We start from the raw sequence: 56,920 nt of genomic DNA on the forward strand, positions 1-56,920 counted from the left end.
GCAAGGGGGCATGGCGGCGGGAGTTGTCTCTTTCATTTATCACACCATAACGTGAAATGGTTGCCATGCCTGTATTATACCTTTTTAGAGTCTTGTTTTTCGTTTAAGCACCGTTAACATTGGCTTTCGTAACCTCAACCCAACCTACAGAATCATATCTTTGAACTAAACCAATTTTTTAATATTCCCAAAAGCACGATAGAAACCGCCGCGAGAAGATTCGCGCACCTCTTCCACCAGATAACGCGCACCTTCGGAGCGAATCTCCTGAGGAAATTGCACTTTCCAACTGGGATTATAACCAGGAGAAACAGCGCGAATTCTTAACTTCCCACCTTCTTTAAAGCACTCGACAATTACTCCCTGACTGGCGTTCGATGTCGTTTCTAAAGTATTAGAAGGAACGGCTGCGGCAACGGCAGTAGGTGCTTTAATGTTAATAGCCTGGGGAACTGTACCCGCTTGCGCCGCTTTGATTGCAGCTTCACTAGCATCGATGCAAGCAAGAGAACCATCGGTGGTGACGATGTAGAGATGGTCATCTATAAACTGCATGGAGAAGGCAGAACCGCAGCCAGTGGCTAGTTTCCAAAGACGCTCTCCTTGTTGACTAAAACAATAAATCGAGGAGCAATTGTCGCCTGCAAAGACATATTTACCTTCTTCAGCAGTGGCGCAAGAATAAACGGGCGCATCACATTGATAAATTGTGCTAACTTCGCCTTTCTTAGTGAAGCAATAAACTTGATTCTCACTGGTACTAGCATATACAAATGCTTCTTCTTGCCAGCCAAACAGCACCCCGCCACGAGTTTTTTGATTCCAGATTTTCGTTCCATCTTCCCAGTCATACATCGTCACGCCGTTGCTGTGTCCGTGATAAATTCCAATCTCATCGCAGCGCACCATCCAGCCATACTCGCCACTACTTTTTTTAGTCCATTGAGACTCATCTTCGTGATTGATAGTTGTAACATTTCCAGCGTCATCAGAAACACCGAGAATGGCATCTTTGATATCCAGCCAGAAGATATTCACATTGGGGGCAATTTCATAAGCGACACGAGGAATTTTTCCAGTCAAATCGTATACTTTGCCATCATCGCATCCCGCATAAAGCCAGCCTTCATCAGCAACAATACACTTCACGCCGTCAGGAAGACGAAACTGATTTTGGACAATTCCCGTATGGCTAAGAGCAAAAATTTGACCCACTTGATTGCCAACCCAACAGCGCGAGTTGTCAATAAAGATGCCGAAAGCAGGGGAAGAAGAGGCAAATTTCCAAACTACAGGTGCTTGGTTTGCAGTTGAGCGATCGCTCTTTATTTCCCGTCGAGTCACGGGACGTTTACTTCGCACGCCCATAACTGCTTGTTCGTAACCTTTCTTCAGTTTCTCATTAATCTTTTTGGTCGCCTCAGCTTTAGCTTTTTCCGGGGTTGGATAGGTTTTAACTTGAGTTTGTCCTGAGTCACCAATGCGACCGTAACGAATCGATACTTCCGTACCGTTGACAATTACTTCATAAAATTTGTGAGAACTACTATCTGACTCTGACAATTCTAGATACGTTTTCTCTTGAGTCATTTTTTCCTCCAATTCTGTATGTATTAATAAATATCTATCTTGCCTAAAATTTTCCATTCTTAATTCAGTATTCTGCCGTGTTAAAAGGAGAAAATTAAAATTTCAAAAATAGCATAAATCCTCTTTTAACTTTGCACTTTGCATTCATAAATGAAAATCAGTAAAATTTCAGCTCAAGCTCACTTCCTTGGATTCGTATATGTATGTCAACTTTATATCAAATAAATATAGTAATTAAAGTAGAATTAAGAAAAAAGTCCATTTGTTAACTTTTTATAAAAATTGGACATAAAACATTTTTTATTGATAAATACAGATTTATATATTTTTTGTAAAATCATTAACATCCCAGTCTTTTCGGTTGGTCTTGCAATCCTGAAAAATTCACCACTGGCAGGCGAATCTCAAGAATAAGTTTTTTGAACGAGGATTAGATGCAGTTCCAGATGGCAAGCAATGTTTTTACAAGCATTAAAATACACTTGGTTAGACTCTTTTAATCCTTTTTACTCAAACTATCTCTAACATTTGGCTACATTTATTTGGACAAGTCAAGAAAGCAATTAGTATTTTAGGTTACATTTTTTAGAGTGTCAGAAAGATGACTTTCCCAAACTGTGTATACACTGATATTCACTGAGGAGCAAACTATATTTCCGTATAAATACGCTTTCAATTAATCGAATAAAGTTTTAATTTTACTTCAGCACAATAGGCTGATCTAGTGTTCACTTACAAAAAGCGTCTCTAACTGGACTGGATCGCCTACAAATCCGTAAATGGCATAATTATGAGAACAATTCCGGGATATCAGATTTTTGAGCTAATTTATGAAAGTAGCAAGTCGCTTGTGTATCGAGGATGCCGACTTCGGGATAATTTGCCTCTTATTCTTAAGGTTATCAAAGAAGACTATCCATTACCAGAAGAAATTTCTAGGTATAAGCAAGAATATGAAATTACCCGTTCGTTGAATCTAGATGGTGTTGCTAAAGCGTATGATTTAAAATCATATCAAAATACTCTAGTAATGCTCTTGGAGGATTTTGGGGGTCAATCTCTAAAGATATTGATGGACAAACAAAATTTTACAGTTTTAGAAGCTATTAAAATTACTATAAAAATTGTTGAAACTTTAGCTAAGCTGCATAATTTAAACATTATTCACAAAGATATTAATCCATCTAACATTGTTTTTGACCCAAAAAGTAGGCAAGTCAAATTTATTGATTTTGGGATTTCCAGCGTTTTGTCGCGGGAAAACCCTACCCTAAAAAATCCCAATGTTTTAGAAGGCACTCTTGCCTATATGTCGCCAGAGCAAACTGGCAGAATGAATCGTTCGCTGGATTATCGTACTGACTTTTACTCCCTTGGCGTTACCTTCTACGAGCTTCTCACTGGCAGACTACCTTTTAATGGTACTGATGCAATAGAGTTAGTACATAATCATATTGCGCTTACGCCAATTCCGCCTCATAAGTTTAATCAAAGCATTCCCAAAGCAGTTTCGGACCTTGTTATGAAATTGCTGGCTAAAACTGCTGAAGATAGATACCAAAGTGCTTATGGAATTCAAGCAGATTTAGAATATTGTCTAACTCAATTAGAAATAAATAACCAAATTCCAGAGTTCTCTCTCGGTCGTCATGATATCTCTAATAAATTTCAAATCCCTGAGAAGCTCTATGGCAGAGGGCAAGAAATTAATACGTTACTAACAGCATTTGAACGAGTGAGTCAATTCTCGTTTGGTAAGCCAATGCCAGGGGATATTGAGATGATGTTGGTGTCGGGTTATTCTGGCATCGGCAAGTCATGTTTAGTGCAAGAAATTTACAAACCAATCACTCAACAGCGAGCTTATTTCATTTCTGGGAAATTTGACCAGTTTCAGCGGAGTATTCCCTATTCTGCTGTTGTCAGCGCCTTTTCTGCCTTAATCCAGCAACTTTTAACGGAAAGCGAAGCACAGCTCAACCAGTGGAAAGAAAAACTCCTAGAAGCCCTTGGCTCTAACGGGCAAATTATTATTGATGTTATTCCTGAGGTAGAACTCATTGTCGGTTCTCAGCCTAGAGTTCAAGAATTAGGGCCAACTGAATCCCAAAACCGCTTTAATTTAGTCTTTCAAAACTTTATTCGGGTATTTTGCCAACAAGAACATCCATTAGTCATCTTTCTGGATGATTTGCAGTGGGCTGACTCTGCCACGCTCAAATTGATGGAGTTGATGATGACGGATGATCAAACGCACTATCTATTTCTCATTGGAGCATATCGGGATAATGAAGTCAGCTCCACTCATCCCTTGATGATTACGCTGGATAGTTTACGCGATGATGGAGCTATCATCAACCAGATTAATCTAGCACCTTTAGAACTTGAGCATATTACCCACTTGATTGCTGACACCTTGCATACGGATAGGGAATCAGTAAGATCCTTAGCTTCCCTCATCCTGCGTAAAACAGAAGGAAATCCCTTCTTTGTCAATGAATTTCTAAAAACCCTATATCAGGAAAACCTGCTTACCTTCACCCCCCCTCAGACCTTTCTTACTCAGGGGGAAGAAGAGGCAAGTAAAGCCCTATGGCAATGGGACATCGCTCAAATTGAAGCGTTGGGTATTACTGATAATGTTGTCGAATTAATGATAGGAAAATTAAAAAAGTTGCCGAATTCAACACAGCAGGCTTTACGGTTAGCAGCTTGTGTCGGCAATAGTTTCGATTTAAATACCCTGTCTATCATTTATGAGAAATCAATTTATGAAACTTTTAAAGACCTTTTGCCAGCTCTGAAAGAAGAATTAATTAAGCCTACTTCTGTGTTGGAAACGACCGAAGAGGAAGGGGTTAGTTCTCAACTATTAGTTTTTAATTATAAATTTTCACACGACCGCGTGCAACATGCAGCTTATGCACTGATTGATAACTCGCTTCAAAAAGCAGTTCATCTCAAAATTGGCAATCTCCTTTTAGCAAGTACGCCTTTGGAAGACCAGATAGAAATAATTTTTAAATTAGTCGATCATCTAAATATCGGTTCTGACTTAATTGTCGATGAAGAGGCAAAAATTGAATTAATAATATTGAATTTGGAAGCAGCTCGAAAAGCGAAAGATGCAACCGCATACAGCTCAGCACTTCACTATTTGACTGCTTGTATGAATGTTTTACCAAGCGATATTTGGGTAAAACGCTACGATCTAGCTTTTTCATTGCATAAAAAACGAGCCGAAATTGAGTATTTAAACGGTAATTTTGCTCAGGCTGAAGCCTTGCTGGAGCTAACCCTATCTCAAGCAAAATCAGTTCTCGACAAAGCTGAAGTTTATAATATGCTGATTGTGCAGCATACCATGCTTGCGAAATATCAAGAGGCAATTCAAGCAGGGCGTAATGCTCTTAGTCTGCTAGGAATTGACTTACCTGAAGGGGAATTAGCAACAGCAGTTGAGCTAGAAATAGGCGAAGTTAATAAGAAATTAGAAACCCATGAGATTGGGTCTTTAATTAATTTAGAAGCCATAAAAATTCCGGAAGTAAAAGCAGCAGTCAAATTGTTAGCAAACATGGGGCCTTTAGCATATTTTGTCAATTTTGACCTTTGGCAGCTAGTTACTGTTAAAACAGTTAATCTTTCTCTCACCTATGGTTATGCATCAGGAGCAGCGTATAGCTACTCGTGTTATGGAATGATACTCAGCGCAATTTTAGGGAATTCTCACTCTGGTTATGAGTTTGGGGTCTTAGCAACTAAACTAAGTAATAAGTTTAATAATGTAGCTCAAAAATGTGCAGAATTGGTGGTTCTTGCCAATTACTTGAGTAATTGGGTGAAGCCAATTAAGTTTAGTCATACAATTAATGATGAGGCATATAAAACGGGGCTAGACTTTGGAGATTTGCAATGGGCAGGTTATACTCGTCTTCACAAAGTCATTGCTTCCTTCCATCAATGTAAAAGTTTAGAGCAAAGTTTAAAACAAATACCTCAGTCTTTGCTATTTTGCCAAAAGAGTAAAAATCAATGGGCAATTGATATAATTTTAGGTTATAACCTAGCGGTGTCGAACTTGATAGGCATGACTGCTGGAACCTTATCTTTTGAAAATGATGGGATTAGCGAATCCAACTTCTTGACAAGTTGCGAACAACATCAAAGTTCGGCGGCAATTTGTGAATTCCATATTTTAAAAGCCCAAATTCTTTACTTATACGAAAAACCGGATTTAGCTTTGAACAGTAGTTTGTTAGCTTCAAAGCTACTTACTTCTATTTTCGGTCATATCTCAGTATCTACACATAACTTTTATCACTCACTGATTCTAGTTGCTCTCTATCCGAATGCTTCAGAATCTGTACAAAAACAATCTTGCGAGACGTTAGCAGCGAATCAAAAGCAGATGAAGATTTGGGCAGACAACTGTCCAGAAAACTTTCTACACAAGTACCTGTTAGTAGAAGCTGAAATTAGTCGCATCACTGGCAATGATTTAGAGGCGATAGACTTGTATGAACGCGCCATTGAGTCCGCAAAAGAAAATGAGTTTATTCAGAATGAAGCTTTAGCGAATGAACTCGCTGCTAAGTTTTGGTTAGCGAAAGGAAAAGAGAAGTATGCTAAAGTCCATATTACAGAAGCTTATTACGGCTATCAACGTTGGGGAGCTAAGCGCAAAGTAGAAGATTTAGAGGAAAAATATCCGCACTTTCTGACTAAAACATCTATTCTGCCTCGCGTCAAAGATACTCCCACGACTACTGGACATTCCTCTACGGGTAGTAGTTCTAATACGTTGGACTTCACCACTGTGATGAAAGCTAGTCAAGCGATCGCTGCTTGTATCGTGTTGGATAAGTTACTGGCTTCTTTAATGAAAATATCTATCGAGAATGCTGGCGCACAAAAAGGTTTACTACTCTTGGTAAGAGATGAAAAACTGCTGATTGAAGCCCGTTCATCGGTTGAATCAAAAGAGGTTGTTGTTCGGCAGTCAACTCCGCTTAAAGGTTGTCAAGAGTTACCTCTGACAGTGATTAATTATGTAAAAAGAACTCGCTCAGATGTGGTTCTAAATGATGCGGCTAGTGAGGGAAAGTTTATTAATGACTCTTATATAGAGCTAAATAAATTGAAGTCCGTTCTCTGTATGCCTATCCTTAATCAAGGGAAATTAATCGGTATTCTTTATTTAGAAAATAATCTGACATCCGGAGCTTTTACTCCCGATAGGATAGAAGTTTTAAGAGTACTTTCAGCTCAGGTAGCAATTTCTCTGGAAAATGCTATGCTTTACAATTCGATGGAACAAAAAGTCCAAGAGAGGACGCATGAGCTAAATGAAAAAAATGTACGGTTATCCCAAACTCTACAAGAACTTAAGCGTACTCAGACGCAATTAATTCAGACCGAGAAAATGTCTAGCTTGGGTCAATTAGTAGCGGGAGTTGCCCACGAAATTAATAACCCAGTTAACTTTATCTACGGCAACCTTGTCCACGTTAATGAATATACTCAAGACCTACTAAACCTAATGCAGCTATATGCCAAGCATTATCCCAATCCGGTGTCTGAGATTCAAGACGAAGCGGAGGCGATAGAAGTAGATTTCTTAGTTGAAGATTTACCAAAAATGCTGTCCTCGATGAAGGTGGGGGCTGACAGAATTCGTCAAATTGTCCTGAGTTTGAGGAATTTTTCGCGCCTTGATGAGGCAGAAATGAAAGAGGTCGATGTTCACTCAGGGCTAGATAGTACGTTATTAATTCTGCAAAACCGCCTGAAGGCTAAGACAGAAATTCCGGCTATTAAAGTGATTAAAGAGTATGGTTCGCTGCCGCTCATAGAGTGTTATGCAGGTCAGCTTAACCAAGTATTTATGAATCTTCTGGCTAATGCGATCGATACTTTGGAAGAAGTCATGAATAATGGTTCAAAAACAATAGGAGATTACCAGGAAATAGCCCAGGCATCTTGTTTATCTTCCTGGGAACGAAAAGAACAAAATTCTCTTAACCAATTGCGAGTTAGCGATTACCAATTACCAACAATTCGGATTCGCACCTGTGTCGTAGACGAAAGTCGGGTTCTGATTACCATTGCTGATAATGGCCCTGGGATGACAGAGGAAGTCAAAAAACGTATTTTCGATCCTTTCTTTACTACAAAACCGATTGGTAAAGGGACAGGGCTAGGGTTAGCAATTAGTTACCAGATTGTGGTGGAAAAACACGGCGGTCAATTACAATGTTTTTCCACACTTGGGCAGGGAACTGAATTTATTGTTGAGATTCCGATCCGTCCGCAACATTAACCTTTGTCTTCACAAGCCGATCTCCTTTATCAGATAGAGGACAAGCAGCATTCTCAGTAATTTTGCTTAAACATTTCTTTATGTAAAGCTCATAGTTACGCACATTCACATACGCACATTCACGGTGGACTAGGGATGTAGAGAAAGGCTACCACTGAGGGGTAAGGTTAGCGGGAAGAGATAAGTCATGCAGCTCCTAGACAATTGCTCGATTGCTACCGAGAGAAAAGTAGGACTTCACCAATTGTATGTAGAAGATATCGTGAGATGCACCACGCTATCAGAAGCAGTGCTGATGGTAAATAAGGCTTATGATTTCCACCGTCATCCTTACTTTATGTGGATGCAGGCACCCTCTACCTCACGGGCACAATTTCTTTGCACACAGCTACCAATTTGTTTTGCAATTGAGTCATTTTCGCAATCATTAGCGGCAGTTTTGGCTCGGACTCCAGTATTAGAACGGCGACTTTCTGTGATGGAAAACGTGGCTGAAGAACATGGTCACGGCAATTTATTGACCTCTCACAAATACACCTTCCGCCAATTTTTGCGGGCTTTAGGTGCCACTCCAGAAGATTTAGAACTACCCTGTCCTGCATCAGTGTTAGCTTTCAATCATTCACTTCTGGGCGACTGTCTGACGCAATCAAGTGAAGCGGGTGGAGCCGCTTTGGGGATGCTGGAGCATCTGTATTCGAGTGTTAGTGGGATGATCGCCCGCACGATTAACGAGCGAGGTTGGGCAGCACCGGGTAGCCAGTCACACTATACTGTCCACGAGGAACTTGACGTAGAACACGCACGAGAACTGTTGACTTTGGCAGAACCCAGTTGGGAGGAGCCACGCAACCGCGCTCATGTTGCTCAAGGGCTGGTGCTGGGTGCCCACTACTTATGGGCATTGTACGAATAGTAAGCCACGGTAAGAGCGATCGCTACATCACAGAGTACAGCGATCGCTCTTATCTTCCGACCTGTGCATTCTCAATACAGGTTCTTAACTGTTCGGTGAGAACCTGGACATGGGGTTTCTTGAGCATGGTTAGGTGATTGCCAGGAATGTTATAAATTTCCACTCCTCCTCCAGCTAGCTCGCCCCAACCCATACTTGGATCTTGATTCGCAGCGATATTTTGTTCGCTATTTTTCAAAAGAGTAATTTTGCTAGGATAGACTTGCGGCACATAGCTAAGCGCTGCTTGACTATTCGCTTGAAAAACCCTAAGTATCGATTTACTTCTTAATTCTTTTAATATTCGTTTTTTAGATTCTTTAGAGATTAGCTTGCTTTGGGGCTTGTCGGTAGCGGCTATAAGATAAAAATAATCCATAAAATAAGGCCATATATGTCGCGCTACTGTGTTCATCAGAAACTTTAAACCGTCCCCGAAGGAAGGTTTGTTTTTAGAAATTGGTGCGGAAGTATCTATCACAGCCAGTAGAGCTACTTTATGCCCAGTTTTTTGCAATTGTTGAGCCATTTCAAAAGCAACCAAGCCTCCAAAAGACCAACCTCCTAAAAAATAAGGGCCATTCGGCTGCACTGCACGTAAGGCATCAATATAATAAGCCGCTATATCCTCAATACGAGTTAATGGGGATTGTTCTCCGTCCATACCCAGAGGTTGTAGCCCATAAAATGGTTGTTCTGTCCCCAAATGATATGCGACTTCATAATAAGGAAAGATTACTCCTAAAATGGGATGAACGCAAAAGAAAGGTGGATTTTGACCTTTAGGCTGAATTGCAACTAAGGGCGACCAATACGGAGAATCAATTTCGGGAGATAGCGCCCTTGCTAGACCTTCAATGGTTGGATTTAAGAACAGGGTAGACAGCGGTAATTCGCGCTCAAATTGCTTGCGTATCTGCTCCATGAGGGTGATACTCAGCAGCGAATTTCCCCCTAAATCGAAGAAGTTATCGTAAATACTTACACGCTCGATGTTAAGAACTTTAACCCAGATTTTGGCGAGGACTGACTCAGTAGGATTACGAGGTTCAATGTAAGCCTTATCTAGGGTTTGGCTAGTTGAATTATCGGGTTCGGGTAAGTTCCGACGATCGACTTTGCCATTAGGTGTTAAAGGCAGAGCTTCTATCATGACAAAAGCTGAAGGAACCATGTATTCTGGCAACTTCTTCCTTAGGAAATCACGGAGTTCAATGATTGTAGGGGTAAAATTTTGGGCTGGCACAATATAAGCGATTAAACGCTTATCACCAGATATCTCTGTAGCAATTACCACCGTTTCTCTGACTGTCGGATGCTGAGTCAGCAGTGCCTCAATCTCTCCTAATTCGATGCGGAAACCGCGAATTTTTACTTGGTCATCAAGGCGACCTAAAAATTCAATGTTGCCGTCTGGTCGATAACGAGCTAAATCGCCGGTTTTATAAAGACGATCCTCGCTACCCCCCTTTAAAAGGGGGGAGAAAAAAGAATTTTTTCGGGTTTCTTCTTCATTTTCTATTTTTGCCTTTTTGAAAGGATTAAGAATAAATCGTTCGGTAGTTAAATCAGGGCGATTGAGATATCCCTGCGCCAGTCCATCACCCTGAATGTACAATTCGCCAGTAATTCCGATGGGTACAGGCTGTAAATATTTATCTAATATATAAATTTGAGTGTTAGCAATTGGGCGACCGATGGGCGGTTTTTTGCTATTGTCATTAATTTCTGAAATCGTAGCCCAAACAGTTGATTCAGTTGGTCCATAAGCGTTAAAAAATCTGCGATCAGAAGCCAATTTGTTTACAATATCTTTAGAACAAGATTCGCCGGCACAGATGATAGTTTGCAGCGCAGGAAGTTTTTCTGGTAATAGTGCGAGTACAGTAGGCGGGAGCGTGGCGTGAGTAATCGCATTCTCGCGCAATAACTTGATTAAAGGTTGTCCAGGTAGAAGAGATTCCTTTTTGGCTAAATAGAGGGTTGCTCCCGATCGCAATGCCATGACAATCTCGAAGATTGAGGCATCAAAACTCAAGGATGCAAATTGCAGGATGCGATCGCTTGGCTGTACCTTGAAAACTTCGAGCTGAGCTTCTGCTAAGTTAGATAGCCCTCTGTGCTGCACTAAAACGCCTTTTGGTTTTCCAGTTGAACCAGAGGTGTAGATGACATAAGCTAGATTTTCAGATGTTACGTTGCTGCTTGGGTTGTGTTGGGGATAGTGAGCGATCGCATCCCAGTCCGTATCCAAACAAACTATAGATAAACCATCTTGGCGATCCCCCCAACAGGTCTTTAACAGGGAGGCTAATTTGGATTGCGTTAATAAGATGGATATTTGAGCGTCTTCGAGCATGAAGCTAAGACGTTCTTGAGGATAGGTCGGATCTAAAGGCAGGTATGCTCCTCTCGCTTTGAGGATGCCTAACAGTCCTACAATCATCTCTAGGGAACGCTCTATACAGATGCCAACTAGAACGTCTGGAACTACCCCCAAGTGTTGTAGGTGGTGTGCAAGTTGATTGGCTCTGATGTTGAGTTCGCGGTAGGTTAATTGCTGATTTTCAAAGATGAGCGCAATCGCATCCGGAGTCTGCTCTACTTTTGCCTCAAATAACTGATGAAAACACTGGTTTTGCGGGTAATCTTTACTGGTATTATTCCAATCAATTAATAACTGTTGTCGTTCGGCTGCTGTTAATAAAGGTAACTCGCAAAGGCTTTGTTCTGGATTTGCGACAATACCTTCGAGCAGCGTTTGAAAATGCCCCAGCATCCGGGTAATGGTAGCGTCATTAAATAAATCAGTGCTGTAAATTACCTGTCCTCTGAGAGCTTCCGGAGATTCCCACAGGTGAAACTCTAGGTCAAACTTGGCGCTGGGGTTGTCAAAATCTAGATGCGAAAGTGTTAGTGCAGGTAACTCTAGCGCCTCGATTGGTGTATTTTGCAGGCTGAATGCAACCTGAAATAATGGATGCTGGCTCAGGTTACGCTCTGGATGCAGTTCCTCTACTAGCTTCTCAAAGGGTAAGTCTTGATGGGCATAAGCTTCTAGCGCAACCTCCCGGACTCTGCTCAGTAATTCCAGAAATGTTGGATTACCTGATAAGTTGGTACGCAGCACCAAACTATTAACAAAAAAACCAATTAATCCCTCAATTTCGCGGCGGTTGCGGTTGGCAATAGGCGAACCAACTACAATATCTGATTGCTGTGTGTAGCGGTAAAGTAAGGTTTGAAATGCCGCTAAAAGGGTCATGAACAGAGTCACCCCTTGGCGTTGCGAAAGTACCTCTAGTTCCTCACTTAGGCTTCTCGGTAACTCTAGAAATTGCGTTGCGCCTCGGTAGGTTGGAGTAGCTGGGCGAGGTTTGTCAGTGGGCAAGTTTAGTGAGGGGATATTGTCCAGCTGCTGTTTCCAGTAGGCTAACTGAGTCTCCAGAACCTCACCCTGTAGCCATTCGTGTTGCCAGTCAGCAAAGTCTGCATATTGGATGGGGAGTTCTGGCAAGGGCGCTCGCTCGTTATTGCCAAAAGCGGTATACAGCGTTCCGAGTTCCCGAATTAGCACTCCAATCGACCAGCCATCGGAGACAATGTGATGCAGATTCAGCAAAAGTACGTGTTCTGAGGCGTCTATCTGTAGCAGCATCACTCGCAGTAACGCGTCTTGAGATAAATCAAAAGAACGCGATCGCTCCTCAGTGGCTAGTCGTCGAGTTTCCGCTTCCCGTTCGGTTGCAGATAGATGCCGCAAATCTATAAGGGGCAAAGGTATGGTTAAGCTGGGAGCAATGACTTGAACGGGTTGCCCATCAAGCATCCTAAAAGTGGTACGCAAAGCTTCGTGGCGACGCACGATTTCGTTGAACGTCTCCTCCAGCGCCGAAGTGTTGAGCGAACCCGTCAGGCGAAGTGCAGTCGCTACATTGTAAAAGGTATTGCCAGGGAATAGCTGGTCGAGGAACCACAGCCGCTGCTGGGCAAAAGATGCCGGAAAGACAAAGACCTCCGCTTCTTGCTCAGTTACTTCTTGCTCAGTGTTGAGTGCTTTCTCATCAACCGTGAGGTCGTTGTCGGTAAAATTCTGAGTCATCCGCAGATTGTACCACTGGGCATAGTTGTTCGATTATGTTGCCCATTTCCCCGCTTTCTGGTCTTCACGGAGGCTGATTAGGCTGCGTCTATACCGCGCAAAGACGGTACAGAAGATTCATCAACTGTTCCCCATCTTCCAGGTAGGTCACGTACTCGCTTTCGCTTATCTTAACGTCCTTACCTTCCATATCTGAACCGTAGCGCTCAGCCATGACGACAATTGGCGTAGTGTTGAGCAGTTCCGCTCCCTGACATATACGCCGTCCCAGGTTAATAACCTCGTCTATCGGCATATCGAACTGGTTAATCAAAATCAGACTAGGGCGATCGCGCACACCACGCGCCAGGGCGATCGCGTCTTCTTCCTGTAGCGCCTCAATCACGTGGTAGCCCCAGATGGAAAGGTTATATTTCAAGAGCGGGCGTGTATCGTCATCTAGTTCAAATATCAGAATTGTCGGTAGCCTATCTTTTTTCTGGTTCATTTGTTGTCCTTTTGCTCCTCTTTAGACCGTTACTTGCAGACTGAGGAGAAGAGACCCTCTTCCAGCCTGACTTAATCTCTACGCAACCTGTACGCGATTGGATGAGGAGCAACGAAAGTGCTTCACTTTCTGCCGCACGAGTGAAGGTGAGAACGCTTTGATCAGCCATCTCTGTCCTTGGCTCCCAGCAAGCGATCGTATTCCTCTCTGAGAACCTGGAAACACTCGCACGCAGTCGCTTCCAGCCCCGCCTGATCCAGGATCTGGACGCGACCCCGGTTGTACCGAATGAGATCCCTCTCCTGAAGCTTTTGGGCGGCTTGGGTGACACCAGCGCGGCGCACGCCCAGCATGTGACCGAGGAACTCCTGGGTAAGCTTAAGGTCATCCGAATCAATGCGGTCTTGGGCTTCGAGCAGCCAGCGTGCTAAGCGTTGATCGAGAACATGGAGGCTGTTGCAGCCAGTGGTTTGCGATATCTGGGCAATCAGGGCTTGTGTGTAGCGCAGCAGTACGTCACGCAGCCCCTTATTGCGATCAAACTCCTCCAGCAGCACCCCTGCATCCACCTTGATCGCACTGCCCGCCATTTGTACGATGTATTCAGTCTGCGTGGTCTCCCTTCCGCCCATGAAGGCATTGACGCCGACCACTTCACGGTTGCCGACTAGACCCGCCTCAACCGTGGAGCCGTCAGTCATGGTGATGGTAATCGAGATCAGGCAATCGATGGGGAAATAGAGATCCTCGATAGTTTCACCAGGATGGTGGAGTATCTTGCCCTGTTCCAGCGAGACTCGCTTCAAGTTGGGAGCAAGCTTCTCGTATACCTCACGGGGTAGGACGCTAAGCAGTCGATTTTCAGTAGTCATCTGGAAAAATGTTAGAAGTCTTATATAAGTAATTAGACCTCTTGCAGGACTCTCATTGCAGCATCTGTACAAAAAAAAGTCCGTAACGATAACTTGAGTTCGGGTTAATTAGGCTCTGAAAGGGCAGAGACCGGAAAGTTCTCTAATCCATTTAGTTGAAGAACAGCAACCAGCAATGTGCAATCCTTGATTAGCCTAATCGCCAATCTTCATTCAGGATAGTTCTAAACGGCATCGGCATTCAGTACGGTTTCGTACTAATAAACCCGATGGATTGAGGAGATTTTTCTTAGCAATGATTGCAATCCAGCTTAAAAAGACAAAACAAAGATTTATAAGAATTTTGAAAGGTAAAAGATGGATAATTTTCGATCAATATTTATCATATTTTAGTCTGTGCAGCATTCAGCCTTTGTTTGTATAGACGCGACTTCATTCAGTTGCACCAATCCTAAAAATCTGTTCAGCAGTCAAATTTAACTCTGGAAACGTTGGCGAATCGATGCAATCACCACCCCTAAACTGACTCACCTGGTACTTACCCTCAACCATTGAGTAAACCGAAATAGTAGGTTGCTTGGGGTTGCCAATAAATCGCCTACCGCCTAATCCCAGGTAATCAACAATCCAGTATTCCGATCGCCTTCTGTTGCCGCACCTTCTATCTGATAAGCGGAGGTAGCCGCGCCCCAGATGAAGTTTTCTGGAAATTGGTCGTTGGCTTTCATCTGGTTTACGGTTGTTGGTTTTCTTTATTGAGAGAAGATAGCTTCATGCGACGATTTTCACGAGAAATTGGCACTAAGGCTGGGGCTTTGCTTTGAGTAGTGGTCTGCTGAAAACTAGCGATTGCTTTCGATAATTCTGCAATGGTCGGTGCCTCAAAGACACTACGCAAAGGTAACTCCACCGCGAATGCGTCGCGCACTCTAGAAACAAGCTGAGTCGCTAGTAAAGAATGTCCTCCTAATTCAAAGAAATTATCCTGAATACCCACCCGTTTAACTCCCAAAACCTCAGCAAAAATTTTCACTAATACTTCCTCAACCGGAGTTTGAGGTGCAACATAACTTCCTGCCAATTCTAGTTTGACTGGTTCGGGTGCAGGTAAAGCACGGCGATCGACTTTGCCATTAGGCGTAAGCGGCAGAGACTCTAGCACTACAAAAGCCGATGGCACCATATACTCAGGTAGCTTTTGGGTTAGATAAGTCTGCAATTGAGGGATTAACTTCCGAGCTGCTTTTGCTTGTAAGGGATTATTCGCATAAGATTGTAGCGATCGCAATTTAGTGCTGAGTGGCGAAGTAGTTTTCTTGTCTATTCCTTTGCTTACAAACACTACATCGTAGCGTCCTTCAGTGCCGGAATCTGACCAGCTAATATCAACGTTGTAAGGGACATCTAGACTATGAAAATCTTCTGGATCTACTCCTAGATTTTGGAGCTTTTGCAAAGCTTCGCGCATCTGTCCCGCCGTTTTAAATTCTGCTGCGCCTGACAGCAATTCTGCTGTTTTAACTGCTGCTGTTACCCGCGCATTAGGCACATTGGTAATGCTTAAGAGTTCTGGTTGATTCTCAACTAATCGCTGGCGTACAGCGGAGACGGTTAAGTTATTTTCGTGCCAGTCTAGGGAGGAACCCCTCCCCAGCCCTCCCCGCAACGGGGAGGGAGCCGGAGTATTCTTACTTCCCCCCGGTTCGGGGGGATTAAGGGGGGTTCTTTCAGAACGTATTTTAGGGTCAATATGCAGAATCGCGTTATAACGAAACTGTGTTAATTCATTGTGAGAACGGCCCCGGATTAGCTGAATTTGTACCTCGCTAATCTGGGGAAACCGCTGCTTTAATGCAGTGAAGAAAGCTGGATCAATTACTAACTCAGTTTCTTGGAAAATTTGCATTTCTACCCGTTGCTGCAACTGTTCGCGGGTGAGAGAAGGTTCGGCTTGATAAAGCTGTACTGAGGCGTGGAAAGCTTGCAATAGGGGGAGACTACGCACATCGCCAATGAAGATGAAGCCACCGGGAGCGATCGCATTTATTGCTCCCTCCACTACGCGCACCAGATAATCAATATTGGGAAAATATTGCACAACCGAGTTCAGAATCACCGTATCAAAGGCTTCGGACTCCACTCCCTCAAAGTCAGTCGCCAACTTCTGAAGCAATGTTACTTGAGGTAATTGTGCCAATTGCTCCTGGATGTAGTTAAGTGAAGCCGAGGAAAAGTCTGTCCCACAATATTTATTGCAGTGAGGCGCAATTCTAAACAACAATAAACCTGTTCCGCACCCAATTTCTAACACTCGACTCGGTTGCAAATCCAGAATTTCCACGACCTGGTTATCTACCCATTCACGCATCTGTTCTCCTGGAATAGGTTGATTAGTATAACTGCTATTCCAACCAACAATATTGAATGTTGGCTCTATATCAGCAGCAGATTGATTGTAAGTTTCGTTGTAGAGCATTTGCCATTGCGAAACCTGCTCATCTTGCATCAGTGCTGAGTTTGAATCTTCATTCAATAGGGACTCAGTATTCAAAGCCACATAAGCTACCAAACGGTTCTCGCCTGCTGCATCCTCACGAGTCATTACTACCGTTTGCAGCACTGCTGGATGCTGACTCAGTACCGCTTCAATTTCTCCCAACTCAATGCGGTAGCCGCGAATCTTCACCTGATCGTCGAGGCGACCTAAAAATTCGATATTGCCATCCGGTTGATAACGAACTAAATCGCCTGTTTTATAAAGACGTGCTTCTGGCTGATTGCTAAAAGGATTAGAAATGAATTTTTCAGCAGTTAAATCGGGACGGTTTAAATAACCTCGCGCTAGTCCATCACCGCCAATGTACAATTCACCAGCAACACCAATCGGTACAGGTTGTAAATGACTATCCAGCACATAAACTTGAGTGTTAGCAATGGGACGACCAATTGCAGGCGCGATCGCATTTCCTGATGATGCTGCTACATCTGCGATCGCTTCTTGCCCCTCTTTTGAAGGGGGGTTGGGGGGATATTCTGGCTTTTTAACAGCAACTATCCCGGAAGTTGTAACAACAGTATTCTCAGTTGGGCCATAATTATTCACTATCTGGAAAGGATATTCAGCCAAAGGATACTGATGTAATTTGTCTCCTCCTGTTAATAAGATTCGTAATGCTATATCTTTAGACCAATCTAATAACAAAACTTTCTCAGCTAAAGGGGTAGGCAAGAAGCTAATCGTTATTGATTTTGATACTAAAAAATCTCGCAGCTTTTCAGGCGATATCCTGATTTCATCATCGGTCAAATAAATTCTAGCTCCTGCACTCAAATAAGGCAAAATTTCCCATGTGCAAGCATCAAATGCACATCCCGCAACCTGCGTTACCCGGTCAAGCGGTGAAACTGCAAATGCTTGTTGATGCCAAAATACTAGATTTAGTAGTCCACTATGTTTAATTTGAACTCCTTTAGGCTTTCCAGTGGTGCCAGAAGTGTAAATAACATAAGCAAGGTTTTCTGAGGTAACGCTGCTGCTAGGATTATCTTCGCTTTCTTGGGAAATATTTTCCCAATCTTTGTCTAAACAAATTATTTTTGAATTTTGATTATTAAGGCGTTTGATATACTGTTCGCGTGTTAATAAAACTGGCACTTGAGCATCTTTAAGCATAAAACTTAAACGCTCAGGAGGGTAGCTGGGGTCTAAAGGTAGGTAGGCTCCACCTGCTTTCAGGATGGCTAACATCCCGATTATCATCTCAAGCGATCGCTCTACGCAAAGTCCTACTAAAATTTCCGCACCGATACCCAATCTTTGCAAATAACGTGCAAGTTTGTTGCTGCGTATATTTAACTCTTGGTAGGTGAGTTTTTTATCTTCAAATACTAGAGCAATCGCATCTTTATTCTGCTCTACCTGTGCTTCAAATAGCTGATGAACACACAAATCATTGGGATAATCTACTTTGGTATTATTCCATTGCACTAACAGTTGATGTAGTTCAGCTTCACTTAATATCGGTAATTCGGTAACTCGTTGCTCTGGATTCGCAACAATGCCCTCTAGCAATATTTGGAAATGTTCCAGCATTCGGTTAATCGTGGCTGCATCGAATAAATCGGTGCTGTATACGACAAAGCCGCTAATTCCTTCTGAGCTATCTACCCCTAACCCATTATTTTCCTTTTGCTCCCACAAGTGGAACTCTAAATCAAATCGCGTTGTTTCTGTATCAACAAATTGCAACGGGCTTAAGGTTAAACCTGGTAGTTCTAGCGCCGACATTGGCGCATTTTGTAATGCAAACACCACCTGAAATAGGGGATTTTGATTCAAATTGCGCTCTGGATGCAGTTCCTCCACCAACTTTTCAAAAGGCAAATCTTGGTGAGCATACGCTCCCAGAGATACTTCTCGCACTTGAATCAAAAGTGAGCGAAACGTTGGGTTTTGACCGAAGTTGATACGCAACACTAAACTATTAACAAAAAAACCAATCAACCCTTCTATTTCGCTGCGGTTGCGGTTGGCAATTGGCGAACCTACTGCAATATCTTCTTGCTGCGTGTAGCGGTACAGCAAGGTTTGAAATGCTGCAAGTAAAGTCATAAACAAAGTTACGCCTTCTTGCTGGCTTAAGGCTTCTAACGCCTTGCTTAGGCTTTTTGGTAGTTGCAAAAGTTGCGTTGCACCCCGGTAGCTTTGAACTGCTGGTCGAGGTCTGTCAGTAGGCAAATTTAAGATAGAAATACCCTCTAATTGCCGCCGCCAGTAAGCAAGTTGGGTTTCCAATACTTCCCCTTGCAACCACTCACGTTGCCAGTGGGCAAAGTCTGCATACTGAATAGGTAGTTCTGGTAAAGGTGTAGAGACGGAAAATTGATCGTCTTTACAAGAAGCAAAGGTGGTGTAAAGTGCCGCTAACTCGCGAATTAGTACCCCCATAGACCAGCCATCGGAGACAATATGATGCAGAACCAGCAGTAGCACATATTCTGACTCATCCAACCGCAGTAGCGTTACTCGCAGAAAAGGGTCTTTGGACAAATCGAAAGGGCGTTGAGCTTCTTGGGTGGTGATGCGTCGCGCTTCGGTTTCTAATTCTCCTAGCCCTTTCAGGGCGGCTTCGCCAACAGAGACGCATCGCGAACGCAAATCTATTACTGGTAGCGGTACAGTTAACGTGGATGCGATCGCTTGTACGGGTTGCCCTTCCACCGTTACAAAAGTGGTGCGTAAAGCTTCGTGACGGCGCACAATTTCGTTAAAAGTCTTCTCCAGGGCTGCTAAATTTAACGAACCGACCAGACGCACCGCTGCCGGAACATTATAGAAAGCATTGTTAGGGACTAATTGATCCAGAAACCACAGCCGCTGTTGTGCAAAGGATAGCGACAGATTTCTGTCCCGCAAAATGGGTGTAAGGCTTATCGGAGTAGCGTTTTTGGTAACGTTAGCTGTCCTTAGAAATGAGAGAATTTCAGCTTTGCGTTCAGCTATCTCTGCACGTAGTTCTGCGGTGAGGCTTCCTTCTGGGGCGTTACAGCGCAGGCGTTCTCCATCGACAAAAACCTGAATATCTAAGCTACGGAGGTAAGATAAAAACTCAACTGTTTTCAAAATTAAACCTCTTCTAGGACACTACCCGCTAGAGGAGTGTACTTGCTATTGACCCGACTGTGGTCTAACCTCGGTATGACGTTGGAAGACAACGCAGTCAACATCCTACCCTAAAGGTTTCTGCTCATGGTGTTCATGCCCCTCAATTTCCTACTCGTATGGCTGGTTGGATTGCTGTCCATCGGGATACTGGGCGGAGGGATTTACATTCTGTATGAGTGGTATGAAGGGGAACTGGTGGGGACATCCTACTTGATAGGCGGACTGGCGATGGTTTTGTGGTCTCTTGGCGGTCGTTTTATCAGCTTGCCGCTGCTGCGTCGCCAAGGTGCTGACGAACCTAAATTGATGCGTACTGGAACTGTACAGCGCTTGCCACGACCGGATGGTAGCGTCCTGCACGTAGAGTTCTATGGGCCTGAAGATGGTCAACCGATTATCTTTTCACACGGTTGGGGACCAAACAGTGCGGTATGGTACTATGCCAAGCGACAACTGAGCGATCGCTTCCGAGTAATAGTATGGGATTTGCCAGGACTCGGAAAATCCACTAGACCCAAAAATAACGACTACTCCGTAGAAAAATATGCCCGTGACCTCGAAGCCGTTGTTGCGATCGCGGGAGACAAGCCGGTTATCCTGCTTGGACACAGCATGGGTGGCATGATTAACCTAACATTCTGTCGGCTGTTTCCAGAACATCTGGGGCGTCGCGTAGCAGGCTTAATCCTCGCAGATACAACCTACACCAATCCGCTGAAAACTTCTATCTTGAGCAGTGTGTTACCCAAATTGCAGAAACCGCTGCTTGAACCATTGCTGTACCTCACCATGCTCCTGTCACCCCTCTTTTGGCTGATGACTTGGCTAAGCTATCTCAACGGTTCGCTACACATCAGCGTAGAGATTTCTGGATTTAAGGGGACTGAAACCCGCGGTCAACTGGATTTCGCCGCTTTCTTATCGGCTTTAGGTTCGCCTGGTGTTCTCGCTCGCGGTACATTGGCAATGTTCAATTTCGAGGAAACAACAACACTCCCAACGATTAACGTTCCGGTGTTGGTCGTTTGCGGTGCAACAGATATCGCAACTAAACCTGTTGCAAGCGATCGCATGAAAGCCGAATTGCCTCAAGCTGAACTCGTCACGATCAAGCCGGGTGGACACATGGCGTTGATGGAGAAGAATCAGCTGTTTTCCGAAGTTGTTAGTACGTTTTGTGCTAGATGCGGGTAACGCTCAGAACAGGTTAGATTACTTGCGCTTGCTGACTCTTGAGTATTTGCAAATGAGATTGTAGAAAGACTTAAAATTCTATTTCTTCTCGCTCATTTCCTGTAGAACTCGTGTTATCCAAACCTTTCGCAGCCCAACACATTGTTTCAATGTGCCTAGCTAAGCTAGCTACAGTCGGAGATTCAAACAAGTTGCGTACAGATAACTCTATTTGGAAAGCGTCGCGTATCCGAGAAGTAAGCTGAGTTGCTAGTAGAGAATGACCGCCCAATTCAAAGAAATTATCGTGGACACCTACCTGCTGTTTCCCCAAAACTTTAGTCCAAATTTCGGCTAGCGCTTCCTCAACGCGATCGCGCGGTGCGACATAATCTTCTTTGATATCAAAACTGAGCGTATCAACCGCAGGTAAGGCACGACGATCTACTTTTCCATTCGGTGTCAGCGGTAGGAATTCTAGCATGACATAAGCTGAAGGCACCATGTATTCTGGTAACTTTTCTTTCAGGAATTGCCGCAGATTAATGGTTGCTGGTGCCTGTTTTTGGTTAGGAACAATATAAGCAACCAAGTGCTTATCTCCAGGAATTTCTTCCCTAAGAATTACCACTGTCTCGCGCACTGCTGGATGCTGATTGACCGCCGCTTCGATTTCGCCCAATTCGATGCGGAAGCCGCGAATTTTTACCTGATTATCAATGCGACCTAAAAACTCAATATTGCCGTCTGGTAGATAGCGGGCTAAGTCACCCGTTTTATAAAGTCGTGCTTCTGTTTTCTTACTAAAAGGATTAGAAATAAAGCGTTCAGCAGTTAATTCAGGGCGATTCAGATATTCTCGCGCCAATCCATCACCGCCAATGTACAATTCGCCGACAACACCAATCGGTACAGGTTGTAAATGAGCATCCAGCAGATAAATCTGCGTATTCGTAATCGGGCGACCTATGGGGATGGATGTTGCTGATTCTGGCACATTCTCCACGCAGTAATAAGAAGAGAATGTTGTACTCTCTGTTGGCCCATAAACATGAATTAAATGCTTCGCCGCGCCTTGTTTAAGAACCTTTTTGACCCACCGAGTATCAACAGCCTCGCCTCCAAATAGCAAATAGCGTAACGAAGCGAAAGCATGGGGAACATCTCTGGCAATCTGTTGAAATAAAGCGGTGGTCAAAAATAAAACGCTGATGTCTTTTTGTTGAAGTTGTAATGCAAATTCGTGGGGCGAAAGAGTGACATCTCTGCTAATTCCAACAAGTTGAGCGCCGTTAAGCAAAGCTCCCCAAATCTCGAATGTTGCTGCATCAAAGGAAGTGTTTGAGGCTTGGGCAACTTTATCATCAGGTGACAATTTTATATAATTTGTGTTGCACACCAGCCGATTTACAGCTTTGTGAGTAACAGCAACTCCCTTGGGCTTTCCTGTAGAACCAGAAGTGTAGATTACATAAGCTAGGTTATCGCTGTTTACGCTGCTATTCGGGTTTTCTTTACTTTCTTGGGCAATAATTTTCCAATCCTTATCGAGGTAAACAACTGGGTTTGAGAAGACCTCAAAATGCTCTACAAATTTTTCCTGTGTCAGCAATAGTACGGGCGAAGCATCCGTGCCAATAATTTCTGGATTGAAGCCAAAGTTTTTCTTGACAAATGCTTCGCCTCTACAAGCATCATCAAGCATGAACTTCAAACGCTCTTGAGGATAACTCGGATCTAAAGGCATATAAGCTCCCCCGGCTTTCAGAATGCCTAGTAATCCCACAATTAGGTCTACAGAACGCTCCATGCAGATGCCGACTAAAACTTCCGAACCTACCCCCAATTTTTGCAAATAATGTGCTAATTGGTTGCTGCGTATGTTCAACTCCCGGTAGGTTAGAGACTCGATAACCCTTGTCTCTAAATTCTCAAACCTTACTGCTATAGAATTAGGATTTTGCTTTACCTGATTTTCAAATAACTGATGGATACACTGATTTTCAGGATAATCTGCCCCGGTGTCGTTTATTTGTATTAATAACTGCTGTCGTTCAGCTTCACCCAATAGCGGTAAATTTGCAACTCGTTCTTCGGGATGATTAACAATCCCTTCAAGCAATGTTTTAAAATGTCCCAGCATTCTGGTAATCGTGGCTTCATCGAATAAATCCGTGTTGTAAACCACTACGCCTCTAATTCCCTCAGAATTTTCCCATTTACCACCCCACAAACTTCGGAAATCTTCGGAACATTTCCACAAATGCAACTCCAAATCGAATCGTGTTGTTTTAAAGTCAATATCCATAAAACTAGGCACTAATTCAGGTAGTTTTAGTGCCGGCATTGGCGCATTTTCAAAACCGAACACTACTTGGAATAACGGATGAATATTTAAGTTGCGATCTGGATGCAGTTCCTCAACAAGCTTCTCAAAAGGCAAATCTTGATGGCTGTATGCGCCTAGTGTTACCTGCCGGACTCTGGCTAAGAGTTCCCGAAAAGTTGGGTTTCCAGATAAGTCGGTACGTAATACCAAACTATTGACAAAAAAGCCAATCAATCCTTCAATTTCACTGCGGTTACGGTTAGCAATTGGCGAACCCACCGCAATATCTTCTTGATGCGTGTATCGATAAAGTAAAATCTGAAATGCTGCCAGCAAAGTCATAAATAGGGTGACACCTTCTTGCTGCGAAAGCGTCTGAAGCGCATCACTTAGCTTTTCCGGTAACTCTAAAGATTGCGTTGCGCCTCGATAGCTTGCAACAGCTGGTTTCGGTCGGTCAACGGGCAAATTGAGTACGGAAATACCGTTTAATTGTTGCCGCCAGTAAGCTAACTGGGTTTCCAGCACTTCCCCTTGCAGCCACTCGCGCTGCCAATGGGCAAAGTCGGCGTATTGTAGGGGCAGTTCCGGCAGCGTAGAGACGGGATGCGTCGCGTCTTTACAAGTAAAGGCTGTGTAGAGGGTTCCCAGTTCCCGAATCAGCACCCCAATCGACCAATCATCACAGATAATGTGGTGCATATTCAGCAATAGAATATGTTCTGTTTCGGAAAGCTGTAGCAGCTTTACTCGCAGCAATGGAATAGAGGACAAATCAAAAGGACGCTCGATTTCTGCTGCTACCAACTGCTGGGCTTGGAGTTCGCGATCGCATTCTGGAAACTGCCGCAGGTCTACTACGGACAGAGGGATGGTTAAGCCGGAAGCCTTAGCGCAACTTTCCGCAGGAATCACTTGTACGGGTTGCCCCTCTAGCACCTTAAATGTAGTCCGTAAGGCTTCGTGGCGACGCACAATTTCGTTAAATGTCTGCTCTAATGCCGCGAAATTGAGCGCACCTTTTAAGCGAATGACTGTCGGCACATTATAGATCGCATTGCCAGGTATCAACTGGTCAAGGAACCACAGCCGCTGTTGGGCAAATGATGCAGGAAAGACAAAAACCTCTTGTTCAGACATATCGATTCTTTCTTGTGCAGCTATCGGGGCGTTGTCGGCATCCGGCGTCATCTATCTTTGCTTTCACCACAAGGGATAATCGCCTGTCAAGGTTGATTGAAGGCGCGATCGCGTAAAGTCAATGCGATTTTTGGTGTAGGTATCAAGGCACAAAAGCTAACACGGATACAGGTGTCCCAGAACCACCCCGTAGACGTAAAATCCCAATGACTAATGTGGTGCCAGTGGGCGATAACCGATCGAGATTTGTCAGATTTTCCAATACAATTCCAGCCTTTTTTAGTACCAGGCGGTTGGTGCTAAAGGTTTCATCTTGCCCTGGATCAACGCCATGAGTATCAATTCCCACACCAGCGATCGCGCGTTGTTCGACTAAGAATCGGCTAGTTTCAGCGCCAAACCCCGGAAAGTGAAATTTGCCCTTCTCGTCCTGATTTAAAAAGGCTTTTTTATCGCTCCACTTTTCTTGCCAACCCGTGTATAGAAGTACAACAGTGTTAGGGAAGATAGGATGGTGTTGCTGTTCCCAGTCGAAGACATCGGCTGTTGTTAAAGCATAGTCAAAATTAGCAATAGCTTTGTCGCGGATATCGATAACAATTGCTGGTACAACGAGCGACTGAGCTGGATAACTCTCAATCCCAACCCCATCTTCATAAAAGCTACTAGGTGCGTTGATATGAGTGCCGCTGTGTTCTCCCATCGAGAATCTTCGTAGATAGTAACCATCTTTTTCTAGCTCAGCGACTGGCTCAAATTCAACGAGTGGATCGTTTGGCCAAATAGGTATATTTGGCTCGATGACATGACTCAGGTCTACAATTTGGGTATAGGTAATCGTCTTAGGATTATTTGTGTTAGGGTTCATGGGATCTGTTTAACAAACCTATCCGACGCCTCAAGGAATATCTATAGCAATCCTACTTTAGTGGGGAGCCAGTGGTTTAAATATCCGACTTTTCTAAGTAGTTGGCTATCTCGCCTTCACGAATCATTTGGACTGCTATAGACAAACAAACTTGCCTGTTTAGATAGCGCCTAATTTTATTTCAAGCTACCTTTGTCTATCCCAGCAATTCTTGATAATATTGTTCTGTCTCATCGGGAAGAAAAACGGTCGTTCGCATCGCCTTATTTTTGATTTTAAAGGCTTTGGTTATCTGAATGCGACTGAGAAAATCTAGGTCATGAGAAATTACCAAGATAGCACCTTGATACTCCTCTAACGCTTCCACAATTTGAGTAACGGTTTCCAAATCCAAATTGTTCGTTGGTTCATCCAATACCAGCAACTCAATTTCCGATACGCTAATCGTCGCCAGAGCAAGTCTTGCTAGCTCCCCTCCACTTAATATCTCAGCTTTTTTATTTACTTCATCATTGAAGAATAAAAAGTGTCCTAGCTGTTGTCTGATAAGTTGATACTCAAGATTGGGATTCGCTGCTTGCAAATTTTCTAAAATGGTTTTTCCTCTATCTACTAACTCGTAAGTTTGGTCAAGATATACAACTTTTAACTTCGGAGCAACTGAAACTTTTCCCGATTCAAGAATTGCTGGAGAATTTTCTCGATGAATGCCCAAGACTGCCCTAATTAAGCTTGATTTTCCCGATCCATTAGCCCCAGAAATAGCAACTCGCTCACCAGATGCTATGTGCATCTGTATATTCTTGATGAGAAACTGACTTCCAATCTTCAGATTTGCTCCTTGAATGTCAATTAAGCTTCTCCCCTTTTTACTCCTTTCTTCTTCAAGGCGAACAATGGCAACTGGATTTGTCCTAATTTTGGCAGATTCCAAATTTTGTGTAGCTTTAGCGATAGCCACCTCATGTTTTTTTGAGGCGCTTCCAGCACTTGCTGATGCTCGATTCTCGAAGAATCTTCTTGCAGATTTTCCCATACTTCTATCGTGAGCTTGTTTACGTCCTTCTCTGCGGGATTTCCCCGCCCGTTTTTCTTCTTGCAAAGACGCATCAGTTGCCTGCTTAAGCTCTTTTTTGGCTATTTCTCGCGTCCTCAAAGCTACCTGAAATTCAATTTCTTTTTGTTCCTTGTAGCTGGAAAAGTTACCGCCATAAACCTTCACTCCTAATGGTGTTAACTCCCAGATGGTGTTGACGACTTGATCTAGGAAAAAAGGTTTGTGAGAGACAAGGACAAAAGGTTGCTTCAATTCTTGGAGGAAATGCTTTAGATTCTCCAAAGCTAAGAAATCAAGATGATTCGTGGGTTCATCTAGGAGTAGCACGCTTGGGTTTCTGTATAAACCAATTGCCAGAAGCAGTTTAGTAAGCTCACCGCCACTCAAACTGCTAACGGGTAGCGAAATATCTACTGAAGTTTTTAACTTCGCTTCTAACAGGTTACTAATTTTCCACCAATCCTCTGAAAAATAACTTAAAAACTCAAAAACGGTCGCGCCTTGGGTTGACTGGATAACGGTGCTAATTTGTGGAAGGTAATAAACAGTACCCTCACGACTCACAGAACCGGAACTAGGCTGAATTTCACCTGCTAAAATTTTGAGTAAGGTTGATTTTCCGACCCCATTAGTACCGACAAGAGCAATTTTATCTCCCTCATTCACTGTGGCTTGAACATTGGTAAATAAGGTTTGGTCGGAAGCGAGTTCGTAGCTAATTTGTTCGGCGGTTAGAAATGATTTTTTTTGCATATATGCTGAATCCTGGGTAATTAGAGTACAGATGATGATTTTTTGTTAGGTTCTTCATGGCTATTTCCAAAATACTGAGTGTTGATAAAAAACGCTGGCAAGTCAACTCACGGCTACACGAATTCAACTGCCTATGCAGAATTGAGGCCTTGAAACTTCCAAGTTAAACTTGGAAGTTTCGAGACTCCACTTCCCAATCCTTACTGGCTGCTCCTAGAAGTTAACGCTTTTTTGCTGGCTAAGATAATGACTTAGCTGCTTAGCGTTTTGGATTGTTTCTTAGAGCTTTATGGATTTTTTTCCATTTTTCCTTCTCGGCTAAAGACGCTTTTTGATCTTGTTTCCGGTGATTGTATTCAAGCTCTTGTTGAAGTTTTCGGTAGTTCCGGAAACGTTGCTTATCTAGAATGCCATCAAGCAAAGCTTGTTGCACTGCACAACCGGGTTCTGCTTCATGTTGGCAATCGCGAAAGCGACACTCTGTAGCAAGCGTATTGATATCAGTAAAGGTTTCCTGAAAGCCTTCACTTCCATTCCACATCTGAATTTCTCGCATTCCCGGAGTGTCCATCAGCAAACCCCCAGAAGGCAAAATAATTAACTCTCGATGTGTTGTGGTGTGGCGGCCTCGATTATCTCCTTTGCGTACTGATTGAACTGCTTGAATGTCCTTTTTAGCTAATTGATTGGTAATCGTCGATTTCCCGACTCCCGAAGAACCAATTAGTGCTACGGTTTGCCCCGTACCGAGATAGGGACTCAAGGCATCGAGTCCTTGGTTCTCAATTGCACTCAAGCTAATAATGGGTACGCTAGGAGCGATCGCTTCTACTTCCGTTTTTCGTTGCTCAACTTCATCGCACAAGTCGGCTTTATTCAGAATGATGACTGGATTCGCTCCACTTTCCCAAACCAAAATTAGATACCGTTCGATTCTTCTAAGATTGAAGTCTAGATCCAATCCCGAAACCAAAAACACCGTATCAATGTTGGTGGCAATTATTTGCTCATCTGTTTGTGCGCCTACAGCTTTTCGAGAAAATTTGCTTTTTCTGGGCAAAATTTCATGGATTTTTGCTTTTTCTTCATCGTCAATAATGCTAACGACTACCCAATCTCCGACCGCTGGAAAATCTGTTCGGGTGTCGGCTTGGTAACGCATTTTCCCCGTTACTTCTGCCGACAATTCTCCTAACTCGGTGTAGAGAAGGTAGGTATTTTTTTGCTCAAGAGCAACTCGACCAACAGTATACCCTTGTTGAAAATAGCTGTCAAAGTTTTTCTCAAAAAAACGATTCCAGCCCAACAACTCTAAATTCATTGAAGTTTCCTCTATGGGTGCGGTTATAGACCGCCAAACTCACAGAGGAATCGCGTAAATTATTCGCGTACATCAGAATAATTAAATGAAAAGCTCTGTGAGGATGGGGTGTTGCGTCTGAATGGTTGTGGCGGTCTTAACGGCTACACGCTCTAACATCACTCTTCCTCCTGAGATACTTTTCAATAATTTCCCGGTCAAGGGAACTGTAGTATGATACTACAACCAGTTGCAATTGGCTGAAGGTAGTTTACAAAACTTACCAACGCACGCCAAACTGTTGTATTCCATCGCGTTGTTCGCTGAGCTTATCTTATTCGCGCTTGTTGTCCTGGGAAATCACCCGATCGGGTGAGTCGGGAGGATGATGATCCTGTTGAGATTTTAGTTCTGCCCTGAAATAAATTACCCTACCCTACCCTTAGGAAAGGCTAACGCAAACGGGAACGCTTACGGCGAACGGGCTAATCGCTAAAGGCTTAAATTTTCTACATATTTTATACATGATGATGAGAGTAGAAATTCTTGAAACGCTGATTAATACCTTACAGCCAATTGATTTTGTTTTTGCTTTCTGGCAAGGAGGTTCGGCTGCACATGGCTATACAGATGAGTGGTCTGACCTCGACATTCAGGTAACTGTTGAAGATGAGCGCGTTGAAGAAACGTTTTCTATTGTAGAAACTGCTCTAGAAACTATTTCTAAAATTCGATTTAAGTTACGAGTTCCCGAACCGACTTGGCATGGTCACTCACAATGCTTTTACCAATTAGAATCAGCAAGTCCGTTCTTAATGATTGATTTTGTGCTAATGAAGCGGAGTAATCCCAATCATTTCCTAGCGTTGGAGCGGCATGGAAATCTAGTCGTTGCATTTGATAAAGCTAATCTTCTTGTTCAGACGAATTTGAATCAAAGCGAACATTTAGAGGAAATGAAAGCAAGATTAGAGATTCTAAGAAGTAAATTTGATTTTCTGCAAGTTTTTGTAAAGAAAGAGATTAATCGTGAGCGGTTTGTGGAAGCGATCGCTAATTATCACAACTACACAATGCAACCTTTAATAGAAGTTTTGGGAATGGTATATCGACCGAACCGATACGATTTTAAAACAAAATACTTTAGCCGAGACTTTCCGCCAGATGTAATCGCTAACGTGTCATCCCTTTATGGCATAGAAAATCTTGCTGACCTTGCTGAAAAACAACAACTTGCCGAGAAGCTTTTTGCTGAAGCTACGCAGCAGGCTGAAACAAAATTATTCGCTCCGCTTTAACAAATGCAAGCTTAGCTGCTAACCGGATAGATGGGACATTCACAGAATTACTCCGCCTCAACCCCCAAATGATTCGTGAAGGTAAGATCCTTGACTTCTCTACGTCGGGGATCTCAAGCGCTGGTTATAACTCAAATAGGATTGCTATATCAGAGCGATGGCTCTCCTTGTGATGAAATTCGTTCGTGTAGAGAAAGCATCATGGAGATGCACCCGAAGCGATCGCCTTTGCCAACGCCTAGAAAAGGCGAAAAAGACTTCACTATTTCCGCAAGGGATCGGCCAATTCTGCAACTGACCCCTTCTCAAGGCGCAGCGGCTACGAGAAAACTAGGTTTACAGCCACCAAGCAGGCGTACTTTTCAAAAACTGGTAAGCGATCGCTCCCCGTAAATCTGGATTCCCATAAAACTAAGGGTAATCGAGAACTTCACCCCCCAGGCATCTACCAATGATGGAAATCCTAGCTTACCTCCACACTGCGCTCGCCTACGAAACTGCAACCCGCAGACCCCTCAACCGCTTGGAACGCTACGAACCACTTCCTTTGCCTTTAGGGACAAGCGCGAGATCCAGTGATGTAGCAGCGAATGAGCAGTACGAAATGCAAGCGATAACGGTGCTTCCTTTTTAGATATAGCCATTCATTTTTCGACTCCTACACATAAGCTTCTTCTTAGCCCTCCTTTTTTAAGGGGGTTGGGGGGATCTGATGTGTAGCTTCACAAAAGCGAAATGGAATTAGCGATCGCGTCTTTATCATCACACGCTTACTCATGCCCTCAATAACATGAACAACTTAAATACAATCGAACACTCCCAACGCGATCGCCAAAAATATTCATCCTTGATTCTGCAATCTCTTCCCATTTCACTGGTCATTATCCGCCTCTGCCTAAGCCCTTTGCTATTATGGGATGCCCTTGACGGTACAACCAGTCCCTGGTTCATTTTTAGTTTTGTACTTGCCTTTCTTTCAGATATTTTTGATGGCGCGATCGCCCGTCGAATCGGTGTCAGTACCGCTGCTTTGCGACAAGCCGATAGTTTAGCTGATGTTTGTCTTTATCTATGTATCGGAATTAGTGCATGGTTAGTGCATCCTGATGTAGTTACTAAATTCTCGATACCATTGAGCCTCATAATCTTGATGCAATTAATCTGGTTGGTAGTAAACTTAGCGAAATATGGAAAACCTGCCAGCTATCACACTTATTCAGCCAAAGCTTGGGGAATAACGCTATTCATCACCACAATTGCCCTATTCGTTTTTAATTATGCTGGAGTTACGCTATTGATGATGATTGCTGTAGGTTGCATTCACACGCTAGAAGAAATTGCCATGACACTAATTCTTCCGGATTGGACACACGATGTCTTGAGTATTGTTCATGCGCGAAAGATAGTTTCTTATAAAAAATAGTGCTTTCAACTTAAGAAGATAGGTAGTTGATAAGACTTTTAGAATCCCTGTAGGCGGGTTTCCTGAATATAGCTGCGACTTTAGCCGCCTAGATAATATCAGTGGTTTCAGTTTTTGAAACCACCACTTTAGATGCCCTGATCACAATGTTATAAAAATAGTAGCAAATCTCCCGACAGTATTAAAAGTTGCGGTTATGGCAATCTGATTTTAGTTTTATTTTTATAAAGTGCTTTGAGTGCGTTCAAAATCTAGAAATGCACTCAAAGCCTTGTGCTAACGTGCCTGTAAAACCTAGAAAAAATTTAGTTTGGAACATAGGTTTTTCAGCCACGTCTCAAATGATGGTATGAACTTCAAGCAAACATCAAAGTTCTAAACTTTAATTCGAGTGGCTTTGGAGTAGCCTTAATTGTGGAAAGAATGACTCAAATTAAAAATCCTAAAAAATGGCTAGTTGCTACTTTAATTTTATTGACTAGCAGCTTATCTTTATCTTTATGTACTGCTTTAACCTTAAAAGAAGCTGCTGTTGCCGATCCCGTCAAACAAGTATCTAAGAAAGAAAAGTTACCGTCTTCCGTTGCCAATGCCATTTTGCGAATAGCATCTCAACGCACGGGATTACAAGCGTCGCAACTACACATCATTAAGTATGAACAGATTTACACCAACGGTTGTTTAAATCTGCCGCGTCCGGCTGAAGGCTGCACCAAAATTAATATGCCTGCGTGGGAAGTCACTGTAAAAGCTAGGCAACAAAGCTTAGTTTATCGAAGCGATCGCAACGGCTCCCGGATCAGATTAAATGAAGCTGCTAGCAGCATCGTTGATGCCAAATTGCCTAAATCTGTTGTCAGTGCCGTTTTGCAAGATGCCACCCAAAACTGGGGACTTCCGGCGAACACCGGACGCATTGTGAATGCGAAGCAGACAGGGTGGGCGTATGGTTGCGAAGTTTCGACTTTTCCCCATCCCTGCGATCCAGTTGTCGTGGAGGGCTGGCAAGTTACCGTAGAAAGCGGGCAAAAACGCTGGATTTATAATACTGACAAAGTGGGTTCCCAGGTTCAGCTTTATCAAAGGGAGAGCCAGCCAAACGAGGCGAAAAAATTACCTCCTGCGGTTGCTGAGCAAGTTTTAAAGTTAGCATCCGAGCATTTAACCTTACCAATCTCCCAACTTTTGATTACACAAACTCAACAGCAAACTTGGTCTAATGGCTGTTTAGATCTTCCAAGTCCTGTAGAGCGGTGCATGAGCGCTCAGACACCGGGTTGGCAGGTAACGGTGGAAGGCAAACCGAAGCAATATCAGGTCTATCGTACTGATAAATCTGCTGAGCAAATTAGGACGGAAGCAATAGGCGATATGCCCCCACGCAAAGACTCTTTACCGAATTCCATTGCCAAGGTGGTATTGCAGGATGCTAGTAAGCAATTAAAAGTACCAACTTCTCAGTTATACATCCTCGAAGGTCGAAGTCAGATGTGGTCAAATACCTGTTTTGATTTGCCTGGTACGGAAAATAGCTGCGCTCAAGCAATGGTCGCAGGTTGGCGAGTCGCTGTGGATGGCAACGGGAAAACCTTAGTTTATCGCCTCGATCGATCGGGTTCTCGGTTCAAAGTCGAGTGATTTTGTCGTTGATTTGGGGATTAGGTGGATGCCTAAACCAGGTAGTTAGCTTGATAGTAGGTGCAGGAGCGGATTGTCCTTCAAGGATGGAGACTTGCTGGACACTGACCATATCATCCCTAAAAACAGAGGGAGTAACGATACCCCTGAGAATCTACAGCTACTTCACCGACATTGCCATGATGTGAAAACAGCCCTTCGACGATTGGGATCTTCGGCTAGTAGTGTGCATGACCAGCCGAAGCTCCCCTGAGGAGCCGGAGGAAGCGAAAGTTTAAAGTTCGGTTTTGAAGACAAGTCGGGTTGACGACAACCCGGCTTAGTTTAACTACTCAACTAACGACTCTCGACTACGTCCTGCTACGCTAACAAGCCTCACTTTCACGCCCTGGCTGCCTGACAAACCATTCCGTGTAGGTTGGGTTGAACAGAGTGAAACCCAACAGCAGCCTGTATTTCGTTTAGTTTTGCTCCCGCCTCAAGCCAACCGATGACTCTTCTAACGGGACTTAGACAAAAACTGATAAAAAAATGGCTTCAAACTTAGACAGAGAAAAATTTTCAGCTCAAAAGAGCATAAATCCAGTATTCACAAGGGTTTCAGGCATTTTTTGATTATCGACCTTTTTTTCTTGCTCAGAGAGGTTTTCAGCCCCTAAAGGGGCTAGAAAATGCCTAAGTCCCACTAAGGGTTTCAAGAGCTTTGGAGAGCCTTGCAGGTTTCACACCATAGTTAGATATTTCAAAAAAAACTAAAGCGTTGTCCCTTCCGCACTAGACTTTTGATCCGTATCAGATTAAATTGAAACTACGGTAACTCTAGCGGGATAGTGGATTTTGCATGGACAACGCTAAAAGACCCAGTAGTGAGCTGACCCTCGCAGGGCAAGTAACTCCTGAGCATTTGCAACCAGCGGCTCAACAAAGTTTCCAGGAAGGTTGGTTCAAAAAGCTCAGAGGCGGATTCCTTCTGGTCATTGGATATATGCTGTCACCACTATGTTGGTGGAATGACCTGTTTTTCAATCTGCCAATTGCTTATTTTTTTGGGTATATCTGTAGTTGGCTTTCCCCAGATTTACTTCTGCCTTGCTCAATCGTCGGGTACTGGCTCTCTAACATTGCTGGAATTCTCTTGATGCAAGTAGGGGCTGTGGATGTTTTTAGTAAGGAACCCGCAGAGCGTAACTTGAAAAAAGAGTTATTGACAGGTGTAGTCTCCTCAACCGCTTACACTCTGGTCATTCTGGCATTGATACAGTTTAAGATTCTCGATGCTCCTGTCTTATTCCCCGGTGGCTAATGGGGATTTATGGGCGGCGAATGTTGCTCAATCGCCGCTAGCACTAAGGTCAAAATTTACCTTTAGTTAGAAATTCAGCATTTTAACCGCCTGTGTAAGGACAGCAGTATGGACTATCTATTACTACCGCTCCTCAGTTTTGTCGTGGGTATCATTGTTGGTTTAACGGGAATCGGTGGAGCATCTCTAATCACTCCGATGTTGATTTTTGTGTTCCACGTTCCACCTGCGATCGCAGTCAGTTCCGATGTAGTAGCTGCCACATTGATGAAGGTGATCGGCGGCTTTAAACACTGGAAACAGCAAACGCTTGACCTGCAAGTTATCAAATGGCTGGCTTGGGGAAGTGTTCCTGGCTCACTAACCGGAGTAGGGATTTTATACCTGATTAAGCTTAATGCAACCTTAGACCTAGATTACATTCTGCTACGTGCGATCGGGTTTATGATCCTGCTTGTCACTTTGTTGGGACTCGCACAATTGTCGCTGAAAACTTTTTTCCCGAAGTTGCAGTTACCTGAACCGCCTAAGTTTGATTTAAACACTCAGATGGGTCGAATTTCGACCCTCAGTGTAGGAGCATTTTTAGGCTGTCTGGTAGGATTAACTAGCGTGTCGTCTGGTGCGATGTTTGCAATTGTGTTGATTACCTTTTTTCGCCTCGACGCGCGTAAATTGGTAGGCACAGATATTTCACAGGCAGCGATTTTATTGGTGTTTACTTCCCTTGGACACCTCTGCCTTGGGACAGTCAATTGGAGTTTAGTATTGCCAATTTGGTTAGGGACAGTACCAGGGGTTTTGCTAGGGGCTAAACTCTGCAAGGTTACTCCTCAAGGCGCGCTTCGGCTGGTAATTTATGTGATTTTAGCAGGGGTAAGTTGGAAGTTAGTTTATCAAGCGTGATCTGAGTTTGATTTAATATCTGATAGCAAAGATATTCCCCCATCAGGGTGCTACTTTTTTTTAAAAAATAAAGAAAAATTTCGGTTTGTACACATTTTAAGCATTTTTTGGTGAATGTTTAGTTCTAATTTTTGGAAGCTGTCTTCATCTTTCCTAAGTTTTCTCGAAAAGCTGCTCGTTGCTTATTGGCGTTCTTTGCTACTCCTATTGATAGGGGTCTGTTTACCAATGCTGGTTTTTGAGGAACTTGCATTAGTAGTATTGCAGAATCAAGGCGGTCTCCCCTGGGATGAAACTCTCCTGCTAGCAGTTCACAAGATAGCACAGCCACAACTAGACGTTTTTGCGGCAACTTTAACCAAGTTCGGAGTATTTTGGGGCGTATTTCCAGTTGCTACTGTAATCTCGTTAGTGTTGCTACGCCTTAAAAAGTGGCGATCGCTCGCCTATTTACTGACCACGCTACTAGGGAGCATTTTAATTAATCGCACTGCAAAACTGTTGCTGCATCGAGTGCGTCCTAACCTCTGGGAGTCAATCTCTCCAGAGTTTGATTACGCATTTCCCAGCGGTCATGCAATGTCCAGTATGACCTTGATAGCTGCTTTAGTCATTTTGACCTGGAATAGTAATTGGTGCTGGTTAGTGCTGGCTGTGGGGAGCGTATTCGTATTAGCGATCGGTTGGACGCGAATATATTTGGGGGTTCATTTTCCCAGTGATATTTTGGCAGGATGGATGGTTTCAATTGCTTGGTCAATTGGTGTTTGTCTGCTAATCCAACCACATTTAACTAAACCGAGTACTATTCCTGAGGATGAGCTAACTGTGGATGAAGAGGAATCAATAGCCCAAGGTTAACACCATCGCAAAGAAATTATGGCATTGCTGATTTGGGTGATATCGTTTTAAGCTGATCTGCTGCGCCATCTTGATTTTTTGTAGAACGGCGTTCTAGATAGCAAATGAAAGACACCAAAGCTGGAAGACACAGATTAATCGTCATTAGCCGAACTAGATGACCTGCGGTTACAATCTCAACATTGTGATGCAAAGCTAGAGAGATTAATATCATTTCTGGAGATCCGCCTGGAGATGTCACCAGCAAACACGTTAGCCAGTCCCAGGGCGAGATCAACGTAGCAATTCCTGCTGAGATGAATCCTGCCAAAAAGGTCATGGCTACAGGAACCGAGGCATACGCTACTGTAAGCTTTCCCAGCTTTGGGTTCATTCCCCAATATTCACCGATTGTAATTCCCAGTAGAATTTGACCAATTAAATTAAATAAAGGGGGTAGATTAAAATCGATATGAGATAAAAATGGCAGTGAATCTAGCAACGAATCAAAACCAACCCCGACTATTATTGAACACAAGAAACCAGCAACAGGGATTTTTAAATAACTGCCTATTTTAACTGCCAATAATGTTACAGATAGTAACAAAAATAGTAAAAATAAGTAGTTGAAATTTATGACAAATAAATTTTCAGTAACGGAATGAATTATCGCCTTGATGTCATGTGCGTTAGAAACATTAGCAACAAGCGGTATAACAATAATAATTGCCGTAAAGCGTATTAACTGAACGAGAGAAACAAGTGAAATATTTCTACCATAGTCTGCTGCTATACTTGCCATGATTCCTATATTTCCGGGAACCGTAGCAAGCATGGCAGTTAGCAAATCTGTTTTTTCAATGCGTGAATATATATAACCAATAATTCCACCACAAAACATTAAAAATAATGCTAAAAGTAGAAAAATATGTAATTGGGAATAAATAGTTATTAGATTACTTTGCTTAAGAGAAAATCCTACAGTAAGACCAACAATAATTTGTCCAAATTTCCTTGAGTTGCGATTAGGCTTAGCTTGATTGTTATATCGACGATAAAAATAAAAGACCAAGGCACCAGCAGCAATACCCCCAAGTATCCAAGACCCTCCACCTGCCCCAAGTGCAATAAAAGTTAGACCACTTAGTAAACCAATAATTATTTCTATACCAACAATTAAACAAGTGGTCGTCAATTTACTATTACTAAGTGTAGATTTATCCAAACTTATTTTGCTCACAAAATCTCCAATCTTTAATCATTACTTTCTTATGCGTTGAAGTGAAAAGATTATCCGAAAATGCTTATAAAAAGCGCATTGCTGACACATTGCAGCCTACCCTAAAAATAATTGACGGTGCAACATATCTGCGTAGCCTGTAGCTAGGTCTAACGCCCTATCTCTGCGTTTATATGCGTTATAAAACCTCTAAAAATGACTTTTAAAGGTAGGCTCTCTTCAGGGTTACTTAAATAAAATCTCAGTTAATCAAGTATGACATTACTTAATGATTCAACTGGAACTGTGAAGACGTAGTAGATAACCCCAGCTCCCAAGGTGAGTACGGCAAGGCTAAACAGAATCACCCAGCGATCCGCCGGTTCGTATGTATCCTCGTCAATGTCATGACGAACCGCGAAGTAGTGCTGGGTTGACAGCAATACCGTTACCAAACCAACTAAGGAGAACACTAATCCTAACTTCCACCCACTACCAGGGGGTTGAGGCGCAAGGGGTGGACGGAGGAGACGAAGGCGGACGATCAGAACGCCAAATCCCATTAGCGCGATCGCACTCCGCATCCATGCTAAGTAGGTGCGTTCGTTTGCCAAATGATCCCGCACTCGCTCAGAAGTCCGTCGTTTCGGCGTCTCTAATTTTTCTGTACTCCCATTTATCGGCTTAAACATAAACAATAGCTGCACAAAATACTACCCTCAATTATCAGTTTAGATGTACAAACAAAACAAGCTTTCTCCCTTCAGAAGCACTTTGATCCGAAACCCGATATTCCGAAAAATTTTATGAAGTCTATTAGCCAGAGTATGATAGCTGTTCAACCGTTTACTTTTGGTAGCTTTTCATACCCTGGCTGTCATCCTGCTACTTTTTAGAGGAAAAACACCTAAAGTGCTTTCGCAGGCGTGAAAAATTTAATCCTCGATTGGTGCGTTAGGAGTTTGCGCTTCCACATCTGCTGACGACAAGTTAGGAACAGACCATGTACCCTCACCTGCTTTGAAAACTTTCGCAGCAGGAACGTTGAATTCAACTGCACCAGTTTCTGGATTGGTTTTAGCGACTAATTGGGTTCCAGCCACTATTTTGAGAGCTACAGGCTCCCCTAAATCTTGCCCTTGGGTGTCACCAGGAGTTAAGCCAGCTACTTTGACACCACTTGGCAAGTAAACGCCATCACAGTTCCAATCATCGTCCGTGACTTTGCCATTTCCCAAGTAGTAGAGGGTACTTGCTTCGGAAAAGTTAGATTTATTGGGTTTATGAGCATAGACCGCTAACGTTTTCCCAGTTTCATTGCGGCACTGCCCCCAGTCTGCCGCTGTCTCTAAGATATATTTTTGCAGTTGCAACTCACCGAGTTTCTGCTGAATTTCCTCAGGTGTATAGTCGGATTGATCCGGTGCGTCTTTTGCCTTTAAGAGGCTGTCAAGAGATTGAGTTACCTCTGTGTAGTCAGGACTCAGGGTAAGTTTCGGTCTGTCTGCCAAAGAAGGTTGAGCGATCGCCAAATTGACCAGAAATACTAATGCTACCAGAGCGATTTTGAACAGTTTCATGAAGTTTCTCCTTGCGAGATTCCGAGTTTTTCCAACTCGATGTTTGGGTTTATGGTTGGAAAATTTTTAAGGGTAGACCTTTAGCAAAAAAGGTTTTTATTAAATTGCAGACACTAGTAAATGGTCTGCCAAGCTAAAACTGACACTTATTAGAACGACGGTAAGAGTTGATAGCTACCGCTTTCAACCAGAATAAAAATTCCTAAGCCAATTAACACAAATGGGACGATTCTCTTACCGTAACGAGTGAAAAGGTGAGCAACAACCGAATGGCGGGTTAATTGGTAGGCGACATGACACCAAACTCCAACCAACACAAAAAACACGCTTAAAATTACTCCCAAACTAGCCAGATTGCTACTAGCGAACAACGGTACATATATCCCGATATTGTCACCCCCATTAGCAAATGTAACAGCTGCGACGTGATAAGTCTGAGGAGTAAGAAAACTAGCGAGAGTTGACATCACTGAGGAACTAGCTTTTGAGCTATTGAATTCATCTGATACTGTCTGGACTTCGTTTTCATCTTTTTCCCAATTGACTAAGTGATTCACTCCAATAACAATGGGAACCAGACCTAGTAAGCCAATCCAAGCTTTTGGCAGAATTAAGCCACCAAAGAAACCCGGAAGACTGGCGGCAATTAATACAGTGAATCCAAGATACTTACCTACAACAATATGTCTGGTGCGGAAGGTAGAATTTACCTGGGCGAAGAATAGCATCAAGATCACAATGTCATCGATGTTAGTTGCCACAAAAGATGTGACCCCGGCAATTATTGCTTGTGCAAACCAACTCATGACACAGCGATCGCAACCTCGTTAATTTTTCTCCACTTCAGGCGTTGAGCAAATTTCCGCCTCAGACACTTGATCGTTACTTCTGCCGAGAGTCAGCAAACAGAGACAACTTGTGACTAAGGTCAGTACGAGCAAGCCACGATTTTCCAGTGTGTGACTGTCTACTAGAATTAAAACACCCAACCCAATTAAAACAAAGGGAACGAGTTGATTGCCGTAGCGTGTGAGGGTTTGGGCGATCGCAGGTAAACGGGTTAATTGGTAAGCGGTGTAGCACCAAACTCCCACCAGCGAGAAGAATACCCCCAGAATCGCCAGAAGACCCTCCCAGGTACTACTCGCAAACAACGGCACATAGATACCGATGTTGTCACCCCCATTCGCAAATGTAACGGCTGCTACGCTATAAGTTTGTGGAGATAAAAAACTGGTAAACCAAGATTTCTCAGGTGGTTCTACTTTTTCCTCGCCTTCCGATTCATCCGTGTCTTGATTGAGTAAGCGACTAATTCCAATTGCAATTGGGGCAATGCCCAACAAACCAATCCAAGGGCGCGGCAATATTAGGGTACCAAAAAAACTGGGAAGGCTAGCGAGGACTAATGCACCAAAACCCAGATACTGACCAGCCACAATATGGCGACGTCGGAATACCGCATTCACTTGCGAGAAAAACAGCAACAAAATCACGATGTCATCAAGGTTGGTGGCTGTGAAGGCAGTGAATCCAAGGGGGATTGCCGTGATTATTTCGCTCATTTTTGCGTGTCCTTAAGGTTTGTAGATGCGTTGTCCAAACTAGCTTCAAAATTCATCATCTGCGATCGCTTCTGGTATCACCGCCGAACTTGGTGTCGCAAACTTGGCATGAATCTCTTCAATACCCCGCTCCATTGAGCTGACAATTTCTGGAGAACGGAATCTTTGAATGACAAACCATCCACACGTAACTATCAGGTACATCAAAAACAGGTAAGGAAACGCATCGTAAGGGGCTGCGGGAATTGGGAAAAGACGGCTACCGGGAATTCCCACACTTCCGAGAACGGGAATCATCATAAACCCAACTGCGAGAACTGAGAACACTACATGGTGTAGGCGGAGTTTTCTAATCTTGTGCAGGTAAACGGGTGCAGCGATCGAAATCAAGGTATAAACCGTTAAAAACCCGTAGCTACAGATAGCTCCCAAGTAGCCCATACTGTCAAACAGCTTGACATGAAACAGGGACATCGAAGCAGGCACAAGAAATACAATCAGCGAACACAGCGTAACAGCAATGTGGGGTGTCCGGTTCGATGAGTGAGATAAACCCAACGAAGACGGAAATAAACCGTGACGTGCCATCGTAAAAAATACTCTGGCTGCTGGATTAATACTACCAAGGACACAGGCAAAGAAGCTAAACAGGGCGCTGAAGGCAACCAAGGTTCCTAAAAAACCTACTCCCGCTTGTTGCGCTAGAAAACCCAGCGGTTCTTCCGTAGTGGTAATGGAAACTCCAGTTCCGCTAAAACCCAGCACTTCAATGTAAGTCATCGAAATGAAGAATAAACCTGCCAGGGTAGTACTCCCCAAAACTGCTCTGGGGATCGTTTTTAAGGGGTCTTTTGCTTCATCACCCAGAGATGTAGCACTTTCAAAGCCAGAGAAACTAAACATCACTAAGACAAGCCCCATTGCGACGCTACCTGGAGTTACGCCTTGCAAGGTTAATTGGGACATATCTAATGCAAAGCCTTTGTGCGCCCAAATGATTATTCCTAAGACGCCAATCAGGGCAAGGGAAGCTCCCTCCATCCACAGCATCGCCATTGCTGATAGCTGGATATCTTTATATGCTGCATACCAGGCAACCCCTGCACCGAGTGCCAGCAGCGTAATCGTCGAGGGATGAATACCCAAGTGACCAATCAAGATACTGCTAAAGTTGGCAAAGCCACACAAAACTGACATTCCTGTAAACAAGTAAGCCAGAACCAAACTCCAACCGCAAATTACACCTGCTGTCGGGCCTAATCCTTTGACGATGTAAGAGTAGAGCGAACCGGGAGAAGCCGAGCGGCTGGCAAATTGATTGATGTTAATACTAACCAGCACTAAACCAATCATGCCGATGAGAAAACTTAGCCAGGTGCCATTGCCGGAAAGTACGACGATCAATCCTATATTTGAGGCGGGTATTGTTGTGGGTGCAATGACCGCAAAGGATTGAGCAAGAACTTCTCCAAAGGGAAGACAGTTTGGCTTTAAGCCGCGATCGCTTTGATTTAGTCGTCTTTCACTCGTCATTTAGAGACTCCCTTCATACAGATTTGCCAATTCGGTGCGGCTAGCCGAATCTAACCGCTAGGCTTTGTCTGGGTAAGGCTTGATTGCAATGAATATATGTTTTCAATCTACGCAGCCAAATTAATAAAAGCAAATACTTTTTTTTGTTGAAAGGATAACTTAAAGTGATTGATAGCTTGATATAGACAGCTAGAGGTGCTTAAGGAGCCTTAAAAAGTAGAGATGACATTTGAACAATTACGAATTTTTCTAGCTGTGGCAGAACATCTGCACTTTACCCGTGCGGCGGAAGAACTATATATTACCCAACCTGCGGTTAGTGCCGCGATCCAAAGCTTGGAACAGCAATACAGCGTGAAACTGTTCCATCGCGTTGGTCGCCACATCGAGATCGCGGAGGCGGGAAAGCTGCTACAGGTGGAAGCAAAGAAGATTCTCGATCAGGTGGCTTTGACTGAGCGAGGTTTGCGCGAATTAAACAATTTACAACGGGGCGAGTTGAAATTGGGTGCGAGTCTCACGATTGGCAACTACTGGCTACCCAACAAAATTAGTCAATTTAAAACCCAATATCCTGGCATTTTTGTTAACTGTACTCTGGGCAATGCAGAAGAAATTTGCGAAGGGACAGCAACGGGACTATTTGATTTAGGTTTAATCACAGGAGAAGTGAAACCATCCCTACAGAGTTGCTTAGAGCAAGAGAGAGTAGGGAGCGATCGCTTACAAATCGTCGTGGGAAAGTCTCACCCCTGGTTTGAGCTTGCTGAGATTTCTCTAACAGAACTTTCTACAACCAGTTGGGTAATGCGAGAGCCAGGCTCTGGAGCGCAACAAATGTTTGAGCAAGCTTTGCAAAATTGGGGAATCGCTCCTACCCAGTTCAATGTAGTTTTAGTATTGAACAGTAGCGAGATGGTGAAGGCAGTGGTTGAAGGCGGTGTCGGTGCAGCTGCGATTCCAGAATTGATGGTGCAAAAAGAACTACAACTCTCTACACTGCACGCAGTTAAAGTTGTAGATGATAGGACAAGAGCGAAGACGAAACTGGAAATCGTCCAGCCTGTCTTGAAGCTGAAGCATCAACAACGGTTTCAGACTCGCGTTTCAATTGCTTTTGAACAGATGTTAACTGTATTTACAACACTATCTACAATATTTTAATCAATTTTAGTTATGTTTTACAAATTTACTTAAATCCAACAATTTTGTAGAGTTTTCGACAATTAGCGGCAGCTTTCCATCCCATTTTTCTATTGCTTGCCTTTGCAATAATTCTGGAGTTAAATTTTCACGTAACACCCTATCCGCTTCCGCTTCTCCTCTGGCTAAATTAACCTGTGCTTCTGCCTGTTGTAATGTTTTTAAGGTTATAAAGCCTGCACGTTTTGCGTCCTGTTCGGCAATCTGTTTCGCCTCCACAGCATCGCTAAATCGCTTGGAAAAGTGGACATGGACTAGGGAGATATCATCAACTCCAATGTGATAGCTAGCCAGTCGTGTAGTTAATGAATCGTCTACGCCCGCTTTTACTTCTCCTCGCTTTGTAATAATTTCTTCAGCAGTGTACTGTGCCATTACTGCTTTTAATACTTCTTCTACTGCTGGATTTATAATTTTTTCTATAACTAGGTTCTCGTTCCCAATTTGTTGATAAATAGCATTCGCTTCCTCTGGAATAATGTGCCAGTTGAGAGCTACATCGGTGAAAACATCTTGAAGATCCTTCGAGGAAGCTTCAGCAGAACTTTCCTGTTTTTGTACTCGAACACTCAATTTTTGGACGGTATTAACAATAGGAATAATGAAGTGGATTCCTTCGTCTAATACTCTCGGCTGCACCTTACCAAACTGCATTAATACACCCCGTTCTCCAGCATCTACAATCACAACAGGGGTAAGGGAAATCACGACTAACAATAGAAATAAAATTAGTTTACCGCCATTGGGAAGAGCTTTAAATTTTTTCATGGTCGAGGGGTAAATGGCAACTTTACTAAAGTATCAGCGAACTTTCGTAGATGTACTCAATCTCAAATAATCTCACCTTATATGGAGTCAGCAGGTCTAACGTTTGACAAATCTGCCATTAGAGAGATGTTGGTTTTGATAACTTGGCAAGTTGAACCCCTCGCCATTTGCTAGTTCCCCAATCTTTAATATTTTTGTACTCAGATGATTAAGCGAGGTGCCAAACTACGGTAATGGAATCGATAAACCGTAGTTTATATCGAAAGGTACACTTGCCGTGAGAATTGTTGTTGAAAACGTATCCAAGCAGTTCGGCAGTTTCAAAGCGGTTAACGAAGTTAGCTGACAAGTGTCCAAGATGGCGGGTCGGGTTTGTGTTGCAGCACTATACTCGCTCTCACCCTCAAGTGCGTGAGAGCGAGAGCCTTTGGTCTAGAAATTCGCAATGCGCTGAAAGTGAGAACCCAAGCGCGAGTAGAACAACTACTAGAGTTGGTGCAATTGAACGGAATGGGCGATCGCTATCCCTTTCAACTCTCTGGAGGTCAGCGCCAACGAGTAGCACTGGCACCCCAGCACAGATTACAGATTTGACTCAATACATTTCGGTTCAGGTTTTGACCGATTGCAACCCAAGCGACCAGAAATTCTTAGTAATCTAAGTATTGGAACGGAAGTCCTTACTTAGTTGATTCGACCAAATCTTTATAATCATTTTTAGTCTGTGCCTTTCGTAAAACAATCCGAGAGCAGATGATGAGATTGGATGAATTTATACAGTTGATGGAACAGGAAAGATGTCCTGAGTCTCTACCTCAAGCATTGCAGGCACTGTGGTACGACAAAAAAGGAGATTGGGACAAAGCTCATCAAATTGTGCAAAATGCCAGTGATGCTGACAGCGCTTGGGTTCACGCCTACCTACATCGAAAAGAAGGCGACAAAAGCAATGCCCTTTACTGGTATCGGCGAACCGGACGACCAGAGTTTAAAGAAGACCTAAACCAAGAGTGGCAGCAGATCGCTGAAGATGTGCTAGAGCGTTGCAAACCGCAATGATTTGATGAGATGGGCAACAGGAGCGCGATCGCCCCTAGAGGTTGCGGGATCTCATTACTTCACTCCGAAAGAAGCATTCGTTCAACCGGCAACGCCTGCTAGGGTAGTGATAATGAGCGATCTAGATCGATACTACAAAGTGCTGGGATTAGAGCCTGGAGCCTCACTTGATGAAGTGAACCAGGCTTATAGGGATTTGGCTTTTATTTGGCACCCCGATCGCATCCCAAAAGATAATCCTCGGTTACAGCAAAAGGCTCAAGAAAAGCTGAAAGAGATTAATCAGGCACGCGATCGCTTGCGCTCAGTTCGACCCGGCGAAAAGAACCGAAATCCCGAACCTCCGGCACGCGATCGCGCTCATCCACCGAGTTCTTATTATCAATCTAGTTACTCCTATCAATCACCGCCTCAATCTCCCCCTCAATCTCCCCCTCAATCTCACCATCAGGCTCCTAAGCAGCAGTCCGACTTGAGCGGAGCCAACTTGAGCGGAGCTAATCTCAAAGAAAAGGACTTGTCTGGAAGAAATTTGAGCAATGCCAACCTCAGCAACGCCAACTTAAGCGATGCCTTCCTGCATAAAGTGAATCTTCAGGGAGCCAACCTGGAAAAAGCGAATCTTTTTAGAGCCAACCTGTTGCAAGCGAAGCTAAACAACGCTAACTTGCGAGAAGCTAACTTAATTGGAGCCGACCTCAGTGGAGCCGATTTGAGGGGAGCCGATTTGAGGGGAGCTAAGGTTGGGTCGCAAGACCGAGTCCTGGTTAAGTTGACTGGAGCGAACTTAGCAGGAGCAATCCTACCCGATGGCAGCATCCACGGTTAGGAAGCAGCGATACATCCTATTTGACCTTACCCCGTAAGCAGGGAGAGGAGAAGCTAGCCCCGTTTAGCTCAGCGTTTAGCTCAACAACAAGGCAAAGAAATAGCCGCCTCTCCGTGAATGTCGAGGGGGTTGGGGGGTGAGGTTCCGGCTAACCCTACCTCCTTCCCGCTCTTCAGGGGATGCCAAAATCTTTACAATATGAAATAAGGTTAAAACGTTTATCAGAAAACAGAGTCAGAATCAATGGCGCTATTCGGATTTGGTAAAAAGCAAAGTCTGCCCACGATCGAGCAAGCATTGCCGGGACGGGCAGAACCCATGCAAGTCCCCGCTACTCACTACGTAAACGGTAATCCGCTGAAACCTCCTTTTCCCGATGGGATGGAGATGGCGATGTTTGGCTTGGGGTGTTTCTGGGGAGCAGAGCGCATATTCTGGAAGCAACCTGGAGTTTTCACCACCGCAGTTGGCTATGCAGCAGGAGTCACGCCAAACCCTACTTATCATGAGGTTTGTACGGGCATGACGGGACACAATGAAGTAGTTTTCGTTGTGTTTGACCCGAAAGAAATTAGTTACGAAACACTGCTGAAACTCTTCTGGGAAAGCCACAATCCTACCCAAGGAATGCGTCAAGGCAATGATGTCGGCACCCAATACCGTTCCGGAATTTATGCGTATTCAGACAGCCAGAAGAAGCTGGCTGAAGCATCCAGAGATGCTTATCAGCAAGCCCTGAAAGCCTCCGGGTATGGGGAGATTTCCACTGAGATTCTGGATGCTCCTGAGTTCTATTACGCAGAAGCCTATCATCAGCAGTACCTCGCCAAAAACCCAAATGGGTATTGTGGACTAGGCGGGACGAACGTTACTTGTCCTGTAATGACGAACGCTTGAAATAGAAATTCTGTCTTTTAGCGATCGCTAGCAGAAATCACTATCTTTACCCGGTATGCTCTTGAGCGGGTTGGTGCGTTCGTGGCACTGGTTCCTTAAAGCGTGATGAACTTGTCTAACCTAGATTTGGCAATGGTTTGACCAGTTCTCACTCTTTAGCAAACCAGTGCCACAATTTTTTATTTTGAATTGTCAAACAAAGCCTTAAAAAAGAGGCGGTAACAATATGAAATCTGTCAATCAGCGCTTCGACTCAGATTTCCTCCGGTCAGTTGCGAATTTCATCGCTATTCTTGCCGCATTTGCGATTAATGTCTATGCAAATGTGGCTCCTCCCAATGGATTGACAATTGGGGAAATTTCTAATCGCTTCTTCAGTGAAGTCCCCATCATCCCCGCTAACTATGCTTTTGCGATCTGGGGCGTCATTTATTTAGGTTTGATTAGTTTTGCAGTCTATCAAATTTTACCCACCCAAAGACAAAATCCCTATCTGCGTCGAGAAGGGTATTTTCTGGTACTTGCGAGTATTGCACAAATCGCCTGGGTGTTCCTTTTCGAGTACCAACTGTTTACACTCTCAGTTGTAGCAATGCTGTTCATATTACTGCCCCTGATTGGGCTTTATCTGCGGTTGGGGATTGGATTAGAAAGAGTTTCAAGGGCACAAAAATGGTTCGTTCACATTCCCTTGAGCATCTATCTAGGCTGGATTAGTGTTGCGACGATTGTGAATGTGGCAAGTACGCTTGACTATTTGGGTTGGAATGGTTGGGGCATCAGTCCTCAAATATGGACGGTAATTCTGCTGGTTGTAGCGGCAGCGATCGCTGCTACGATTACCCTAAAACGGGCGGATGTTGCCTATCCCTCCGTCATTATCTGGGCATTCGTAGCGATCGCGGTTCGTCAAGCCAGTCAACCTTTGATTGCTGTGACAGCGGTTGGATTTGCGATCGCGTTAGGGTTATTAATCTTATGGCGTCAACTGCGCCGTCCTGATGTGGCGGTTTAATCGATAAAATCCCAAAGAACCTCACCCCTACCCCTCTCCGTTAACGGAGAGGGGAAAATGCTAAAGGTTTTACGGCTTGCCGTTCCTTTGAAGGAGAGGAGTTGGGGGGGTAAGGTTTTTATTGTGAAAGACAATGTATTGCATTAGATACTAAAACTGACGCGACCACGTTTTAGGCCAGCGTTCTACTACAACTTTTGTTTGCGTAAAGAACTGCACAGCGTCTTTCCCTTGACCGTGTAAATCGCCGTAGAAGCTGTCTTTCCAACCACTAAACGGAAAGAACGCCATCGGTGCAGCGACTCCTATATTGATGCCAATATTGCCAGCTTCTGCTTCATACCGAAACTGCCGCGCCGCCGCACCACTGCTAGTAAATAAACAAGCCATATTTCCCCACTGACCGCTATTGACTAGTGCGATCGCATCCTCAATCGTCTCTAGATGCATCACTCCTAACACCGGACCAAAGATTTCTGTACGAGCTAATTCGCTTTTTGGGTTGACATTTTGCAAGATTGTCGGTCGGACAAAGTTTCCCTGTTCGTAACCGGGAATTTTGGCGCTGCGTCCGTCTACTAATACCGTCGCACCTTCGTCGGCTCCTTGTTGAATTAATTGCTCAATTCGTGCTTGACTTTGACGGGTAATTACCGGACCCATTTGGACATTCTCATCCAAGCCATAGCCAACGACTCGTGTTTGTGCCGCATTTGCGATCGCTTCGGTAAAAGTGTGCCGTGCTTCTCCCACCGTCACAGCCACAGAAGCCGCTAAACAGCGCTGTCCAGCACAGCCAAAAGCACTATCGGCGGTAATTCGAGTCGTCATTTCCATATCCGCATCTGGCAGGACAATGATGGGATTTTTCGCGCCTCCCTGACATTGCACTCGTTTCCCAAAGGCGGCGGCTTTACTGTAGACATATTGGGCAACGGGTGAAGAACCGACAAAACTAATGGCGCGGATTGTAGAGTGTTCTAAGATTGCATCGACCACTTCTTTGGCACCATTGACCAAATTGACGACGCCTTTAGGCAATCCAGTTTTTTCTAGTAATTCAAAGACCTTCTGCATCGTCAAAGGGACTTTTTCAGAAGGCTTAAGAATGGTTGTATTGCCACAAGCGATCGCATACGGCAAAAACCAAAAGGGAATCATCCCAGGAAAATTAAACGGCGCGATGATTGCGGTCACTCCCACAGGTTGACGAATCATCATTTCGTCAATCCCACGAGCAACATCCTCCAAGTTGTAACCCTGCATCAACATGGGAATCCCACAAGCAACTTCTACATTCTCAATTGCCCGTTGTAACTCTGCTTTTGACTCAGCAAAGATCTTCCCGCATTCCAGCGTCACGATGCGAGATAACTCATCTAAATGTTCTTCTAACAGAAATTTCAATTTAAATAAATATTGCACTCGTTCCGTTGGTGGGATGCGTCGCCAGTTCGGATAGGCAGCCGCAGCCGCAACAGCAGCAGCCTCTACATCGCTTGCAGGTGACAAGGGAACCTGAGTTAAGACTTCGGCAGTAGCGGGATTCACCACATCCAGGTATTCGGTGGCGTGGGAAGCACACCACTCGCCGTTAATGTAGTTAGGTAAAGGGTTTCTGAAGGACACAGAGATTTCTCCTTCCAAAGGTTTTTTCTGCATCCTACTCCCAAAAAGACCGGAACCGAAGTTTTACCGGGGAGGGTAATTTAACCTGAGTTTGGGTTAAGCAGCTTGGGGCAAAGCAAAGTCCAGATCCGACGGTTTCTTAGGCTGATGGCATTCTTGCAATCAAACCACACATCTGGTTCACCATGAGGGACAGGTGGTAATTGTTGATAACGCGACGTTCCATCATGGCGGACGCATTGCACCACTACTTGATTAGGCTGGCTTGAGGCTGTTGTATCTGCCCCCCTATTCTCCTGACCTCAATCGAATTGAGAAGTGTCGGGCTTGGCTCAAAACTCGCATTCGCCAATGCTTCTCGCACTCCAGTTCCCTCCGACACGCGATCGAGTCTGTTCTTAGGGATGCTGTGTTCTCACACTCCTGCCGATAGGGATATATAGAAAGTTTCTGAATAATTAAGTAAGTTGTACTTTTAGCTTATTTGTTACATACGTAACATTTTAGGGAATCCTAGGAATAAAGTTAAAGCTCGCTTTTTAAACCTAATGACTCCTCTAGTACAGCAATTCCCAAAACTTTCTGGCTATACTTTGGTTGAGCAACTGTATCTAGGTTCTAGGACAGCTGTCTATCGAGGAGTGCAAAGGTTACAGCAATGTCCGGTGGTGATTAAGACACTGCGGCACGAATATCCCAGCTTTAGCGAGTTGGTGCAGTTTCGCAATCAGTATGCGATCGCAAAAAATCTCGACATTCCAGGCATTGTCCAACCGATGAGTCTAGAACCCTATGCTCATGGCTATGCCTTGGTAATGGAAGACATTGGTGGCATCTCTCTACGTCATTACATCCAGACTTCCCCGCTGACGGTTGAACAATTCTGGCCAATTGCTCTGCAAATTGTGGATGTCCTCCACCAGCTCTATCAGCAACGAATTATTCACAAAGACATTAAACCAGCCAACATTCTGATTCAACCCGAAACTGGGCAAATTAAGCTAATTGACTTTAGCATTGCTTCCCTGTTACCCCGCGAAACCCAAGAGATTCAAAATCCCAACATTCTAGAAGGCACCCTAGCCTATATCTCACCAGAACAAACCGGGCGGATGAACCGGGGGATTGACTATCGCAGCGATTTCTATTCTTTGGGAATTACCTTTTTTGAACTGCTCACGGGACAGTTACCATTCCCAGCTGACGAGCCAATGGAAATGGTTCATGCCCATATAGCGAAGCAACCCCTCTCTGTCTGCGATCTCAACCCAGATTTGCCCATCCTGCTTGGTGAAATCCTTCGCAAACTGATGGCTAAGAATGCGGAAGAGCGCTATCAAAGTGCCCTCGGTCTTAAGCACGATCTAATGAGATGCCAGCAAGAGTATGGTGTTGCGAACAAACACGCCTGGTTTAACTTAGGTGAACGGGATATCAGCGATCGCTTTTTGATCCCCGAAAAACTTTACGGACGAGAACAAGAAGTTCAAACCTTGCTCGATGCATTCGGTCGAGTTGCCAACGGAGCCTCCGAACTGATGCTGGTAGCCGGTTTTTCCGGCATTGGCAAAACCGCCGTCGTCAATGAAGTGCATAAGCCGATTGTGCGTTGGCATGGCTATTTCATCAAAGGTAAATACGACCAGTTCAACCGCAATCTTCCCTTTAGCGCCTTTGTCCAAGCCTTCCGCGACCTGATGGGTCAACTGCTCAGTAGTGATGACGTGCAGTTGCAAGAGTGGAAAGCAAAGATCTTGGCGGCAGTGGGTGACAATGGTCAGGTGCTGATCGAGGTGATTCCTGAACTCGAACAGGTTATCGGCCCACAACCCCCAGTACCAGAACTCTCCGGTAGCGCCGCTCAGAACCGTTTCAATCTGCTGTTCCAGAAGTTCATCACCGTGTTCACCACCCCAGAGCATCCCCTGGTGATTTTCCTGGATGACTTGCAGTGGGCTGATTCGGCTTCTCTGAACCTGCTCAAACTCCTGCTAACCGAGCGCGATGCCTACGGCGGCAAGCAACGCGGTTATCTGTTCATCATCGGAGCTTATCGGGATAACGAAGTGTTCCCGACTCACCCCTTGATGCTGATGCTCGATGAGGTCAAAAAAGCTGAAACCCCGATCCATACCCTCACCCTGGAACCCCTGAGCCAAGGGGATGTGAATCAGTTAACGGCAGATACGCTGAGTTGCTCGATTGAATTAGCTCAGCCATTGACAGAGTTGGTCTGTCAAAAAACCAAGGGAAATCCCTTCTTCCTCACCCAATTTCTCAAAGCCCTGCATGAGGACGGCTATATTTCGTTTGATTCCCAGGCAGGACATTGGCAGTGCGACTTAGCAACGGTGAAGTTACTCGCGCTCACGGATGATGTCGTCGAGTTTATGGCACTTCAGTTGCAAAAATTACCTGCTGCAACCCAGACTGCTTTGAAACTGGCAGCTTGCATTGGCGCTCAGTTCGATTTGGCAACCTTGGCGATTGTCAATGAGCGATCGCCCGAAGATACCGCCATCGACCTCTGGAAAGCCTTGCAAGAAGGCGTGATTTTACCGATCGCCGAGGTCTATAAGTTTTATCAGCCGTCACCACTTCAGGTGGCAGAAGTCAACCAGGCAGCAATCTTTAACTGTTCCTATCGCTTTCTCCACGACCGCGTTCAGCAAGCCGCCTATTCTCTCATCCCTAACGAGCAAAAACAGACGACTCATTACCAAATCGGACAACTGTTGCTGCAACAAGTTTCCCCAGCCGCCAGAGAAGAGCGCATTTTTGAAATCGTCAACCAGTTGAACTATGGCACGACGCTGGTTAAGGCACAACAGGAACGGGATGAACTCGCCCAACTCAACCTCATAGCCTGCCGAAAAGCCAGACTGGCAACCGCCTATCAAGCCGCCCGTGAATATGCCAAAGTAGGTCTGGAACTACTAGGAACAGACGCTTGGCAACGGCAGTACAACAAGACCCTATCCCTACATGACTTAGCTGCCGAGGTCGCTTTCTTGGTGGGCGATTTTGAGCAGATGGATCGGTGGATTGAATCGGTGATTCATCATGCGAAAACGCCTTTAGAACAGGTGCAAGTCTATCAAGTCAAAATCCAGGCATTGGTCGCTCGCAATCAATTTGTCGAGGCGATCGCGATCGGTCAATCGGTCTTCCGAATGTTGGGCGTGAACCTGCCAGACGAAACAACGCTAGAGGATATTCGGCTCCTGAAGCAGGAAATTGATGCCTTAATTGGCGATCGCGCCATTGAGTCATTTCTTCATCTGCCCCCCATGAGCGATCCTCAGCAGCTCGCGATTATGCAAAATGCAGCGCGACTGACCCCCGTCTGCTATATGTCCGGCACAAAGCTTTATTTTCTGGTCGTAGCCCTCCAGGTTAAATTATCAATTCAGTTTGGCAATAGTCCGGTTTCCCCTTACTGCTACGCGGGTTACGCCTTTCAACTGAGGATATTGTGGGGAGACATGACCAAGGTGCCTCAGTTTGGGCAATTAGGATACCAACTCGCCTCAGAGCCAGATGCCAAAAATATTCGAGCCGCAACAGCCCTGTTAATGGGGGGATATGTGGGTCACTGGACGATCCATCTGCGAGAAACGTTGGCTATTCTGCTGGAAGGCTATCAAGCTGGATTGGAAACTGGCAATCTAGAATTTATGGGCTACGATGCCCAGTTGTACTGCTTCAATGCTTATTGGTGCGGTCAACCGCTCGCTGAACTCGAACCCCAAATTCGCGCCTATTACCAACAGTTGTGTGACCTCCACCAAGTCACGGCAGCAAACTGTGTTTTGGCTTACTGGCAAGCGGCTCAAATTCTTTTGGGTGAGTCAGAGGAAGAAATTCCCTTACGCCAGGATGCCTATGAAGAACAAGTCCTGGATGAGGCAAAAGTCGATTTTTACCGACTATCTTTCTTTTACCTGTATCGATTCACATTGAATTACTGGCTGGAAGACTTTGCCAAAGCGGAACACGATGCCACTCAAACCCGACAGTATTTAGCCGGAGGGATGGGAAGTACCGTTGAACCGATCTTATATTTCTATGATTCTCTGACCGTGCTGGCGACTCCCCCGGAATCGATGTTGGAGTCAGAACCTAGATGGCAGCGAATGCAAGAAAATCAAGCCAAGCTAAAAGAGTGGGCAGATTATGGCCCCATGAATTACTTGCACAAATATCATCTGGTAGAAGCTGAAAAACATCGCGTTCTCGATCGCAAAACGGAAGCAATAGAACTGTATGACCTAGCGATCGCCGATGCCAAAGCCAATGGCTACCCTCAGGAAGCAGCCCTTGCCAATGAACTGGCGGCAAAATTCTACTTGGCTTGGAACAAAGAGCGGATCGCCCAAGCTTATATGATTGAAGCCTATTATGGCTATGCTCGCTGGGGGGCGAAAGCCAAACTCGCCGACTTAGAAACTCGCTATCCTCAACTACTGGCTCCCATCCTCCAACAAACGCAGACACCATTCTCTGTTGACGAAACCGTATTTGCCACTGGAACTGTCACCGCTACGAATACTTCCTCCACCAGTATTTCTGATTCCCTGGATCTGCTTGCCATCCTCAAAGCTTCCCAAACTCTTTCTAGTGAAATTGAGCTTGAGCAGTTAATTAGCACTCTCTTACTTACGGTAATACAAACCTCAGGGGCGACGCAGTGCGCTTTGATGTTGAGTGAGGAACAAAATCTCACGGTTCAGGCTAAGGCAGAGCTTACGGGATCGGGTCAAATCGAAACGCAGATTCTGCATCCGGCGCAGTCGCTTGTCGATAGCGGTATAGTGCCCATCAGTCTGGTCACAAAAGTCAAACGCAACTTGCAGTCTGCCGTGATTCCCAACGCCGTGCAAGAGCCGCTATTGATCGGTGATGTGTATATCCAAAACCAACAGCCCAAGAGTCTGCTGTGCAGCCCCATTCTGCAACAAGGCAAGTTGCTGGGTATGGTCTATCTGGAAAATAATCTGGCAACAGGAGCCTTTACCCGCGATCGCGTTAAGTTGCTGAATCTGCTCTGTGCCCAAGCTGCGATTTCCCTGGAGAATGCTCGCCTCTATCGGCAAGCCCAAGCCTATGCTCAAAAGCTAGAAGAATCTCAGCTTCAGATTGTGCAAAATGAAAAAATGGCGACTTTGGGTAACTTGGTGGCAGGAGTTGCTCACGAAATTAATAACCCTGTCGGCTTTCTCAACGGCAGTATTAATAATGCCAAAGATTATGTAAAAGACCTGCGTGAGTATTTAGACACCTACCAGCAGCACCAGCCGCCTACTGGTTCAGTAGCCGAATTGGCCCAAGAAATTGACCTAGAGTTTCTATTGGAGGATTTACCTAAGTTAATTGACTCAATGCAAGGAGCGACCGATCGCATCAAAGGCATCAGCACCAGTCTGCGTACCTTCTCTCGTGCCGATACGGAACACAAAGTTAGCGCCAAGCTGCACGAAGGGTTAGATAGTACGCTGTTAATTCTCAAGTATCGACTCAACGCGAATGAAAATCGGCCTGCCATTAAAGTTATCCGAAACTACGGTGAAATCCCTGAAATTGATTGCTTCCCCGGTCAGCTTAACCAGGTGTTTATGAACATTTTGGCTAATGCGATTGATATGTTCGATGAAATGGCACAGCAAACAACCTTTGAAAAATTAGAACATCATCCCCAACAGATCGCGATTCAAACTGCATTATTACCAGAACAAAATACGGTTGAAATTCGCATTAATGATAATGGTAAAGGCATGAATGAGGAAGTTAAAACTAAGATTTTCGATCATTTGTTTACCACCAAAGAGGTTGGCAAGGGAACGGGGTTAGGCTTAGCGATTGCTCGTCAGATTGTGCTAGAGAAACATGATGGTCGGCTGGAAGTCCAGTCGGAGTTGGGGCAAGGCACTGAGTTTTCCATCTTCCTCCCAGTTCGAGGTCAAGTCATCCATCCTGCTTGAAACGCTGTAAATCAACCACCGCTGTGGCGCAGTACAACCACTCTGTTGCAGCGGACAGTTTAGATATCTTGGTATAGATGCAAAGGCGATCTGCTGCCGCTGAGCACGACCGTTGTACAGCTTAAATTCCGGGTTTTGGCTGCTGAAGCCGGGACTTTCGCCACTGGAGTTCAGAGTGGCAGCACAAATCGTCGATGTGCCATAAAAGTTCTTCTGGCACTAGATATGGAAGGAACTGGCTGAATTATAGATTTAACTCATTTCAGCTTACATGTCTCCTCCTTTTCTTATCCCAAACTCAGATTAATTTAAACTCCAACATTCGCCAAATCAAAGCGATTAAAAACAAAAAACCCCAGTACCCATCTGGGGTGTACTGAGGAGCGAGTTCTTTCGAGTCCGATTATTTTTTATCTAGAGTCCCGTCCGCTTTGTTCTCTACATTACAGCCGAAATTTGCTCCACTAACGAAAGCCGTCCTTTACACGCGGCGCGAAGCAGACGGTCGATGACATCTCTCTCTTCTTCACCCAACGAATCATCAAGTAGCGCTGCCATAAGTCCGTAGCGGTCAGCAAGCGTCAGGGAACCAGAATAAGTAACTTGAGCGAATAACTCAGAGAGGGCGGTGGGGAGAAGTTGGATAGAAGGCATCGTTTGGGACTTGAACTCGATATCTATAATATCGGTGAATTTCCGGTTGTCATTGGTGATGCGATGGGATAGCAAAAAGTGATTCTTTTAGCCGCCTCTTGTGATTCAAATCACAAGAAATGGCGAACTCAATCGCAGCACGAGTACGATCTGGGTCACTTTATGGCTTCCTGGCGAAAGCTTTACGTTTGTGCTGAATCGAGACTCCCAGAGGCTTCCGTCCTAGGAGTGTCAATTTAAGTCAATAGCAAGGCAAAAAGACCGCATAAAGCAATGCCATCAAAGACTCCGGCTCCGCCGATACTCAGCACTCCTGGTGTCATTGCTTGAATTTCCTTCAGATGCAGCAAATCCGCACCAATCAACGTTCCCAATACGCCCCCAGCAAACGCGACAGGAGCAGCATGAACCCCTGCAATCACAATGGCAGACAGCGCAGCGGTTAGGGGAGCCAATAATGGACTCATTTGAATACCAATTCCCGGCACCACTTTCGCCCCGTAGTAGCTAACAAGCGAGACAATTGCAGTCACTAGGACAATGAAGAGCGGATCTGCACGGGTAAATTGGTACAGCGCCACAACTAGCGGAATTAATCCGCCTCCCACATTTAAAGCTACGACAGTTGAACGCCGCACTTTCCTCAGAGGAATCCCCCAGAATTGCCTTAACCAGAAGGAGGTAAAGTCATCGATCAAGTCAGCTTGGGATTCCACTCGATAGAGGGGGATATTGATAGTGCTGCCCAGAATAACTGCTGTTAGTAATAAAACAGCCATACCGGGAGAAAATCCTAGCTTGGCTACCGCAATTTGCACCACATCCACCGCTAAAGCAAACCAAAGAAAAGGTAGTATAGCAGTCCTAAATGAGTTGTGAGAAACCGCCATAGGAAAAAAGCTTTGGAAAGTCAAAGGTTTGACGGTGAGTTACTAATTCAAATAGGAACTTAACGACACCAAATGAT

37 protein-coding genes and 4 pseudogenes are annotated in these 56,920 nt (G+C 44.4%); 20 read left to right on the forward strand and 21 right to left on the reverse strand.

Translation table 11 applies throughout. The annotated features are described in order from the left end of the window. Positions 1–165: 165 nt before the first annotated feature. The gene (locus NDA03_RS24060) at positions 166–1,590 is read right to left on the reverse strand and encodes a WGR domain-containing protein (RefSeq protein ID WP_348239378.1); all 1,425 of its coding nucleotides are present in this window, start codon (positions 1,588–1,590) and stop codon (positions 166–168) included. A gap of 790 nt (positions 1,591–2,380) precedes the next feature. Between NDA03_RS24060 and NDA03_RS24065 the strand changes: the two genes are divergently transcribed. Both NDA03_RS24065 and NDA03_RS24070 read left to right on the forward strand, forming a co-directional pair. After that, positions 2,381–7,912, forward strand: a complete 5,532-nt coding sequence (locus NDA03_RS24065) for an AAA family ATPase (RefSeq protein WP_348239379.1) — start codon at positions 2,381–2,383, stop codon at positions 7,910–7,912. A 187-nt stretch (positions 7,913–8,099) separates the two neighbouring features. After that, complete coding sequence (locus tag NDA03_RS24070; RefSeq protein ID WP_348239380.1) at positions 8,100–8,828, forward strand: iron-containing redox enzyme family protein; 729 nt, start codon at positions 8,100–8,102, stop codon at positions 8,826–8,828. Positions 8,829–8,877: 49 nt separating this feature from the next. Here NDA03_RS24070 and NDA03_RS24075 read toward each other — a convergent pair whose 3' ends face one another. The 6 genes and pseudogenes from NDA03_RS24075 to NDA03_RS24100 all read right to left on the reverse strand — a co-directional run bounded on the left by NDA03_RS24075 (position 8,878) and on the right by NDA03_RS24100 (position 19,951). Next, a complete protein-coding gene (locus NDA03_RS24075; RefSeq protein WP_348239381.1) occupies positions 8,878–12,969 on the reverse strand; it encodes an amino acid adenylation domain-containing protein in 4,092 nt (1,363 codons plus the stop codon). Positions 12,970–13,057: 88 nt separating this feature from the next. After that, positions 13,058–13,456: a hypothetical protein gene (locus tag NDA03_RS24080; protein ID WP_190412279.1), complete on the reverse strand. Its 399-nt coding sequence runs from the start codon at positions 13,454–13,456 to the stop codon at positions 13,058–13,060. Positions 13,457–13,617: 161 nt separating this feature from the next. Then, positions 13,618–14,400, reverse strand: a complete 783-nt coding sequence (locus tag NDA03_RS24085; RefSeq protein ID WP_348239382.1) for a Crp/Fnr family transcriptional regulator — start codon at positions 14,398–14,400, stop codon at positions 13,618–13,620. A gap of 360 nt (positions 14,401–14,760) precedes the next feature. Beyond that, a pseudogene (locus tag NDA03_RS24090) lies at positions 14,761–14,964 on the reverse strand (Uma2 family endonuclease); the annotation flags it as partial. After that, a pseudogene (locus tag NDA03_RS24095) lies at positions 14,964–15,056 on the reverse strand (family 1 glycosylhydrolase); the annotation flags it as partial. The pseudogenes NDA03_RS24090 and NDA03_RS24095, both read right to left, overlap by 1 nt. A 5-nt stretch (positions 15,057–15,061) precedes the next feature. Next, positions 15,062–19,951: an amino acid adenylation domain-containing protein gene (locus NDA03_RS24100; protein WP_348239383.1), complete on the reverse strand. Its 4,890-nt coding sequence runs from the start codon at positions 19,949–19,951 to the stop codon at positions 15,062–15,064. Positions 19,952–20,077: 126 nt separating this feature from the next. Between NDA03_RS24100 and NDA03_RS24105 the strand changes: the two genes are divergently transcribed. Beyond that, complete coding sequence (locus NDA03_RS24105) at positions 20,078–21,187, forward strand: alpha/beta hydrolase (RefSeq protein ID WP_348239384.1); 1,110 nt, start codon at positions 20,078–20,080, stop codon at positions 21,185–21,187. A gap of 70 nt (positions 21,188–21,257) precedes the next feature. Here NDA03_RS24105 and NDA03_RS24110 read toward each other — a convergent pair whose 3' ends face one another. From NDA03_RS24110 to rsgA, 4 genes are all read right to left on the reverse strand, one after another. Then, entirely contained in the window at positions 21,258–24,635 is a 3,378-nt protein-coding gene (locus NDA03_RS24110) for an amino acid adenylation domain-containing protein (protein ID WP_348239385.1), read from the reverse strand. A gap of 142 nt (positions 24,636–24,777) precedes the next feature. Continuing rightward, the gene (locus tag NDA03_RS24115; protein WP_190689805.1) at positions 24,778–25,503 is read right to left on the reverse strand and encodes a cyclase family protein; all 726 of its coding nucleotides are present in this window, start codon (positions 25,501–25,503) and stop codon (positions 24,778–24,780) included. 196 nt (positions 25,504–25,699) lie between these two features. Next, positions 25,700–27,313 (reverse strand): ribosomal protection-like ABC-F family protein, encoded by a 1,614-nt coding sequence (gene abc-f, locus NDA03_RS24120; RefSeq protein WP_348239386.1) that lies wholly within the window; start codon positions 27,311–27,313, stop codon positions 25,700–25,702. 259 nt (positions 27,314–27,572) lie between these two features. Then, the gene (gene rsgA, locus NDA03_RS24125; protein WP_190689808.1) at positions 27,573–28,634 is read right to left on the reverse strand and encodes a ribosome small subunit-dependent GTPase A; all 1,062 of its coding nucleotides are present in this window, start codon (positions 28,632–28,634) and stop codon (positions 27,573–27,575) included. A gap of 503 nt (positions 28,635–29,137) precedes the next feature. Between rsgA and NDA03_RS24130 the strand changes: the two genes are divergently transcribed. The 9 genes from NDA03_RS24130 (at position 29,138) to NDA03_RS24170 (ending at position 36,042) form a co-directional block, all read left to right on the forward strand. After that, positions 29,138–29,911: a nucleotidyltransferase domain-containing protein gene (locus tag NDA03_RS24130; RefSeq protein WP_242033158.1), complete on the forward strand. Its 774-nt coding sequence runs from the start codon at positions 29,138–29,140 to the stop codon at positions 29,909–29,911. Between the two features lie 201 nt (positions 29,912–30,112). After that, positions 30,113–30,304, forward strand: coding sequence for a hypothetical protein (locus NDA03_RS24135; protein WP_348233829.1), 192 nt, complete (start codon positions 30,113–30,115; stop codon positions 30,302–30,304). 58 nt (positions 30,305–30,362) lie between these two features. Beyond that, positions 30,363–30,545, forward strand: a complete 183-nt coding sequence (locus tag NDA03_RS24140) for a hypothetical protein (RefSeq protein WP_190412268.1) — start codon at positions 30,363–30,365, stop codon at positions 30,543–30,545. A 156-nt stretch (positions 30,546–30,701) separates the two neighbouring features. Continuing rightward, positions 30,702–31,334 carry a CDP-alcohol phosphatidyltransferase family protein gene (locus NDA03_RS24145; protein ID WP_242033157.1) on the forward strand — a complete coding sequence of 211 codons (633 nt, stop codon included), beginning with the start codon at positions 30,702–30,704 and terminating at the stop codon, positions 31,332–31,334. A 423-nt stretch (positions 31,335–31,757) separates the two neighbouring features. Continuing rightward, the gene (locus tag NDA03_RS24150) at positions 31,758–32,972 is read left to right on the forward strand and encodes a hypothetical protein (RefSeq protein WP_348239387.1); all 1,215 of its coding nucleotides are present in this window, start codon (positions 31,758–31,760) and stop codon (positions 32,970–32,972) included. A gap of 94 nt (positions 32,973–33,066) precedes the next feature. Continuing rightward, entirely contained in the window at positions 33,067–33,225 is a 159-nt protein-coding gene (locus NDA03_RS24155; RefSeq protein WP_242033156.1) for an HNH endonuclease signature motif containing protein, read from the forward strand. 588 nt (positions 33,226–33,813) lie between these two features. Continuing rightward, a complete protein-coding gene (locus NDA03_RS24160; protein WP_348239388.1) occupies positions 33,814–34,275 on the forward strand; it encodes a hypothetical protein in 462 nt (153 codons plus the stop codon). Positions 34,276–34,383: 108 nt separating this feature from the next. Beyond that, positions 34,384–35,181, forward strand: a complete 798-nt coding sequence (locus tag NDA03_RS24165; protein WP_348239389.1) for a sulfite exporter TauE/SafE family protein — start codon at positions 34,384–34,386, stop codon at positions 35,179–35,181. Between the two features lie 114 nt (positions 35,182–35,295). Further along, on the forward strand, positions 35,296–36,042 hold the full coding sequence (locus NDA03_RS24170; protein ID WP_348239390.1) for a phosphatase PAP2 family protein: 747 nt from the start codon (positions 35,296–35,298) through the stop codon (positions 36,040–36,042). A 16-nt stretch (positions 36,043–36,058) separates the two neighbouring features. On the opposite strand, the gene NDA03_RS24175 is transcribed toward NDA03_RS24170, so the two are convergent. The 6 genes from NDA03_RS24175 to NDA03_RS24200 form a co-directional block, all read right to left on the reverse strand. Then, positions 36,059–37,246: an AbrB family transcriptional regulator gene (locus NDA03_RS24175; RefSeq protein ID WP_348239391.1), complete on the reverse strand. Its 1,188-nt coding sequence runs from the start codon at positions 37,244–37,246 to the stop codon at positions 36,059–36,061. 260 nt (positions 37,247–37,506) lie between these two features. Beyond that, positions 37,507–37,932, reverse strand: a complete 426-nt coding sequence (locus NDA03_RS24180) for a DUF202 domain-containing protein (protein WP_190439462.1) — start codon at positions 37,930–37,932, stop codon at positions 37,507–37,509. Between the two features lie 243 nt (positions 37,933–38,175). Then, positions 38,176–38,820: a hypothetical protein gene (locus NDA03_RS24185; RefSeq protein WP_190529685.1), complete on the reverse strand. Its 645-nt coding sequence runs from the start codon at positions 38,818–38,820 to the stop codon at positions 38,176–38,178. A 149-nt stretch (positions 38,821–38,969) separates the two neighbouring features. Beyond that, a complete protein-coding gene (locus NDA03_RS24190) occupies positions 38,970–39,626 on the reverse strand; it encodes a cadmium resistance transporter (protein ID WP_348239392.1) in 657 nt (218 codons plus the stop codon). A 21-nt stretch (positions 39,627–39,647) separates the two neighbouring features. Then, a complete protein-coding gene (locus tag NDA03_RS24195) occupies positions 39,648–40,385 on the reverse strand; it encodes a cadmium resistance transporter (protein WP_190430926.1) in 738 nt (245 codons plus the stop codon). Positions 40,386–40,430: 45 nt separating this feature from the next. Beyond that, positions 40,431–41,918, reverse strand: a complete 1,488-nt coding sequence (locus tag NDA03_RS24200; protein ID WP_348239393.1) for an APC family permease — start codon at positions 41,916–41,918, stop codon at positions 40,431–40,433. A gap of 222 nt (positions 41,919–42,140) precedes the next feature. Between NDA03_RS24200 and NDA03_RS24205 the strand changes: the two genes are divergently transcribed. Further along, entirely contained in the window at positions 42,141–43,082 is a 942-nt protein-coding gene (locus tag NDA03_RS24205) for a LysR substrate-binding domain-containing protein (protein ID WP_190412256.1), read from the forward strand. Between the two features lie 6 nt (positions 43,083–43,088). Here NDA03_RS24205 and NDA03_RS24210 read toward each other — a convergent pair whose 3' ends face one another. Further along, positions 43,089–43,889 (reverse strand): prohibitin family protein, encoded by an 801-nt coding sequence (locus NDA03_RS24210; RefSeq protein ID WP_348239394.1) that lies wholly within the window; start codon positions 43,887–43,889, stop codon positions 43,089–43,091. 365 nt (positions 43,890–44,254) lie between these two features. Between NDA03_RS24210 and NDA03_RS24215 the strand changes: the two are divergent. The 5 genes and pseudogenes from NDA03_RS24215 to NDA03_RS24235 form a co-directional block, all read left to right on the forward strand. Beyond that, positions 44,255–44,459, forward strand: a pseudogene (locus tag NDA03_RS24215) (ATP-binding cassette domain-containing protein); the annotation flags it as partial. Between the two features lie 186 nt (positions 44,460–44,645). Continuing rightward, positions 44,646–44,948 carry a hypothetical protein gene (locus tag NDA03_RS24220; protein WP_348239399.1) on the forward strand — a complete coding sequence of 101 codons (303 nt, stop codon included), beginning with the start codon at positions 44,646–44,648 and terminating at the stop codon, positions 44,946–44,948. 112 nt (positions 44,949–45,060) lie between these two features. Next, entirely contained in the window at positions 45,061–45,777 is a 717-nt protein-coding gene (locus NDA03_RS24225) for a pentapeptide repeat-containing protein (RefSeq protein ID WP_190412253.1), read from the forward strand. Positions 45,778–46,020: 243 nt separating this feature from the next. After that, complete coding sequence (gene msrA / locus NDA03_RS24230; RefSeq protein WP_190412252.1) at positions 46,021–46,674, forward strand: peptide-methionine (S)-S-oxide reductase MsrA; 654 nt, start codon at positions 46,021–46,023, stop codon at positions 46,672–46,674. Between the two features lie 226 nt (positions 46,675–46,900). Continuing rightward, entirely contained in the window at positions 46,901–47,689 is a 789-nt protein-coding gene (locus NDA03_RS24235; protein ID WP_348239395.1) for a tryptophan-rich sensory protein, read from the forward strand. Positions 47,690–47,839: 150 nt separating this feature from the next. Here the strand turns inward: NDA03_RS24235 and NDA03_RS24240 are convergent, their stop codons facing one another. Then, on the reverse strand, positions 47,840–49,318 hold the full coding sequence (locus NDA03_RS24240; RefSeq protein ID WP_348239396.1) for a CoA-acylating methylmalonate-semialdehyde dehydrogenase: 1,479 nt from the start codon (positions 49,316–49,318) through the stop codon (positions 47,840–47,842). 190 nt (positions 49,319–49,508) lie between these two features. On the opposite strand from NDA03_RS24240, the pseudogene NDA03_RS24245 reads away from it, so the two are divergent. Both NDA03_RS24245 and NDA03_RS24250 read left to right on the forward strand, forming a co-directional pair. Further along, positions 49,509–49,751: pseudogene (locus NDA03_RS24245) on the forward strand (transposase); the annotation flags it as partial. A gap of 115 nt (positions 49,752–49,866) precedes the next feature. Continuing rightward, positions 49,867–55,299 (forward strand): AAA family ATPase, encoded by a 5,433-nt coding sequence (locus tag NDA03_RS24250; RefSeq protein WP_348239397.1) that lies wholly within the window; start codon positions 49,867–49,869, stop codon positions 55,297–55,299. Positions 55,300–55,737: 438 nt separating this feature from the next. Here NDA03_RS24250 and NDA03_RS24255 read toward each other — a convergent pair whose 3' ends face one another. Together NDA03_RS24255 and NDA03_RS24260 are read right to left on the reverse strand one after the other, a co-directional pair. Further along, complete coding sequence (locus NDA03_RS24255) at positions 55,738–56,028, reverse strand: hypothetical protein (protein ID WP_339380513.1); 291 nt, start codon at positions 56,026–56,028, stop codon at positions 55,738–55,740. Positions 56,029–56,189: 161 nt separating this feature from the next. After that, entirely contained in the window at positions 56,190–56,843 is a 654-nt protein-coding gene (locus tag NDA03_RS24260; protein ID WP_348239398.1) for a DUF1614 domain-containing protein, read from the reverse strand. Positions 56,844–56,920 lie beyond the last annotated feature (77 nt).

The organism is Trichocoleus sp. Lan (assembly GCF_039961855.1).
Lineage (GTDB): Bacteria > Cyanobacteriota > Cyanobacteriia > Cyanobacteriales > FACHB-T130 > FACHB-T130.

What these genes read in the sequence shown, in the direction of transcription:
- NDA03_RS24060 (WP_348239378.1), bottom strand. Translation starts at nt 1,590, where the DNA reads ATGACTCAAGAGAAAACGTATCTAGAATTGTCAGAGTCAGATAGTAGT.
- NDA03_RS24065 (WP_348239379.1), top strand. Translation starts at nt 2,381, where the DNA reads ATGAGAACAATTCCGGGATATCAGATTTTTGAGCTAATTTATGAAAGT.
- NDA03_RS24070 (WP_348239380.1), top strand. Translation starts at nt 8,100, where the DNA reads ATGCAGCTCCTAGACAATTGCTCGATTGCTACCGAGAGAAAAGTAGGA.
- NDA03_RS24075 (WP_348239381.1), bottom strand. Translation starts at nt 12,969, where the DNA reads ATGACTCAGAATTTTACCGACAACGACCTCACGGTTGATGAGAAAGCA.
- NDA03_RS24080 (WP_190412279.1), bottom strand. Translation starts at nt 13,456, where the DNA reads ATGAACCAGAAAAAAGATAGGCTACCGACAATTCTGATATTTGAACTA.
- NDA03_RS24105 (WP_348239384.1), top strand. Translation starts at nt 20,078, where the DNA reads ATGGTGTTCATGCCCCTCAATTTCCTACTCGTATGGCTGGTTGGATTG.
- NDA03_RS24110 (WP_348239385.1), bottom strand. Translation starts at nt 24,635, where the DNA reads ATGTCTGAACAAGAGGTTTTTGTCTTTCCTGCATCATTTGCCCAACAG.
- NDA03_RS24115 (WP_190689805.1), bottom strand. Translation starts at nt 25,503, where the DNA reads ATGAACCCTAACACAAATAATCCTAAGACGATTACCTATACCCAAATT.
- abc-f (WP_348239386.1), bottom strand. Translation starts at nt 27,313, where the DNA reads ATGCAAAAAAAATCATTTCTAACCGCCGAACAAATTAGCTACGAACTC.
- rsgA (WP_190689808.1), bottom strand. Translation starts at nt 28,634, where the DNA reads ATGAATTTAGAGTTGTTGGGCTGGAATCGTTTTTTTGAGAAAAACTTT.
- NDA03_RS24130 (WP_242033158.1), top strand. Translation starts at nt 29,138, where the DNA reads ATGATGATGAGAGTAGAAATTCTTGAAACGCTGATTAATACCTTACAG.
- NDA03_RS24135 (WP_348233829.1), top strand. Translation starts at nt 30,113, where the DNA reads ATGGAGATGCACCCGAAGCGATCGCCTTTGCCAACGCCTAGAAAAGGC.
- NDA03_RS24140 (WP_190412268.1), top strand. Translation starts at nt 30,363, where the DNA reads ATGATGGAAATCCTAGCTTACCTCCACACTGCGCTCGCCTACGAAACT.
- NDA03_RS24145 (WP_242033157.1), top strand. Translation starts at nt 30,702, where the DNA reads ATGAACAACTTAAATACAATCGAACACTCCCAACGCGATCGCCAAAAA.
- NDA03_RS24150 (WP_348239387.1), top strand. Translation starts at nt 31,758, where the DNA reads ATGACTCAAATTAAAAATCCTAAAAAATGGCTAGTTGCTACTTTAATT.
- NDA03_RS24160 (WP_348239388.1), top strand. Translation starts at nt 33,814, where the DNA reads ATGGACAACGCTAAAAGACCCAGTAGTGAGCTGACCCTCGCAGGGCAA.
- NDA03_RS24165 (WP_348239389.1), top strand. Translation starts at nt 34,384, where the DNA reads ATGGACTATCTATTACTACCGCTCCTCAGTTTTGTCGTGGGTATCATT.
- NDA03_RS24170 (WP_348239390.1), top strand. Translation starts at nt 35,296, where the DNA reads ATGTTTAGTTCTAATTTTTGGAAGCTGTCTTCATCTTTCCTAAGTTTT.
- NDA03_RS24180 (WP_190439462.1), bottom strand. Translation starts at nt 37,932, where the DNA reads ATGTTTAAGCCGATAAATGGGAGTACAGAAAAATTAGAGACGCCGAAA.
- NDA03_RS24185 (WP_190529685.1), bottom strand. Translation starts at nt 38,820, where the DNA reads ATGAAACTGTTCAAAATCGCTCTGGTAGCATTAGTATTTCTGGTCAAT.
- NDA03_RS24190 (WP_348239392.1), bottom strand. Translation starts at nt 39,626, where the DNA reads ATGAGTTGGTTTGCACAAGCAATAATTGCCGGGGTCACATCTTTTGTG.
- NDA03_RS24195 (WP_190430926.1), bottom strand. Translation starts at nt 40,385, where the DNA reads ATGAGCGAAATAATCACGGCAATCCCCCTTGGATTCACTGCCTTCACA.
- NDA03_RS24200 (WP_348239393.1), bottom strand. Translation starts at nt 41,918, where the DNA reads ATGACGAGTGAAAGACGACTAAATCAAAGCGATCGCGGCTTAAAGCCA.
- NDA03_RS24205 (WP_190412256.1), top strand. Translation starts at nt 42,141, where the DNA reads ATGACATTTGAACAATTACGAATTTTTCTAGCTGTGGCAGAACATCTG.
- NDA03_RS24210 (WP_348239394.1), bottom strand. Translation starts at nt 43,889, where the DNA reads ATGAAAAAATTTAAAGCTCTTCCCAATGGCGGTAAACTAATTTTATTT.
- NDA03_RS24220 (WP_348239399.1), top strand. Translation starts at nt 44,646, where the DNA reads ATGAGATTGGATGAATTTATACAGTTGATGGAACAGGAAAGATGTCCT.
- NDA03_RS24225 (WP_190412253.1), top strand. Translation starts at nt 45,061, where the DNA reads ATGAGCGATCTAGATCGATACTACAAAGTGCTGGGATTAGAGCCTGGA.
- msrA (WP_190412252.1), top strand. Translation starts at nt 46,021, where the DNA reads ATGGCGCTATTCGGATTTGGTAAAAAGCAAAGTCTGCCCACGATCGAG.
- NDA03_RS24235 (WP_348239395.1), top strand. Translation starts at nt 46,901, where the DNA reads ATGAAATCTGTCAATCAGCGCTTCGACTCAGATTTCCTCCGGTCAGTT.
- NDA03_RS24250 (WP_348239397.1), top strand. Translation starts at nt 49,867, where the DNA reads ATGACTCCTCTAGTACAGCAATTCCCAAAACTTTCTGGCTATACTTTG.
- NDA03_RS24260 (WP_348239398.1), bottom strand. Translation starts at nt 56,843, where the DNA reads ATGGCGGTTTCTCACAACTCATTTAGGACTGCTATACTACCTTTTCTT.